Origin of the sequence: Pseudomonas coronafaciens pv. oryzae str. 1_6 (assembly GCF_000156995.2) — a bacterium.
GTDB classification, from domain to species: domain Bacteria; phylum Pseudomonadota; class Gammaproteobacteria; order Pseudomonadales; family Pseudomonadaceae; genus Aquipseudomonas; species Aquipseudomonas tremae.
The window spans coordinates 1152276-1209946 of sequence record NZ_CP046035.1 but is presented as its reverse complement, the minus strand read 5'-3'; the positions used below and the strand labels follow the sequence as shown (position 1 = coordinate 1209946).

Sequence of the window (57671 nt, the reverse complement as noted above, 5' to 3'; positions counted from 1 at the left end):
AAGAAAAAAACCGGATGATCAACTTAAAGAACCAGAAAATTCTACTGCTCAAGGAAAAACGTCCACTGGCATCAGCGGTATTCGACTTGCAAAGGCTCTTCCAGGATATGAATTTCCGTATGCTGGATGCGCATAAGGGCGCCACCAACCTTAAAGACCTGTGGACCATGCTGACGGCTTATATAAGCAGCTCCGCCAACGAACTGGCCGAGATCAAGGACAATCATTCACTGCTGAGATTCGCCATAAAATTCAATGCCGTGGTCACACCGTGGGAAGAAATAAACGGCATGACAACCAAGCTGCTGGCCATTTTTGATAGCGCGCTAAATCAATTTCAACGCGAACAGCAATCTACGATTAAAGGGAAATGATCATGAGCACTGAAACCTTGCATGACGCGTTGGTCCTCACCCCACCGGACACTAAAATCATGGCGGCAGCCCATCAGAATATCAATGTGCAAGTTACCGCTTTGAAGCTGGAATTCCTGCCGGTCATCAAAGAAAAAATGAGGCCTCTGCAAACAGCACTTACTAACGCAGACAAGACCTATCGCGAAAAACTGGCCACTGTCACCGTGCAGTTGAACAGCATCAATTTGCACCCGATTGATCTGACACAGCAACAGATCGAGGCAGACAACACACTGAGCGATGAGCAGAAACAGCAAGCATTCAGCGAGCTGAATGAAGAGCGTGCTCATAAGATTTCGAACCTGATAACGGCCGTGCGCAACAGCGCTAAAGCCATCGCCGAGCGCAGTGACGATGTGCTGCAAATCAACCTGACGCTGGACGGCAATCGCCTGCCGCAAATACTGCAGCAACAGATCGACACCTTGACTCAACGTGCAGCCGGAAGGAATGAACGGATGAGTGAAATCGCCGAAGACCGACGCCTGCTCAATGAGACGATTAAAACATTCGAGGCGTATAACCTGGTCGATCGGTTCAAGGAAATACTGCCGACGCCGGAGGAGCTGGAATTAGCCAACCTGCCATCGCCGCACATTGCAGCAGTCTCTGTCGGCATCGCCAGGCTCGGCAAGTTGCTCGACAAGCTCAGCACCGCGCTGACCTATAAAGACCTGACCGAAGAGCGCGACAGATTGAGACTGCGTTATAACGCCCTGCTCGACGAATCGCGCCTTGCGACACAGGAAACCAAAGCGACGCAACTAAAACTTGATGAGCTGGCCGCGCTGGCGAGCGTAGATCAAAGCAAGATGCTTTGGGTTCAAGAAGTGAAAAAGGTTTATCAATCGCTGTACAGTTTTCTGGACCAAGTCACGCCGAAGGAGTTGCCTTCAGCGTCAATCAGCCAGAATGTCGAACAGTTGAAGGCCTATATAAAGTCGTTCTACAGCGTTAGCCGTATTATCTGACACTGGGGCACACAGGGTGTCAGGGCTATATTGATCAGTTCCTGACATCCACTCTCAGCGCAGCACCACCAGCCTGTTGGGCAACTCGTTTTTGCCATGCGTCACCGGAACATGATCGGCGAGCAATTCGCCACAGGCATGGATGCAACCCAGAAACCCCTGCAGAATCTGACCGTCCCTGACCTGTTGAGTAAACACGTCAACCATCGCCTTCCAGGTATCGTCGTGCAAGCGACTGGCAATGCCATGATCAACCAGAATCTCGACGTAACGCTCGGCCTCGCTGACAAACACCAGAATGCCGGTCCCGTCGTGGGTCTTGTGCAGGTTTTGCTCAAGAAACTGCCGACGTGCAAGGTTTCCCGCCCTCCAGCGCCGGACCGAGACTGGCACCAGATAAGCAGTCACCTTCGGAATACGGCACACCAGCGCCACAATAATGAATGTACTCATCTGCGCGAGCATCAGTTCGTCCGCGCTCAGCCACTGCAAGCAGTAATTGACTGTCCCCGGCAGCAGCAGGCCAATAAGCCCGGCCCAGATCAGCGGCATGTACGCGTAATCGTCGGCACGAGCAGCCAGCACTGTGACCAGTTCGGCGTCAGTACGCTGTTCAACACGATCAATCGCCTCAGCGACCTGCTTCTGTTCGTCTCTGTTCAACAACGCCATGGTTCCCTCATTCCTGAATCAATCCGATTACCAGTTGCCTGAAGCACCGCCGCCACCGAAGCGCCCGCCGAAGCGCCCGCCGCTGCGCTCGGTAGCTCTGTCACGCGCCGGCCGGGCAGCGGCACCACGCCTGATACTGATGACTACAATCCCCAGTACGATGAGCGTCAGCACGACAGCGATCAGCCAGACCTGATCGCTGTCGACCTGTTCGTCACGACCGGCCACCTGTCGGGCAGGCTCAGGATAGTCAGGTATCTGACCGCCCAGTGCAGCGATCACCGCCTGAGCACCTCGTTCTACCCCGGCAGCCAAATGGCTATCGTCAAATTCGGGCGTCATCAACATGTCGATGATCAGCGAGGTCTGAGCGTCATTGAGGCGAGCCTTCAGTGCGGCGCCGACCTCAATGAACACCTTGCGTTTGTCACGATCGATCAGCAGCAGGACACTGTCATCCTTGCCGTGCAGCCCCATACCCCACGCATCGCCCAGTTGGGCACCAAACTCTTCGATCGTCGCGCCCTGCAGGTCAGCAAGGGTCACCACCACCACGCGCGCTCCCGTCGCCTGTTCATGGGCGCGCAGCAGCCTGGCCAGACGAACCGTCGTCCGGCTGTCGAGCATTTGCGCCGCATCGACCACACTGCCAGTCATCGGCGGAAAAACCAGCGCGGGCTCGTCCGCTCCGGCAATGCCTGCACCACCCACCAGCATCACCACGTACAACATCCATCGTGAAACAGACTTCAAAATCAGACCTCCGGTACTTTTTGAATCCATTGAAACGACACGCCTTAGCCAAAACTCACGTTCCCCGGCATAATCCCTCACTGACTCCGGCTGCCGGTCGATAATCAATCGAACAGGGCGTGTACAAAAATCAAACAATCCGGCATTTTCGTACATACCTTGGGGAGACTTCGGACAGTGAAGCGGATAGAAACTATCCCTGCGCCCAGTCCGAACCATAACGCCAAAGGTCCATAACCCAAAAACTGGCTGTCGGCATTTAACGCGCGTTGCCGACAAAGGCCTTGAGAAAACATTCATGAATAAGCTGTGTTTATTAGGTTTGCTGGTCGGTTTGGCCAGCCAGCCGGTGATTGCCCAGAGTGCTGCCCCTGCTGACAATACAACGCTTCAAGCCAAAAATGCCTTCATCGGCAAACTGATGAAACAAATGACTCTGGACGAAAAGATCGGCCAGTTGCGACTGATCAGTATCAGTTCGGAAATGCCACAGCCGCAAATTCTCAAGGAAATTGCTGCCGGAAGAATCGGTGGCACGTTCAACTCCATTACACGCTCAGAGAACCGTCCGTTGCAGGAAGCTGCCGTCGCCAAGAGCCGGCTGAAAATTCCGATGTTCTTCGCTTACGACGTGATTCACGGGCACCGCACTATTTTTCCGATCAGCCTAGGCATGGCCGCCAGCTGGGACATGGACGCCATAGCGACGATGGGCCGTGTCTCTGCTGTTGAAGCCAGTGCAGACAGTATCGACATGACGTTCGCACCGATGGTCGACATTTCCCGCGATCCACGCTGGGGCCGCAGTTCCGAAGGGTTCGGTGAAGACACCTACCTGGTGTCGCGGATTTCCGACGTAATGGTCAGGTCCTTTCAAGGCAAGAACGTTGCCGCCAATGACAGCATCATGGCCGCAGTCAAGCACTTCGCCCTGTATGGCGCGGTCGAAGGCGGACGTGATTACAACACCGTGGACATGAGCAAGACGCGCATGTACCAGGACTATCTGCCGCCCTACAAAGCCGGTATCGACGCTGGCGCAGGCGGCATAATGGTCTCGCTCAACTCCATCAACGGCATACCCGCAACGGCCAACAAGTGGTTGATGCAGGATCTGCTGCGCAAGGACTGGGGCTTCAAGGGTGTGACCATCAGCGACCACGGCGCGATCAAGGAATTGATCGAACACGGCGTGGCCAAGGATTATCGCGAAGCCGCCAAGCTCGCGATCAAAGCGGGCGTCGATCTGAGCATGAACGACGTTGCCTATGGCGAGCAGTTGCCTGGGCTGGTGAAGGACGGCGAGGTTTCCATGAAGGAAATCGACAGCGCCGTGCGTGAAGTGCTGGGCGCCAAGTACGACATGGGCCTGTTCGCATCGCCCTACGGGCGTATCGGCGTTGCTGCCGATGATCCGGCCGACACCTACTCCGATGACCGCCTGCACCGGGCCGAAGCGCGCGATGTTGCACGCAAGACGCTGGTGTTGCTGAAAAACCAGAACGACACGCTGCCACTGAAGAAACAAGGCACCATCGCAGTCATCGGCGGGCTGGCACAGAGTCATCTGGATACGCTGGGCAGCTGGTCGGCAGCGGGCCGGCCCAACCAGTCGGTCACTGTGTACGAGGGGCTGGCCAACGCCGTCGGCGACAAGGCAAAGCTGCTTTATGCACGCGGCGCCAACGTCAGTGACAACGAACACGTCCTCACCTACCTGAACTTCATCGAGAAGGAAGTGGAGATCGATCCGCGTCCGGCTCAGGAAATGATCGACGAAGCCGTCAAGGTTGCCGAACAGGCAGACGTAGTGGTTGCCGTGGTCGGCGAGTCGCGTGGCATGTCCCACGAATCGGCCAGCCGCAGCAGCCTGAACATTCCGGGCAAACAGCGCGATCTGATCAAGGCGCTGAAGGCCACTGGCAAACCGCTCGTGCTGGTGCTGATGAATGGTCGTCCGCTGGTTCTGGTCGACGAGCAGGAACAGGCTGATGCCATGCTGGAAACCTGGTTCCCGGGCACTGAAGGCGGCAACGCAGTAGCTGACGTGCTGTTCGGCGACTACAACCCGTCGGGCAAGCTGGCCATGTCGTTCCCGCGCTCGATCGGCCAATTGCCGATCTATTACGCACACCTGAACACTGGCCGTCCGTATCACGAAGGCAGCCCGGGCAACTACACCTCGCATTACTTCGAGGAGCCTAATGGCCCGCTCTTCCCGTTCGGCTATGGCTTGAGCTACACGCAGTTCGACGTCTCGGACATCAAGCTGTCGGCTGACAGTCTGCCGCGCAAGGGCAAGATCACCGCCAGCGTGACAGTGAAAAACACCGGTAAGGTAGCGGGCGCGACCGTTGTGCAGTTGTACCTGCGTGATGTCGCGGCGTCGATCAGCCGCCCGGTCAAGGAATTGAAGAACTTCGAAAAAGTGATGATCGAGCCGGGGCAGGAGAGAGTCGTTACCTTCACGCTCAGTGAGGACGATTTGAAGTTCTATAACACCGAGCTCAAGTACGCCGCGGAACCTGGCGAATTCAAGGTCATGATCGGCCTGGATTCGCAGACTGTGAAAGAAGCCACCTTCAACCTGTTGTAATGCCAGTCCATGGCGCGTTTGCGAGTGCCCGTTCGCAAACGCGCCAGTGGAGTCCGATCAGGCCACAACAATGACGCTCAAGCCTCGCTTCTGGCGGCTTTCCCTTTACGTAATGCTGATTCTGGCCTGCGCCGCGCTGTGGGCGGGGCTGGCAATGCGTCAGGCTCAGCGTCATGCCTTGTCGGAAGATGCCGTTCGTGCAGGTGGGCAACTGGCACTTTACGCCAACACCCTGCATACCCTGATAGAGCGCTATCGCGCCCTGCCCTCGGTTCTGGCACTGGACCCCGAGATTCGTGCGGCGTTGAGCGACCCAGTGACCGATGACCTACAGCACGCGCTCAATCTCAAACTGGAAAAAATCAACGCTGCTGCTCATTCATCAACCCTTGAACTGCTCGACAGGCAAGGGCTGGCAATCGGCGCGAGCAATTGGCGGACACCCAGTAGCTACGTCGGCCACAACTACGGCTTTCGCCCTTACTTCCTGCAGACCCGCGCCAAAGGCACCGGGCGCTTTTACGCGGTCGGCGTGACCACGGGTATTCCGGGTTACTTCCTGTCCAGTGCAGTCACCAACGAAACGGGCGCCTTCCTCGGCGCGATGGTGGTAAAGCTGGAGTTTCCGAACCTTGAGCAGGAGTGGGGTCAAGGCGATGACTTGCTGCTGGTCAGCGACGACAAAGGCATTGTGTTCATCGCCAACAAGCCTGGCTGGCGCTATCGCGAACTGCTGCCCATATCCGTTGAAGACCGCGCAGACCTGCAGCGCACCCGCCAATACGACAAAAACCCGCTATTGCCTTTGCGCAGTCGGGTCATTGACCGGTTTGCCGAAAACAGTCACCTGAGCCGGGTCGAAGGACCGGACGGCACAGCGGATTACCTCTGGCAGTCGCTGCCGCTGCACGACGAAAACTGGACCTTGCACCTGCTGCGCAAGCCTCCGGCATCCAGCGAGGACATCCGCAATGCCGGACTAGCTGCCGCGGGTATCTGGCTGGCATTGGTGTTTCTGAGCCTGTTTCTCTATCAACGCTGGCGACTTGCCCGACTGCGGGAACGCAGCCGCGACGAACTGGAGCGTCAGGTGCAGGAACGCACCCGTGACCTGCAAACGGCACAGGACGGCCTGGTGCAATCGGCCAAGCTCGCCGCACTGGGGCAGATGTCGGCAGCGCTGGCTCACGAAATCAACCAGCCATTGACCGCCCAACGCATGCAGCTGGCGACCCTGCGGCTGCTTCTGGATCAGGGACGGATTGATGAAGCCTGCAAGGCGCTGGTGCCGGTGGACCAGCAGCTGACGCGTATGGCCGCGCTGACAGGTCATTTGAAAACCTTTGCGCGCAAAAGCCCCAGCGGCTTGCGCGAGCGGCTGGATCTGGCCACAGTTGTCGATCAGGCTTTGCTGTTGCTAGACCCGCGCCTGCGTGAGGAGCACATTGACTGCGTGCTGCACCTGAATCGCCCGGCCTGGGTTCGGGGCGATGCAATCCGCCTCGAGCAGGTCTTGATCAATCTGCTGCGCAACGCGCTGGATGCCATGCGCAACCGCCCGTCCAGGCGTCTTGAGGTGCGCATCGACGCTACCGACCACAACCAGTGGCGGCTGAGCGTGAGCGACAGCGGCAGTGGTATCGCGCCTGAAAACCTCGCCAATATCTTCGATCCGTTTTTCACCACCAAACCCGTCGGCGACGGTCTGGGTCTTGGCCTGGCGGTGTCATACGCGATCATTAACGAACTGGGCGGAAAGCTGACCGCGGAAAACCATGCCAATGGTGCGGTGTTCTGGTTCAGCCTGCCCAATGACTTCCTGGAGACCTGACCCTGCATGTTGAATTCGGTCATCGTGGCAGACGACGAAGCGCCCATTCGGCAGGCCGTCGAGCAATGGCTGACGCTGTCGGGCTTCGAGGTTCAAGTCTTCGCGCGCGCCGAGGATTGCCTGGCACAGATACCCGAGCACTTTCCCGGCGTGGTGCTGACTGACGTCCGGATGCCCGGCATGGGCGGTCTGGAACTGCTGAATCGGCTGCAAAGCCTGGATCGAGGCCTGCCAGTCGTCCTCCTGACCGGCCATGGCGATGTGCCAATGGCTGTCGAGGCGATGCGTGATGGCGCCTACGATTTTCTGGAAAAACCTTTCAGCCCGGAAACCCTGATCAGCAACCTGCGTCGCGCGCTGGAGAAACGCCAGCTGGTTCTGGAAAACCGTCGCCTGCATGAACAAAGCGACACCCGGGCCCGGCTGGACGCCACCCTGCTCGGCGTATCGCCAAGCCTGCAGACGTTGCGCCGTCAGGTGCTGGAGCTGTCGCAACTGCCGGTCAACGTGATCATTCGTGGCGAAACCGGCAGCGGCAAAGAACTGGTTGCCCGTTGTCTGCACGATTTCGGGCCGCGTGCCGACAAACCGTTCGTTGCCCTCAACTGCGCGGCCATCCCCGAACACTTGTTCGAAGCCGAGCTGTTCGGGCACGAAAGCGGCGCATTCACTGGCGCACAGGGCAAGCGCATCGGCCGTCTGGAGTATGCCGACGGTGGCACTGTTTTTCTTGACGAGATAGAAAGCATGCCGATGGCCCAACAGGTCAAACTGCTGCGCGTTCTTCAGGACAAACGCCTTGAGCGGCTGGGTTCGAACCAGAGTATCCAGGTCGATCTGCGGATCATCGCGGCAACCAAACCGGACCTGCTCGAGGAGGCGCGTGCCGGACGGTTCCGGGAAGATCTGGCCTATCGCCTGAACGTCGCCGAGCTGCACCTGCCGCCGCTGCGCGATCGCCGTGAAGATATCCCGCAGCTGTTCATTCATTTCACCAGAACCGCCGCCGAGCGCCTCGGACGGCAAGCGCCAGTCCTGGATGCCGAGCGCCTGAGCCAGTTGCTCAGCCACGACTGGCCCGGCAATGTACGTGAGCTGGCCAACGCCGCAGAGCGCCAGGCACTGGGCCTGGAGTTGAGCCCGCCGGAGTCTGCCACTCAGTCGCCGGGGCAATCTCTGGCTGCGCGCCAGGAAGCCTTCGAAGCGCAATGCCTGCGCGCGTCGCTGACCCGTCACAAAGGTGATATCAAGGCGGTGCTCAATGAGTTGCAACTGCCGCGTCGCACGCTCAACGAGAAGATGCAACGGCATGCGTTGGTGCGGGAAATGTTTCTGGGTTGAAAGCGTTGAACATTCCGCCTGGCATCTTCAGGCGGTAACCGAACATTTCACGCGGCACCATGTCTGCATACTGTCGCGACCAAATGAGGGCGTGATGGCTGGATACATAAATGGCATAATGACATTATGCCGGCATTGGCTATTCAGCTCACTTGGGCAGTACGAAAGATGGGGCATTTTCTACCGTGAGCATACCCCTCGACCTCCCACTGGGGGGCGGCGAAATGGGCCGGCTTATCCGAGACACAGACTGGTCGACGTCTGCGCTGGGACCGAAGCAAGCGTGGCCTGCGGCACTGCTGTCCGCAATGAACCTGATGCTCAGTTGCCCGGACAGCATGTACCTGCTCTGGGGGCCAGATTTTACCCTGTTCTTCAATGACGCTTATTGCCAGGTCTTGCCCGTCACTGCGCAAGCAGCGCAAGGCCGTCCCATCGCTGCGATCTGGGGCGATGCCTGGGAAGCCGTGCGCCCGCTGGCCGAGCAGGCGCTTGCCGGACACAGTTGTCGGTCGGACAATATCCGCCGCGTTATTGTTCGAAACGGAAGGACTGAACAGACATGGTGGTCGCTGTCGTACTCGCCCCTTTACGGTGATACCGGCCAGATCGAGGGCATCTTCTGTCGTGTCAACGAAACCACCTCGCAGGTGCTTGCCGAAGTCAGACAGTCCGAGAGCGAAGCGTTCACCAATCGGGTGCTGTCGAGCATCAATGACTGCATCAAGGTGCTTGATCTCGACGCGCGTCTGACCTTCATGAGTGAAGGCGGACAACGGGTGATGGAGGTCAGTGATTTCAACGCGATTGTCGGCTGTCCATGGCCTGATTTCTGGCAGGACCAGGGCAATCTGGACGCCATTGCTGCAGTGGAAGCAGCGCGAGCGGGTCAGAACGCCAGCTTCACGGGCTCGGCGCAGACCATAAAGGGCGCCACCAAATGGTGGCATGTGCAGGTCAGCCCTATTTTCGGCAAGGATGGCAAACCAGAGAAAATCCTCTGCGTATCCCGTGACATGACGCAGCTCAGAGACGCTGAAGAAGCTCTGCTATCGCTCAACGAAACCCTTGAACAGCGAGTGGTGGAGCGCACCCAGGATCGTGACCGTATCTGGCGCCTGTCCACCGACCTGATGCTGGTGGCGCAATTCGACGGCATTATCTCGGCAGTCAATCCGGCCTGGACTCAGGCACTGGGCTGGTCGGAAGAACAATTGCTCGACAGTCAGTTTCTGGCACTGGTGCATCCCGATGATGTGCAAAGCACCCTGGCGGCCATGAGCGGGCTGGAAAGCGGCCAGACCATCCCGCACTTCAAGAATCGCTACCGCCATATGGACGGTTCATACAGGACCATTTCCTGGACCGCTGTGCCGGACAAGCAATTCATCCATGCCGTCGGCCGCGACATTCAGGCCGAAGAAGAAGCCAACCGGGCGTTGCAGCTTTCTCAGGAAGCGCTGCATCAAGCGCAGAAACTCGAAGCCATCGGGCAACTGACCGGTGGTGTCGCGCATGACTTCAACAACCTGCTGACGGTTATTCGCTCTTGCAGCGACTTGCTGAAATCCCAGAACCTTGAAGAAGCCCGACGCACGAAATACGTCGAAGCCATCTCCAGCACAGTGGATCGCGCCGCGCGTCTGACCGGCCAGTTGCTGGCGTTTGCGCGCCGTCAGGCATTGCAACCGGAAGTGTTCGATGTCTGCAAAAGCGTGGAGCGCATTGGCGAGATGATGGACACACTCACCGGCGCGCGCATTCAGGTAGACATCGACCTGCCCGCCGGACCGTGCTTTATCTTCGCCGACGGCAGCCAGTTCGACACCGCGCTGGTCAATATGGTGGTCAACGCCAGGGACGCTATGTCAGGTTCGGGCCGGCTCACGATCAAGGTCGAATGCGCCGCCTGCGATTCTGCCGACCTGGCCCCGTCGCTCAGCGATGGCAATTATGTAACCGTGTCGCTGACAGACACCGGCGCCGGTATCGCCAAGGATAAACTCGGCCTGATTTTCGAGCCCTTCTACACCACCAAGAGCGTTGGCCAGGGTACAGGCCTGGGCCTGTCGCAGGTTTTCGGTTTCGCCAAACAGTCGGGCGGCGAAGTATTGGTCGAGAGCGAACTGGGCAGCGGAAGCCGTTTTACATTGTGTCTGCCCAGCGCCCGGAATCATGAAGTCATTGCCGAGGACAAAAACTGTGCCCTCGCGGCGTTGCCCGGTTTGTGCGTGCTGATGGTCGAAGACAATCAGGACATCGGCACTTACACCCGCCCGATGCTGGAGCAACTGGGCTTTCAGGTACTTTGGGTGACGAGTGCTCGTGAGGCATTGCATGAACTTTCCGGCAACCCCGAAAACTTTCACGTGGTGTTCTCGGATATCGCCATGCCAGGCATGAGCGGCCTGGAGCTTTACGCCGAAATCGAAGCACGCTATCCGTGGATGCCGGTTGTCCTGACCACAGGCTACAGCACTGAATTTGCGACCATCGCCCAAGACGAGACACAGCGTTTCGACCTGCTGCAGAAGCCCTACTCCAGGGAAGACCTGGCCGCGCTGCTGCACAAGGCAGTGAGTCGCAGCGGGGAATACTGAGGGTGTGGATTCGTATGAATCCAGGCACTCACGGCGCATAAAACCAAGACAACACCGGCTGCCTTGATTCAGAATCACGCAAAACAGCGCAATACTCTTAGAGCAGGGAGCATTTTCGAGATGATCGTCGGTATTGATCTGGGCACCACCAACAGTCTGGTTGCGGTCTGGCGCGATGGCAGCAGCCAACTGGTGACCAACGCACTGGGAGAAACACTCACCCCCAGCGTCGTCGGCCTGGACGACGACGGCCATATTCTGGTCGGCAAAGCCGCCCGCGAGCGGTTGCAGACCCACCCGGACAAAACCACCGCTCTGTTCAAACGCTACATGGGCAGCGCTCAGGAAATTCGCCTGGGATCTGCTACCTACCGCCCGGAAGAGCTGTCCTCGCTGGTCCTCAAAAGCCTTAAAGCCGATGTAGAGCGTGCGTTCGGCGAGCCTGTTACCGAAGCCGTCATCAGCGTTCCAGCGTATTTCAGCGATGCACAGCGCAAAGCCACACGTATCGCCGGTGAACTGGCGGGCCTGAAAGTCGAAAAACTCATCAATGAACCCACGGCCGCAGCGCTGGCGTACGGGTTACACCAAAAAGAAGGCGAAACCTCGTTTCTGGTCTTCGATCTGGGTGGCGGCACGTTCGATATTTCGATTCTGGAACTCTTCGACGGCGTGATGGAAGTGCGGGCCAGCGCAGGCGACAACTTTCTCGGCGGTGAGGATTTCGATCAGCTGATGGTCGAGCACTTTCAGACCCTGCACCGGGACGAAGCAGACTTCCCTGCTACATCGCTGATAGCCCCAGCCCTGAAACGCGAAGCCGAACGGGTGCGCAAGGCACTGGGCCAGGAAAGCAGTACCGACTTCGTGTTGCGCCACGCAGACAGGGAGTGGCGCAAGACCATTACCCAGGAGCAGATGGGCGAACTGTATGCGCCGCTGCTCAACCGCCTTCGCGCGCCTGCCGAACGCGCACTTCGAGATGCCAGGATACGCGTGGCCGATCTTGACGAGATCCTGCTGGTAGGCGGCACGACGCGCATGCCGCTGATCCGCAAGCTTGCAGCCAGCCTGTTCGGACGCTTTCCGTCCATTGCACTCAACCCCGATGAAATCGTTGCTCAAGGGGCTGCAGTGCAGGCCGCGCTCAAGCAGCGTGATGCAGCACTCGAAGAAATCGTGCTTACCGATGTGTGCCCCTACACGCTGGGTATCGCGACCACCTCGCAGATTGGCAATCGTTACGAGAGCGGTCATTACCTGCCAATCATCGAGCGCAATAGCGTCGTGCCTGTCAGCCGGGTGAAAACGGTCTGTACCGTTCTGGATGATCAGGAACAGGTACTGGTGCGGATATTTCAGGGCGAAAGCCGCTTGGTAAAAGACAACATCGCACTGGGCGAACTGAACATTCAGATACCCAAGGCCAAGGCTGGCGAGGTGTCGCTGGATGTGCGATTCACCTACGACAACAACGGCTTGCTGGAGGCCGATGTGGTGACACAGCTGACCGGAGAACGTCACAAGCTGGTCATCGAAAACAACCCGGGCGTGATGACGCCGGAAGAAATACAGGAGCGTCTTCTGGTTCTGGAAGCGCTCAAGGTTCATCCGCGCGAACAGCAGGCCAATACTCATCTGATTGCCCGACTCGAACGGCTCTATCAGGAGTGCCTGGGCAGTGATCGAGACCTTATCGACCACTGGACCACTCAGTTCCAACACGTCCTGGAGAGTCAGGACGAGCGGCAGATCAACGAAATCCGCAAGCAACTCAAGCAGGAAGTCGACAAGTTCGAGCAGGGCACACGATGAAGGACTGCTGGGCCGTACTCGAACTTGAGCAGGATGCTGACGAGCGCAGTGTCAAACGACAATATGCGCGACTGTTGAAGGTCAACCGTCCTGACGAAGATCCGGTCGCCTTCCAGACCCTGCGTGACGCATACGAACAGGCGCTCGAACGTGCACGGGCGCGCGCATTTGAACAGGACGAGCCGGCAGCATTGCGTGAACCGCCGATAGCGCCCTTGCCTGCCCTGCGTCAGACAGAGAGCGTGGTCGAGCAGCAATCATTCGACTTGCAGGCCCACGTCAGGCAGACCACGGCGCAGAACCTGCCCGAACAACATCAGGTCGCAATGGAGCATGGCCACGGTGAACGCTTTCAGCAAATGTTGCTGCTGGAGTGCCTGAACGATTCTGCGCACCATGTAGAGCGGATCAACGCCGCCTTCGAACACCTGCGCTGGCTGACCGTATGGCAAGCCATCCACATCAGCAGCCATCACCAATATGCGCTGGCCGACGCGATACTGCGTGAAGCATTCGATCGGTTCAGCGCACTGATCGAAAGCGGCCAGCACGCAAGCTTTCTAGACGAGCTCCGGGCGCTCGAACAGCAGCCCTGGCTGAGTGAACTGGAGCGCCGAGAGCATTTGCAATGCCGGTGCATGGTGCTGCTGATTGCCAGTAAAAACCTCACCGTCGACCTGTTTGAACAGACCAGTGCAGTGTTTGGCTGGAGCATGGGGCATAACGTCCATCCCGGCCCTGAAGACCTGTGGCAGACCTTGCGGGACCGCTGGGAAGAAGTCGAATATGACGAGTACCTGCGCCGCATCCTTGAATCGAAACCACAAACGGCCGAAGCGAAGGCTGCGCACTTGTTGTTCAAGCCACCCCGCCTGGCTGCACGCCTGCGCATGGCAAGGAAGTACGATGAGTCGGTGTGGAATGCCTGTGAGCACATCTGCGAACAACTGACCGTCCGCTTCCCGGACATTTTGCAGCGTTACCCCGAGGCAGACCTGAACGCCTGGAAGCTGATGCGTATGCAGAGCGATTTCAGGCCGCTGATCTGGGTGTATATCGGAGCGTTCCTGCTGGAGTTGCTCGCGCCTCAGGCACCACCTGCCGGCATGGAGTACAACGCAGGAACAAGGGTGATAGAGCTGTTCCTGTCGCCATTCTGGACCTTGGTCGGCTTTTTCATCTTTATCTGCATCTGGCGTCCGCTGATGGTTCTGGCAGAGCCTGCCGACGCCTGGCTGAGCACAAAATTACTGCCCAAGGCCGTGAGCTGGCCCGGCACTCAAGTGCTGATTTTGCGCCACGGTATTCCGTTTCTGTTCCTCGGGCTGTTTTATGCCCTCAGTGGCCCAAGGACGCTTCTGGTCTACCTGCTGCTTGCCGTGCTGTGGATCGTCTTGTCTCCCTATCGCTACCTTTATCAGACCGCGCCTGCCCGACAGAAAATTCGCCAGTTTTACCTGAGACATACCGTGCTGGTGGTTATCACCACATTGAGCATAGTCATGGGCACGATGCTGTTCGCATCCAAGCTGAGCAGCTGATTAATCTTCAGCCGGCCATCGACTGACAGCTAACGAAACAGATCTTCGGCAACTTTCCGCCTACTCGCTACCGGTGGGTAGGCGGAAAGTTGCTCATCCGCTCGACAAAACCGCTCTGGAACAAGCCCTCATGGTGTGGCACAGGTCCTGCTATGGAACTGGTCAGGGCAGCGCATGCCTCTTCTAAAAATAATGAAAGACAAGGAACATCATGGAAACCTCCACACCCGCCTCCCACGGACCGGCTGCCAGCATTGCCGGTCAAAAAACCACCTCCAGCCGCCTCAAATCCATTTTCAGTGGCTCAATCGGCAACATGGTCGAGTGGTACGACTGGTACGTCTACGCCGCCTTTTCGCTGTACTTCGCCAAAGCCTTCTTTCCCAAAGGCGACACCACCGCCCAGTTGCTCAACACTGCTGCGATCTTCGCCGTTGGCTTTCTGATGCGCCCCATCGGGGGCTGGCTGATGGGCCTTTACGCCGACTACAAAGGCCGCAAGGCCGCGCTGATGGCCTCGGTACTGCTGATGTGCTTTGGCTCACTGATCATCGCCCTGACCCCGGGCTATGAAAGCATCGGCGTCGGCGCGCCGATCATGCTGGTGTTTGCCAGACTGCTTCAAGGCCTGTCGGTCGGCGGCGAATACGGCACATCGGCGACTTATCTCAGCGAGATGGCTACCAAGGAACGTCGCGGCTTCTTCTCCAGCTTTCAGTACGTCACGCTGATTTCCGGTCAGCTTATCGCTCTGGGTGTGTTGATCGTGCTGCAGCAGACACTCACTACTGAACAGCTGTACGCCTGGGGCTGGCGCATTCCGTTCGTCATCGGTGCCTTGTGCGCAATCGTCGCGCTGTTCCTGCGTCGCGGCATGGAAGAGACCGAGTCATTCACTCGCAAGAAAAAGGAAAAGCCCAAGGAAAGCCTGATGCGCACATTGATGCGCCATCCCAAGGAGCTGATGACGGTAGTCGGCCTGACCATGGGCGGTACGCTGGCTTTCTATACCTACACCACCTACATGCAGAAGTACCTGGTCAACACTGTCGGCATGAGCATCACTGATTCGACCTCGATATCGGCAGCGACGCTGTTCCTGTTCATGCTGCTGCAACCCGTCATCGGTGCGCTGTCCGACAAAGTAGGGCGACGTCCGATTTTGATCGCTTTTGGCGTATTGGGCACGCTGTGTACAGTCCCGATTCTGACCACGTTGCACACCATTCAGACCTGGTGGGGCGCATTCTTCCTGATCATGGCGGCGCTGATCATCGTCAGTGGCTATACGTCGATAAACGCCGTGGTCAAAGCAGAGCTCTTCCCGACCGAGATCCGCGCACTGGGTGTGGGCCTGCCTTATGCCCTGACAGTGTCGATATTCGGTGGCACTGCGGAATACATCGCACTGTGGTTCAAGAGCATCGGCATGGAAACCGGCTACTACTGGTACGTGACAGCCTGCATTGCCTGCTCGCTACTGGTATATGTGTTCATGAAAGACACCCGCAAACACTCACGGATCGAGACAGACTGATCGAGCACAACGCGCGCCACACGTAAAAGCCTGTCGGCCAAAGGTGTGAGGAACGAGAGCTGTCTGGTACAGCTCTCGTTCCAGCGCTTCGCGCCGCATATCTACCGGCTTTATCATTTACACCATCGATACAACACGCGCGAAATAGCGTCGAGGCTACACTGGCAGTTGCAACCAAGTGTTTCAATACAGTGCACTTATTCCGTGATATCTGGCGATAACTCGTTGAATAAATGATACTTCCAGTTTGTCAAGAGCCTTTATTACAAGGTTTTTCAGAATATGCATCAGCCGAGTGCATTTTTGCTCGCGAGGCCCGAAACAGGAGCGTTACAGCCCACTATCATTTTCAGCGATGATCGCTAGCATTCCTATTAACTTCTTAATAATCCGCTGACGCGTAGCATTGCCTCCATACCGGGATGACAACTCACCCGACACTTATTGGAGACATCATCATGAAAACGACTAAATTGATCTTCGGCCTGGCTTTCTCTGTTCTGGCTTCCAGTGCATTTGCACTTCCAGTCACCACGGTGAGCAATGATCTGTCGACTTCAACCATTGTTGCTGAGGGCGGCACCAAGCACACCAACGTCGGCTCGATCCGCGTATCGGCTGACGGCGCCGACCACGTTGGTGCAAATCGTCTGGCTGCTGATGGCGCAGATCGCGTAGGTGCAAACCGCCAGGCCGCCGACGGCGCTGACCATGTAGGTGCCAACCGCCTGGCAGCCGACGGTGCAGACCGCGTAGGTGCCAACCGTCTGGGTTGATCCAGCAAGCTACACTTCAGGCCCGGTTCATGCCGGGCTTCTTCATGTCTGGCCCAAGCTGAAACAAACGCTGCTCTGGCATCCTTCGCCAATGCGCAGCACTATGTTCCCACCCCATCTCGAGCTATCAGGAATAAAGCATGTCAGACGCCATTCACTCCTACGAGCCATCCAAAGGTCACGGCCTGCCTCATGACCCGTTCAATGCGATTGTAGGTCCACGCCCGATTGGCTGGATTTCATCTCAGGATGCCAACGGCAAGCTGAATCTGGCGCCCTACAGCTTTTTCAACGCATTCAATTACGTGCCACCGATCATTGGCTTTTGCAGCGTAGGGCGAAAGGACAGTCTCAACAACATCGAGCAGACCGGCGAATTTGTCTGGAACCTGGCGACCCGCTCCCTGGCCGAGGCCATGAATCAGAGCTGCGCGCCAGTGGCGCCCGATGTCAGCGAGTTCGAGCTGGCTAACCTGACGCCGCTGGCGTCGCAGATCGTGGCAGTACCTCGCGTAATGGAAACGCCGGTGTCGTTCGAGTGCAAAGTCACGCAGATCATTCAGTTGCAACGCGCAGACAAGGAACTGGTGCCCAGTTGGTTGATTCTGGGCGAAGTGGTGGCGATACACATCGACAAATCCCTGTTGAAGGATGGCGTCTACGACACCGCCGCCGCAGAGCCGATACTGCGCGGCGGCGGTCCTGCAGACTACTTCCAGCTTGGGCCGGAAGCGCTGTTCAAAATGTTCCGCCCGGGCGCCTGAATCAGGCATCCGCCCACAGCGGTTCCCCCTCGGCATCGATGCCGGTCAGACGCTGCAGTTCCTGAGCAGCGGCCAGGTCGGCATCGTCTGCGGTCTTGAACGTCTGCTCGGGTAACAGGGCCTGGAAACGCGGCGCACCGCCAGCGCCCAGACCCTTGATGGCAATCGCCGCCCGATAACCCTGCTCGGAAGGCATTACTGCCGAAACCACTTCAAACCCGTTGTATTCCTTGCGCGCCATGTGCCTGCCCCCTGCGTGTTCATCAAAAATGTGAATTCTAGCGCGTCCATCATGCCGCTGGCTTTGATGATGACAACCGACGCAATACTCAACCTTGTCCTACACTCTAATCAGTCCTTTCGAACTGCTCTGTAGCCGAGACAAGGAATGCGTCATGAAAGTAAAAACAAGAAAATGCATGGCTGTAATGGGTGCTCTCGCGGTGCTGGCTGTTTACGCAGCAGGTGCCTATCGCAACGAACTGGCGCGCCAGGCGCCTCAGGTCGCCAGCTGCACGTTTGGTCATTGCGTGCCGACCGACGCAACCTTCAGCGTCTTGCGATGACGCTCATCCTGCGCAACAGCGTTGCCATTCAGCAAAGGTAGCTATCGATTAGCAAGCTATCGGATTAGACTGGTCAGACTCTCCCGCCGCCATTGAGGCGGGTCAACACTGCCATCGGGTTTTGCCTTGACCAGTCTTACTCAAACGCCTCCGGCCATTCGCAGCATTTTGTTCGCGTTGATGATGGCAGTGCTGCTTAGCGCGCTCGATCAGACCATTGTTGCTGTCTCGATGCCGGCCATTTCCGCCCAGTTCCGGGACATCGACCTACTGGCGTGGGTCATATCCGCCTACATGGTTTCGTTGACCGTGGCCGTCCCTATATATGGCAAGCTGGGCGACCTTTACGGCCGACGCAAATTGATGCTGTTCGGGCTGGGCATGTTTACCCTTGCCTCGTTGTTCTGCGGCCTGGCGCAAAGCATGGAACAGCTGGTCTTGGCGCGCGTCCTTCAAGGCATAGGCGCGGGAGGCATGGTCTCGGTAAGCCAGGCAATCATTGCCGACATCGTTCCACCCCGTGAGCGGGGTCGTTATCAGGGTTATTTCAGCAGCATGTATGCCGTCGCCAGCGTCGCGGGGCCGGTATTGGGTGGCCTGATGACCGAGTACCTGTCCTGGCGTTGGGTTTTCCTGATCAATCTTCCGCTCGGCGCTGCCGCCCTGATAGTCGCCTACCGCACCCTCATCGGCCTGCCGGTTCCGCAACGCAAGCCGATAATCGATTATCTGGGCACAGTGTTCATGATCATCGGGCTAACCGCACTGCTGCTGGGCATAACCGAGATCGGTCAAGGGCATGGTCTGGGTGACAGCCAGGTTCAACTGCTGTTAGGCACAGCCCTGTTGACCCTCGCGATTTTTGTCTGGTACGAACGCCGCGCTGCAGAACCTTTGCTGCCCATGCATCTGTTTGCCAATAAAAGCGCAGTGCTGTGCTGGTGTACTGTCTTTTTTACCAGCTTCCAGGCCATTTCCCTGATTGTTCTGATGCCCCTGCGTTATCAGACAGTCACTGGCGGCGGTGCCGACAGCGCTGCCCTGCACTTGCTTCCGCTGGCCATAGGCATGCCGATGGGGGCATATTTTGCCGGGCGCCGTACCGCGCACACCGGACGCTACAAACCTCTGATCCTTACCGGGGCGCTGCTGATGCCGGTCGCCATTCTGGGCATGGCGTTCATGCCACCCCAATCGCTGGTGATGACAAGCGTGTTCATGGTCCTGACCGGTATCGCGACCGGCATGCAGTTCCCGACTTCGCTGGTCGGCACCCAGAATGCGGTCCAGCCTCGGGACATGGGGGTCGCCACCAGCACTACCAATCTTTTCCGTTCGCTGGGGGGCGCGGTGGGCGTGGCGCTGATGTCGGCATTGCTGCTGGCCATGTTGCAGCACACCGGGGTCGGTCAGCTCGGCGCAGGCGCGCTGGGTGGCGAAGGCGGCTCTGGCAATATTCTGCTCGACAGTTTGAATGCTGCTACCGGGCCAGCACTTGAGAGCCTGCGCGCCGAGCTGGCGTTGACGTTCAGAAATCTGCTGATCACCAGTGCGGCTATTTCGCTACTCGGCCTGGCCGCAGCCGCCGCCATGCCAAATACCTTGTTGCGGGGCCGGGATTGAATCGTCCCTGTGCGTCAGGACGACATGCCGGCCCAAAACCACTGGGTCTTCTTGCTTTTTACATGGGCAAAGGCAGGCATCAGTTCGCCTTCGGTGAAATGTCGCCGTGAGCCGAACTGCGCGCTACTGAACCAGCAGCCCGACCGCGGACATGCCTGCCCGGCATCCACTGGCGGCAAGGGTTTTTCATCGAACCGGGCATACCATTGCGCAGTGGTTTCTTCGGTAAAGCCGATACCGGGTGCCAGGTAGGGATGAAGATTGCCGGTGTCCTGCAGGCGAATCGGTTTGATGACTCGATTGACCGTGACATAAGGCTGCGGTGGCGGCAAACCTCTACCGCCCAATTCGGGCACAGCACCTGCGCGAATAATCAGACCATTGCGATAGCTGTGAAACACGATGTCGCTGTGCGCGCTCATCTCCCCACGCAATCGGTCGCTACCCCCCAACTGCCTGACGAACCCTTCACCCAGCACCGTGTACCAACTGACACCCTTGATCCGGTCGAGCAAACGCAGGCTTTCTATGTGCGGGCCGGGGTCCACCATCAGCCCCGGGTAATCCTGGGCGAGCCGATATTCCCACGGCAGATATTGATGACCATCGCAAGGCAGCACACAGGCCAGCCCGCCAAAACCGTGTTCGGCCTGCACTTCGCTGCTCAGGTACCTGATCCAGGCTTCGTAGTGTTTCAACCCGTCAGGCTCGCTCAGGTACGACACTGGCAGCACCATCTTCAGGCATGAGCGGTCGTTTTCCGCCTGCCCTTGCGACGTGTTCATCACAAACAGGCTGTACATCGCGACCTCAGCCTGGGTAGCACTGGCAATTGACCACGTGAACTGCTCATGCGCAAGGCTCTCTACAACCTGACGGCGGGTTGAAGCAAAGCCGGACCCGCTCAAACGACGCATGCGCTTGAACAATTGCCATTTGAGCCTGGTCTTGAATGTGTCGTAAAAGCGCGAAAAGCAGGCATCGACCCGACGCTTCATCTCTGCAGTATGACCATTGCGAAAATACAGCGTGGTGATCAGCCCCAGGCGGATCACCGGCATTCCCAGCGGGGAATCCACCCCCATACGTTCGGACTGCGGCGCGAGCCTGGCCAGCAACCTCACGACGTCAGCTCCGACGCCTGACATCAGCGACCCTCCCTGCAACGGCAGTATCCAGGCGTGCCCCACTGCGCTGGTTTGCTTCACAGCTCTGGATGACGCCCCGTTGATAGCCGACAGCACGCTGGCCATAGCCATGATCATCTGTATGGGCATCAATGAGGCTGACACTGGTTGTCGGGCAAGCAGGCGCAAGATTCGGCAAAAACATGCAACCGTCCTCTCTTCTGGGCTTTCAGGACGCGCAGAGTGAAGGGAGTTTTCCCACGGAGCAATACTCGAAAATTACTTTGGGAAATCAGCTACATGTATCAGGAAATGTCCTACCTGCTTCCTACAAATTTTTGTAAGTTCGCAGGACAATGGATCGTCATCGGCGGGCACCGTCAGGACAAACGGTTAACATAGTCGGTGAAAGCCGATTTCTATAGAGCATTGACAGAGTCAGGCCCTGTGCGAAAGCTCGGCTCGTCACGAGCGCATATCTTTCAGACCGCCACCGCCTGGCGGCGCAAGGTCGGGCTGTAGCGAAGCATGTCCAGACACACATCCACCAGTTGCTCGGCTTCTGCAGGCAGCGAAAAACTGTCTGGCACCAATAGCCACTGATAAATTATCCCGTTGACGTAGGAAAACAGAGCAACCGCTGCCCGGCCGGTGTCCAGGCCTTGGGGAAGTTGCCCCTGGCGAACGGCATTGTTCAGCCCCAGGGTGATACGGTCATGACACTGGATGGCGTTGTCCTGGCGTTGACGACGAAAATCACACATCTCATCCGTAAACTCGCACTTGTGAAAAAGGATTTCATTGATGCGACGGGTTTTCGGGTCCAGCGCGAGCTCATGAAACAGATGAATCAGCAGGTCTCTCATGCAACCCAGCGGGTCTTCCTCTTCCTCGCTCTGGCTGGCTTGCGACATTTCGTCGAGCGGTTCCTGGAGGCTGTCGAGCATTGCCTGAACCAGATCGGCCTTGTTGTTGAAGTGCCAATAGATAGCCCCACGCGTCACACCGGCAAGCGTCGCAATATCAGCAAGCGTGGTGCGAGCAACGCCTCGCTCATAAAAAGCCTGCTCGGCCGCCTCCAGAATCTGGCTGCGGGTTATCTGAGCTTCTTCTTTGGTGCGACGAACCATGGCAATAAAACCTCAAGAAATTCACCTCAGGCACCTGTCTGGACGAGTACCTGGATACATAACCGGGCGGCATTTGTCTCGCCTTGTCCCGAATCGGCTATCGGCACACTGGAGAGTGGCCAAATGCGCATCGCGGGTGTTTACAAACAACCGCGAATGTAAGTATATTCCTTAGCATGCTACTTATCTAGCCGAAATATTTTTTTACACTTCAACGTACTGTTGAGATAACAGGCTCCTGCCCCGAGGATCTTCATGCAATTCAAGCCAGCTGTTACCGTTCTGGTCACTGCCGTCGCCCTGGCAACACTGCTCAGTGGCTGTAGCAAGAAGGAACAGGCCGCCCCGCCTGCGCAAACCCCTCAGGTCGGCGTCGTTACCATCAAAGCTCAGCCTTACACCCTGACCACCGAACTTCCGGGCAGGACCACTGCATTCCGTGTAGCCGAGGTTCGTCCTCAGGTGAATGGCATCATTCTCAAGCGCCTGTTCACCGAGGGCGGCGACGTCAAGGCAGGTCAGCAGCTGTATCAGATCGATCCGGCTGTCTATGAGGCCAATGCCAACAGTGCCAAGGCCACCTTGCAGTCCGCCAAGTCGATGTCTGATCGCTACAAGCAACTGGTCAGCGAGCAAGCGGTCAGTCGTCAGGAGTACGACACCGCTCTGGCCTCGACCCAGGAAGCTCAGGCCGCCCTGCAGACCGCTCAGATAAACCTGCGCTACACCAAGGTACTCGCGCCGATTTCCGGCCGGATTGGCCGCTCTGCCGTCACCGAAGGTGCTCTGGTGAGCAGCGCCCAGACTGACGCAATGGCGACCATTCAGCAGCTCGATCCCATCTACGTGGACGTGGTGCAGTCATCTTCCGACATGCTCAAGCTGCGCAACGACCTGGACAGCGGCAAATTGCAGAAGTCAGGCGACAACGCCGCCAAGGTCAAGCTGACCCTGGAAGACAACAGCGCCTATGCCCAGGAAGGCAAGCTGGAGTTCTCCGAAGTGTCGGTAGACCAGACCACCGGCTCCGTCACCTTGCGTGCCGTATTCCCGAACCCGGAACACCGCCTGCTGCCAGGCATGTTCGTTCACGCGCAACTGCAGGCCGGCGTCAATTCGAAAGCCATCCTGGCCCCTCAACAAGGTGTCACACGCGACCTCAAAGGCACGCCGACCGCGATGGTGGTCAACCAGGACAACAAGGTTGAATTGCGCACGCTGGTAGCCAACCGCACGGTGGGCAGCGACTGGCTGATCGAAGACGGTCTGAAAGAAGGTGATCGTGTCATCACCGAAGGCCTGCAATACGTCAAACCAGGTGCAGAAGTGAAAGTCGCCGAAGCGACCAACGTTAAAGGAGCAAACCCGGCGCCTGCCCCGGCCACTGATAAAGCCGCAGGCAGCAAAGGGGAGTAACCCATGTCGAAATTTTTTATTGATCGACCCATTTTTGCCTGGGTTATTGCCCTCGTGATCATGCTGGTCGGCGCGCTGTCGATTTCCAGCCTGCCTATCAACCAGTACCCGAGCATTGCACCGCCGGCCATCGGCATTCAGGTGACCTACCCAGGTGCTTCTGCACAGACCGTGCAGGACACCGTGGTGCAGGTCATCGAGCAGCAGCTCAACGGTATCGACAACCTGCGTTATGTGAGTTCGGAGAGTAACTCCGACGGCAGCATGACCATCACCGCGACCTTCAATCAGGGTACCAACCCTGATACGGCGCAGGTGCAGGTGCAGAACAAGCTCAACCTGGCCACCCCGCTGCTGCCGCAAGAAGTGCAGCAACAGGGCATCCGCGTCACCAAGGCGGTCAAGAACTTCCTGATGGTGATCGGTCTGGTGTCGGAAGACGGCAGCATGGGCAAGGAAGACCTGGCCAACTACATCGTGTCGAACATGCAGGACCCGATCTCCCGGACCTCCGGTGTGGGCGACTTCCAGGTGTTCGGTTCGCAGTACGCCATGCGTATCTGGCTGGACCCGGCCAAGCTGAACAACTTTCAGTTGACCCCGGTGGACGTGAAAAGCGCGATTACCGCGCAGAACGTCCAGGTGTCCTCCGGTCAGTTGGGCGGCCTGCCAGCGATCAGCGGTCAGCAACTGAACGCCACGATCATCGGCAAGACCCGTCTGCAGACAGCCGAACAGTTCGGCAACATCTTCCTCAAGGTCAATACCGACGGCTCGCAGGTTCGCCTGAAAGACGTCGCCACGGTTGGCCTGGGTGCAGAGAACTACAGCACAGACTCACAGTTCGACGGCAAACCGGCTTCCGGTCTGGCGATCAAACTGGCCACTGGCGCCAACGCGCTGGACACTGCCAAGGCCATCCGCGCGACCGTTTCATCGCTGGAGCCGTTTTTCCCGCCGGGCATGAAAGTCGTCTACCCGTATGACACCACACCAGTGGTGAGCGAATCGATCAACGGTGTGGTTCACACCCTGATCGAAGCGATCGTGCTGGTGTTCCTGGTGATGTACCTGTTCCTGCAGAACTTCCGCGCCACGATCATCACGACCATGACAGTGCCAGTGGTGTTGCTGGGTACGTTCGGCATCCTTGCGGCCTTCGGCTTCACCATCAACACCCTGACCATGTTCGGTATGGTGCTGGCCATCGGCTTGCTGGTGGACGATGCGATTGTGGTGGTAGAAAACGTCGAGCGGGTCATGGAGGAGGAAAAGCTCTCCCCGCGCGACGCCACGATCAAATCCATGACGCAGATCCAGGGTGCATTGGTAGGTATTGCGCTGGTGCTTTCGGCGGTTCTGCTGCCCATGGCGTTCTTCGGCGGCTCTACTGGCGTGATCTACAAACAGTTCTCGATCACCATCGTCTCGGCCATGGCCCTGTCGGTCGTCGTGGCGCTGATTTTCACCCCGGCGCTGTGCGCCACGATGCTCAAACCCATCGACGAGAAGACGCATGGCCAGCCCAAGCGCGGCTTCTTCGGCTGGTTCAACCGCACCTTCGACCGCAGCGTTCTCAGTTACGAGCGCGGCGTCGGCAACATGCTCAAGCACAAGTGGCCAGCCTACTTGGGCTACGTCCTGATCTGCGCCGGCATGGTCTTCATGTTCATGCGCATTCCCGCGGCATTCCTTCCGGAAGAAGACCAGGGCGTTATTTTCGCCCAGATCCAGACCCCGGCAGGCTCCTCGACCGAGCGTACGCAGGAAGTCATCGACAACATGCGTGAATACCTGTTGACCAAGGAGAGTGGCGCAGTCAAGTCGGTGTTCTCGGTAAACGGCTTCAACTTCGCGGGTCGCGGTCAAAGCTCGGCGATTGCATTCGTGATGCTCAAGCCGTGGGAAGAACGCACTTCGGAAAACAGCGTATTCGAACTGGCCAAACGTGCTCAGGGCTACTTCTTCAGCCTGCGCGATGCGATGGTGTTCGCCATCGTGCCGCCTTCTGTTTTGGAACTGGGTAACGCAACTGGCTTCGACGTTTACCTGCAAGACCAGGGCGGCGTTGGTCACGAGAAACTGATGCAGGCACGTAACCAGTTCCTCGGCATGGCCGCACAGAGCAAGATCCTGGCAGGCGTGCGTCCGAACGGGCTGAATGACGAGCCGCAGTATCAGTTGATCATTGACGACGAACGCGCCAGCGCTCAGGGCATCACGCTGTCGGACATCAACAACACGTTGTCCATCGCCTTGGGCGGCAGCTACGTCAACGACTTCATCGACCGTGGCCGCGTCAAGAAGGTATACATCCAGGGCGACGCAGGTGCCCGCATGAAGCCTGAAGACCTGAAAAAATGGTACGTGCGCAACAGCTCGGGGGAAATGGTGCCGTTCTCGGCCTTTGCCAGCGGCAAATGGTCCTACGGCTCGCCAAAACTGTCGCGCTACAACGGCGTAGCGGCAGAGGAAATCCTGGGCACACCGGCACCGGGCTACAGCAGCGGCGATGCAATGGCTGAAGTCGAGGCCCTGGCCAAGAAACTGCCGCAAGGTATCGGCATCTCCTGGACCGGTCTGTCCTACGAGGAGCGCTTGTCCGGTTCCCAGGCCCCTGCCCTTTATGCGCTGTCGTTGCTGGTCGTGTTCCTGTGTCTGGCGGCGCTGTATGAAAGCTGGTCGATCCCGATCGCGGTCATCCTCGTGGTGCCGCTGGGTGTCATCGGTGCGCTTATGGCAACCAGCCTGCGTGGGCTGTCCAATGACGTGTTCTTCCAGGTCGGGCTGCTGGTAACGGTAGGTCTGGCCGCGAAGAACGCCATTCTGATCGTCGAGTTCGCCAAAGAGCTGCATGAACAGGGCAAGAGCCTTACCGATTCAGCGATCGAAGCGTGCCGCATGCGCTTGCGTCCGATCATCATGACGTCGATGGCGTTCATCCTCGGCGTTGTACCGCTGGCGATTTCCTCGGGCGCAGGTTCGGGCAGTCAGCATTCGATCGGTACAGGCGTGATTGGCGGTATGATCACGGCAGTTATTCTGGCGATCTTCTGGGTGCCCCTGTTCTTCGTATCGATTTCAGGGCTGTTCAAGAGCAAGCAGAAACATACTTCACACGACGAGGCTGGCCAATGAGCAAGTCATTGATCTCTCTTGCAGTTACCGCGTTCATTCTCGGCGGCTGCTCTTTGATCCCCGATTACAAGCAGCCGGAAGCCCCGGTCGCCGCACAGTATCCACAAGGCCCGGCGTACTCGCCGGCCGAGGGGGCCAAGATGGCCGCCGCGGAGCAAGGCTGGCGCCACTTCTTTAATGATCCGGCCCTGCAACAGCTGATCCAGACCGCGTTGCTCAACAACCGTGACCTTCGGGTTGCGGCGCTGAACATCGACGCCTACCGCGCCCAGTACCGCATCCAGCGTTCGGACTTGTTCCCGGCTGTATCGGCCACCGGCAGCGGCAGCCGTCAGCGCGTGCCTGCGGACCAGTCGCAGACCGGCCAGGCCGGCATCAACAGCAGCTATTCGGCAACGCTGGGCGTCAGTGCCTACGAGCTGGACCTGTTCGGCCGGGTGCGCAGCCTCAGCGAACAAGCACTGGAAACCTACTTTTCCAGTGAAGAAGCGCGTCGCAGCACCCAGATCAGCCTGGTGGCCAACGTGGCCAATGCCTACATGACCTGGCAGGCCGACAAGGAACTGCTCAAGCTGACGCAAGACACCCTCAAGACCTACGAAGAAAGCTTCCGCCTGACTTCGCGCAGCAATGAAGTCGGTGTTTCTTCGGCGCTGGACCTGAGCCAGTCGCGTACCGCTGTCGAAAGTGCGCGCGCCAAACTGGCCCAGTACCAGCGTCTGGTCGCTCAGGATCAGAACAGTCTGGTGATGCTGCTTGGCACCAACCTGCCCGACAACCTGCCAGCCAGCCATCTGCTGGACTCCGACATGCTGACCGAAATGCCGGCAGGCCTGCCGTCAGATTTGTTGCAGCGCCGTCCAGACATTCTGCAAGCCGAGCACACGCTCAAGGCCGCCAACGCCAACATCGGCGCGGCACGTGCAGCGTTCTTCCCGAGCATCAGCCTGACGGCCAGTGCTGGCACCAGCAGCTCGGAACTGTCCGGTCTGTTCAAAGGAGGCTCCGGAGCATGGCTGTTCCAGCCGAGCATCAACATCCCGATCTTCAACGCCGGCAACCTGCGCGCCAGTCTGGACTACTCGAAAATCCAGAAGGAAATCAGTGTCGCCAACTACGAGAAGGCGATTCAGACCGCCTTCCAGGAAGTCTCCGACGGCCTGGCTTCGCGCAAGACCTACGACGAACAGCTCCAGGCGCAGCGTGACTATGTCGCGGCCAACCAGGACTACTACCGTCTGGCCGAACGCCGCTACCGCATTGGCATCGACAGCAACCTGACTTTCCTCGACGCCCAGCGCTCGTTGTTCAGCGCGCAACAAACGCTGATCACCGATCGTCTGTCGCAGCTGACCAGCGAGGTCAACCTGTACAAGGCCCTCGGCGGCGGTTGGTACGAGAGGACCGGCCAGACCGAAACCATCTCTAAAGAGAAACCTTCGGTGCAGCTGTTCTAATGGCAGTGTTCTGATTGCAGCGCATAAAAAACCCACCTGATCAGGTGGGTTTTTTATGCCGGTAGAACTGTGCGATCAATGATCCTGGTGCAGGTACTTCGGCTCTTTCGGCAGCCGCAGGCTGAACAGAAACGCTATCGCCATCATCGCCGTCACATACCAGTAGAAGCTGTTTTCCATCCCGGCGCTCTTGAGCTTCAATGCCACCCACTCCGCCGAGCCGCCGAACATGGCGTTGGCCACTGCGTACGCCAGGCCCACACCCAACGCACGCACCTGCGGTGGAAACATCTCCGCTTTAACCAGGCCACTGATAGAGGTGTAAAAGCTGACAATCGCCAACGCCAGGGTAATCAGCATGAAGGCAATGAACGGGTTGGTGGTGGTTTTCAGGGTCATCAGGATCGGCACCGTACACAGCGTGCCCAACGCACCAAACAGCAACATCGAATTGCGACGACCGATACGGTCCGCGAGCATGCCGAAGAAGGGCTGCATGCACATGTAAAGAAACAGTGCTCCGGTCATGATGTAGCTGGCAGTCTTGGCTTCCATACCGCCGGTGTTCACCAGATATTTCTGCATGTACGTGGTGAACGTGTAGAAAATCAGCGAGCCACCGGCGGTGTAGCCCAGCACCGTGATAAAAGCAGCAGCGTGGTTCTTGAAGAGCGCGACGATACTGCCCGCCTCCTTGTCCTGGCGGCTTTCGGCGGTAGTGGTCTCATTGAGCGTGCGACGCAGCAGCAAGGCGATCACTGCGGCCGCCGCGCCGATCACGAACGGGATGCGCCAGCCATAGGCACGCAATTCTTCAGTGCTGAGAAACTGCTGCAGAATCACCACCGTCAGCACCGCCAGCAACTGGCCGCCGATCAGCGTCACGTACTGAAACGACGCATAGAAGCCGCGCTGGCCACGCAGCGCCACTTCACTCATGTAGGTTGCGGTAGTGCCATATTCGCCGCCCACCGACAAACCTTGAAGCAGGCGCGCCATCAGCAATAGTGCCGGCGCCCAGGCACCAATCGAGGCGTAAGTCGGCAGACACGCGATGATCAAGGAGCCTGCGCACATCATGGTGACCGAAATCAGCATCGAGTTCTTGCGGCCATGTTTGTCAGCCACACGGCCAAACAGCCAGCCACCAATCGGCCGCATCAGAAAGCCCGCTGCAAACACACCTGCGGTGTTGAGCAACTGAACGGTCGGATCATCGGATGGAAAGAAAGCAGGTGCAAAGTAGATGGCGCAGAAGGCATAGATATAAAAGTCGAACCACTCGACAAGATTCCCCGAAGACGCCCCGACAATCGCGAATATTCTTTTGCTTCGCTCCTCGCCTGTGTAATGCGGTGTTTTTGATGTTGTCGTCATTATTTCCCCCTCAGCAAGACTGTCGTAAGAAACAACCTGTAACACCGTCTATGACCAAGCACAATCACTCAGGCTGCTTCGGCCGTCAACGGACACGTAAACGCGCAACAACCCGGATTATCTACCTGTCTTTTCGTGGAGACAGAAAGATGAACCGGGTTGCTGCACAAAGAGTTTGAGGTGGAAGAGTTTAACGTTCTATAGCCAGCGCCAAGCCCTGCCCTACCCCGACGCACATGGTTGCCAGCCCTCTGCGCCCGCCGGTTTTCTCCAGGTGGTGCAATGCAGTCAGCACCAGTCGGGCGCCACTCATGCCCAACGGATGCCCGAGCGCAATGGCGCCGCCGTTGGGATTGACCTGCGCCGCATCGTCCGCCAGACCAAGCTCGCGCAACACGGCAAGGCCTTGGCTGGCAAAGGCTTCATTAAGTTCGATGACATCGAAATCAGTGACCGCCAGCCCCAACCGCTCGACCAGCTTGCGCACTGCAGGCACCGGGCCAATGCCCATCACCCGGGGCTCGACGGCGGCGCTGGCCATGCCAAGTACTCGGGCCCGAGGGGTGAGGCCATGCTTCTTGACCGCCTCGGCGGACGCCAGAATCAGCGCCGCAGCTCCGTCGTTGACGCCAGAAGCATTACCAGCGGTGACGGTCTGCTCAGGGCCGTTGACCGGTTTGAGCCTGCTCAGGGTTTCCAGGCTGGTATCGCCACGCGGGTGCTCGTCCTTGTCGACTGTGGTCTCGCCCTTTTTGTGCGCGACCCTTACCGGAACGATCTCTTCCTCGAAAAAGCCCGCAGCCTGGGCAACGGCAGTGCGTTGCTGGCTGCGCAGGGCGAAAGCGTCCTGATCGGCTCGAGAAATCTTGAAGTCGGCTGCGACGTTGTCGCCGGTCTCCGGCATGGAATCCACACCGTAGAGTGCCTTCATGGCCGGGTTGATGAAACGCCAGCCGATGGTGGTGTCTTCCAGCTTCATGTTGCGCGAGAACGCGGCATCGGCCTTGCCCATCACGAACGGCGCGCGGGACATGGACTCCACACCACCTGCTATAGCCAGCTCCATCTCGCCCGAAGCGATGGCCCGGAACGCAGTACCGATGGCGTCCATTCCGGAAGCGCACAGGCGATTGAGAGTGACACCGGGAACGCTTTTCGGCAGGCCGGCAAGCAACGCCGCCATGCGCGCCACGTTGCGGTTGTCCTCACCGGCCTGATTGGCGCAGCCGAGGAACACTTCATCGACCTCCTCCCAGTTAACTGTGGGGTTGCGTTCCATCAATGCCTTGATCGGTATGGCGGCCAGATCGTCAGCCCGCACCGTGGACAGACCGCCACCGAAGCGACCGATCGGTGTACGAATCGCATCACAGATAAACACGTCGCGCATCACGCTTCTCCTGCAACCTGGCCATGGGCTGCGGCGGTACGGGCCTCAAGATCACGCAACGCCGTCAGCTCGACATCAGTGGGCTCTTCGGACACAACCACGTTCTCCGCAAAGCGGATTTCCCAGCCCGTAGCCGCAACGACCTGCTCGCGGCTCACGCCAGGGTGCAGCGTTGTCACGATGAACTCGTTGCTGCCGGCCTCCGGCTCCATGATGCACAGGTCGGTGATAATGCCCACTGGACCTGCACCCGGCAGGCCGAGACGCTTGCGTGAGTCGCCGCCTTCGCCGTGGCCGACCGATGTAATGAAGTCCAGCTTGTCGACGAACGAGCGTGCCGACTGTTTCAGAATGATCAACACCGACTTTGCAGACCCCGCAATTTCGGGCGCGCCACCAGCGCCCGGCAGGCGCACCTTAGGATGGTGGTAGTCGCCAACCACGGTGGTGTTGATGTTGCCAAAACGGTCAACCTGCGCGGCGCCCAGAAAACCCACATCAACCCGGCCGCCCTGCAGCCAATAGCGGAAAATTTCACTGGTGGAAACAACTGTATCGGCGGTTTCCGCCAGTTCGCCGTCACCGATAGACAGGGGCAATACCGTGGGTTTGGCACCAATCGGGCCTGACTCGTAAATCAGCACCACATCGGGCGAAGACGTAAGCCGTGCCAGGTTCGCAGCCTTGGAGGGCAATCCGATGCCGACAAAGCATACCGAGCCGTTGCGCAAACGCCGCGCGGCAGCGACGGTCATCATTTCACTGGTGGAGTACGTCATTATTTGACCTCCGAAGCGCGAGCCAGCTTGCTCTGGAATTCGCTGAAATCTGCTGTGCCATGGATGTATTCGTCGATCCACGCCTTAAAGCTTTCCCGATCGCGGGCAATCGGGTCCCAGGCTTGATAGAACGGGTTATCACGCTCGTAGTAGCCATGTGCATATGACGGATGAGCACCGCCAGGCACCAGGCAGACCGCACTCAGTGCCCAGGTCGGAAGCACGCAGGAATTCATCGGCGCCTTGAGGTCATCGACGATCTCCTCCACCGTCACGATGCAGCGCTTGGCTGCCAAGGCGGCTTCTTTCTGCGCGCCCAGAATGCCCCACAGCAGAACGTTGCCCTTGCGGTCGGCCTTCTGCGCGTGAATCACTGTCACGTCGGGGCGCACAGAAGGCACTGCGGCCAGCACTTCTCCGGTGAACGGGCAGGTAACGGTCTTGATCAGCGGGTTGACCTTGGGCAGATCGGAACCCGCGTAGGCGCGCAGTACGGCAAACGGCAGGCCCGAGGCTCCGGCGACATAAGCATTGGCGAGGTCGGCATGGCTGTGCTCTTCGATTTCCATCGCTCGTGGCCACTGTTTTTCGACTGCGTCGCGCAGGCGATGCAGAGAACCGACGCCAGGGTTGCCACCCCACGAGAAAATCAGCCGTTTCGCACACCCTGCGCCGATCAACTGGTCGTAGATGAGGTCAGGCGTCATGCGGACCAGCGTCAGGTCTTTTTTGCCCTGACGAATGATTTCATGACCAGCGGCTGTAGGGATCAAATGGGTGAAGCCTTCAAGCGCAACGGTGTCGCCATCGTTGACCAGTTGCTTCACCGCATCGCGTAGAGAAAGAATATCTGCCATGAGGTGCTCCGAACCCAACATCACGTTCAATGATCAGCGCGGAAACCTGCGCCGGAATGAAAATGAGGTTATGCCTGAGCAACGGGGCAAACAATCCGATAATCGACTAACCGTTCGGTAACCGAACAAATTCACTTGTGACGGCCCCGACTTGCTCAATCAGGTAAACAGCTGGGTGCTCAGGTCGCGGCTGGCGTCGAGCATGATCGGCAAAAAGCGCTGCTCCAGCTCACTTCGCGCCACGCGCCCTGCGCTGGTGCTGACATTCAGGGCCGCCAGCACCTGGCCCGATGCATCATAGACCGGGACGGCAATAGAGCGCAGCCCTTGCTCAAGTTCCTGATCGACAATACACCAGCCTTGCTGACGAACCAATTGCAGGCATTCGAGCAACGCTTCCGGCGTGCGAATGGTGCGGCTGGTCTTGGGCTGTAGATCGACGTGGTCCAGGTATTCGTGCAATGACACATCGTCTAGCGCGGCCAAAAGTATCCGCCCCATTGACGTGCAATAGGCAGGAAGACGACCGCCGACGGAAAGGTCGACCGAAATCAGACGCTGAGTGGTCGCGGATCGGGCTATATAAAGGATGTCGTCGCCTTCCAGCGTGGCCATGTTGCAGGCCTCGTGCAGTTGATCGCTCATGCGGTCCAGATAAGGCTGCGAAGAAGTCGCCAGCGGTGTCGATGACAGATAAGCGTGACCGAGGGTCAGGACCTTGGGCAACAGCGAATACGTGCGCCCGTCGGTGGTCGCGTACCCCAGCTTGATCAACGTATGCAGACAGCGCCGCACTGCCGCACGGGGGATCTCTGTGCGGTGGCTGATCTGTGCGATGGTCAGGTGTCGCTTGCGCTCCTGAAAGGCATGGATAACGGCAAGACCGCGCGCCAGCGAGGTCATGAAGTCCGGATCACCGGTCAGGGCCTGAATACGCTTGGCAGGCGACGCCACGATGGGTGGCGCCAATGAGGCAAAAGAATTACGCAGTTCGTCGTTCATTGTCGCACCCTCTTTAACGCGTGTTCAGGCCTTGTAAAACAAAGGATTCAGATCGTTTTGCGCCGTTAAGCACCTATCAGATTGTGCGATTATCGAACAGGTGGCCGATAATCGCAATTGACCCCACGCAAATATGCTTATACCTTTACCTCTGCCATGAAGTGACTTCTTGGAAATTACTGGTCAGGTACCCACTGAGAAGTCATAGGCAGCGGCCTTGCTCAACCAGCAAGGCCGTTTTCATTACAGACCGTGTCATCGTCCCCCGCCGTTACCCCCTGCCTTTACAAAAGACCCAATTCACCCCCTTGTTCTCTACAGAGCGAGACTTGTGAATCTCATGTACGCGTCCTGTCACAAACCATTGATGAATGCTTTATAAAAGTTATTTCATATAAAGGCCCCACTAAAACTTAGGAACAGTCTTACAAAAAAATAATCATGCAAACTTATTCAAGCTCTGATGTTGACGTCACCGGACTTCTTGGAGATAGTGTTCATCTGTGGGACGGCATTACCTTAATCACCTTCGTGCCCACGCGTCAGTGCATGCATTCTCGGCCTCGACTATCCTGTTGAAGTGTTGTCAGCCTTTGCACCCGCAGCGATCACCGGGATGCCAGTCAACTGCGGCACCGGCGCTTTGAATCAAAACGTATGTCGCTACGACAACTGCTTTTCTGGTGCGCGTAGCCGCAGGCAATAGCAGGATGTCAGCCCCTCCCGGTTCTACGCCTTTGCAGGCCGCTGCCTGTATCAAGGCTGGCGATCGGACGAGAGCTGACAGACTTGCGATGTCTTGCGTGAACACCAGACCCATTTCGACTTGAACAGGTAATACAGTGACTAAAGATGAACTGCGCGCGGAACTTGAGCGCCAGGAGCAACGTTACAAGGATGTCTACGGCGGCGAAATCACCACCTACGCTGCGCAACCGGAACCGGAACGCAAGCCATGGCGCAAACGAGCCAGCCTGCTGGATCAAGCGTTCAAGCAAGAACTGCAAAAAATGGAAGAAGGCCTGAAAGAAGAGCCGTGACACAGCGGGTCTCATGATCCCTGAACGCTCACCTCTGCTTTTCAGCATCTGCAAACACACGCCCGACTGCCTCATTGAACATTCAACGAGGCGGCGCTCATGCGTCTTTTTTTTTGTTTGAAGCGACACTGCGCAGCGATGACAAGTCGTGCTGTATTTTTTCTGTCATAATCTCGCCCCCTTCAGACCCGGTCAGAAAACCTACATGATCGATTTATTCAGCGGGCTTGATGCCTGGGTGCTTGTGAGCCTTTTGCTCGCCCTGGCTTTCGTCCTCACCTTCGAGTTCATCAACGGCTTTCATGACACCGCCAATGCGGTGGCGACAGTCATTTACACCAAAGCCATGCCGCCTCATCTGGCGGTGTTCTTCTCTGGTGTATTCAACTTCCTCGGCGTGTTGCTGGGCGGTGTCGGCGTTGCCTATGCCATTGTCCACCTGCTGCCTGTCGAACTGCTGATCAACGTCAACACCGGACATGGCCTGGCCATGGTGTTCTCGCTGTTGGCAGCGGCCATCACCTGGAACCTCGGTACCTGGTATTTCGGCATTCCGGCCTCCAGCTCGCACACGCTGATCGGTTCGATACTCGGCGTGGGTCTGGCCAATGCCCTGATCAATGACATCCCGCTGGCTGATGGCGTCAACTGGCAGAAAGCGATCGATATCGGCGCTTCGCTGGTGTTCTCGCCGCTGGCTGGCTTCATTGTCGCCGGCCTGGTGTTGCTCGGGCTGAAATGGTGGCGCCCATTGTCGAAAATGCACAAGACGCCTGATCAGCGCCGCAAGCTCGATGACAAGAAACACCCGCCCTTCTGGAATCGTCTGGTGCTGGTGATATCTGCCATGGCGGTCAGCTTCGTTCACGGCTCAAACGACGGCCAGAAAGGCATCGGCCTGATCATGCTGGTGCTCATCGGCATTGTGCCAAGCCAGTTTGTTCTGGACCTCACCAGCACGACCTATCAGATCGAACGTACCCGCGATGCCACACAGCATCTGAGCCAGTTCTATCAACGCAACAGCAGCACCCTGGGTGAATACCTGGCGATGGGCAAGGCTGAAAAAGGCGACCTGCCATCCAGCTCGGCCTGCAACCCAAAACAGACCGAACCGACTATCGACGCGCTGCTCGACCGCCTCAGGGGTGTGTCGGACTACCACTCGCTGGCGCCTGAAAGCCGCATTGAAGTGCGTCGTTATCTGTTGTGCCTGGACGACACCGCGCGCAAGGTCGGCAAGCTTCCTGACCTGGCTGCACGCGAAAAATCCGATCTGGAAAAACTGCGCAAGGACCTGACTGCAACCACTGAATACGCGCCGTTCTGGGTGATCCTGGCAGTTGCACTGGCGCTGGGCATCGGCACCATGGTCGGCTGGAAGCGCGTGGTCCTGACCATCGGCGAGAAGATCGGCAAGCAAGGCATGACTTACGCACAAGGCATGTCTGCCCAGATCACCACTGCCTGCGCAATTGGCCTGGCCAACGTGTTCAGCCTGCCAGTCTCCACTACCCACATTCTCTCGTCGGGCGTGGCTGGCACCATGGTTGCCAACAAGAGCGGCCTGCAAGGCGGAACTGTTCGCACCATCCTGCTCGCCTGGGTACTGACCCTGCCAGCCACAGTCGCCTTGTCTGCGGCGTTGTTCTGGCTGGCTTCCAAAGCCCTGTCCTGATCTCAAAGCCCTTCTGACGGTGCCTGCCTGGCGCCGCCCGGAGGGGCTTGATCACTTGCCCTCTTCCTCTCCACTTCCTTCAGCCACTTCGCCAGCCGCCTCGCTTCCTGCCGCCTCTTCTGATTGCTGCAACTCACGCCATAGCGCCGCCGCACCGTCAAAATTGGCACCGTTTTCGGGAGTCAGGGCTGCGGGGTCATAGCGACTGAGACAGCCTTCACCCAGCGTGGCGGGTGCAGTGGAAGTGGCTTTATCGAAAGGTTCTTTCATCGGCTGTCACTCTGAGCGTTGCACTCCTGCCGATGCATTGCACCGGAAGCGCGACAGGCGCGCTCCCGAAACAATAGATCAGCCGAAGACGACTGTCTTGTTGTCGTGTACCAGAACGCGGTCTTCGAGATGGGCGCGCAGACCACGGGCCAGTACCATTTTTTCCACATCACGACCGAAACGCACCATGTTTTCGATGCTGTCACGATGGCTGACACGTACCACATCCTGTTCGATGATCGGCCCGGCATCGAGTTCTTCGGTGACGTAGTGACAGGTTGCACCGATCAGTTTGACGCCGCGCAAAGATGCCTGATGGTACGGCTTGGCACCAACGAACGAAGGCAGGAAGCTGTGGTGGATATTGATCACCTGATGAGCATATTCACGGCACAACTGCGGCGGAAGGATCTGCATGTAACGCGCCAGCACGACAACATCGGCCTGGTGATGCCCGACCAGACGCGACACTTCGGCAAACGCCGGTTCCTTGTCTTTGGGGTCTACCGGAACATGGTAGTAAGGAATGTCATGCCACTCGACCATGCTGCGCAGGTCCTGGTGGTTTGAAATGACACAGGCGATGTCGCAGTCCAGCTCATCACTGTGCCAGCGGTGCAGCAGGTCTGCCAGACAGTGGGACTCGCGACTGGCCATGAGCACAACGTGCTTCTTCTGCGCCGAGTCGGTGATGCGCCAGTCCATGGCGAACTCTTCGGCGATTGGCTTAAACGCCTCGCGGAACCCGTCCAGATCAAATGGCAGGGTATCGGCACGTATTTCGTGGCGCATGAAAAACCAGCCGCTGAGACTGTCCGAGTGATGACTCGCTTCAGTGATCCAGCCGTTATGGGACGCCAGAAAGTTACTGACTTTGGCAACGATGCCTACACGGTCCGGGCAAGCAATCACCAGACGAAAAGTGCGCATTAGGGGAAACTCCAGAACTTCGCAAAGCCGCTATTCTAGCGGCTGCGCAGCAAAACTGCAGTATCTCTGTTGACCCGATTCGTCTGCCGGAAATGACGCCTTTCGGGCAGAAGATTGCACCTTGCCAGTATCGGCTTTCTGGAGGACCACTGCTAAACAAGACCTGTATTAAGCAGGGCTTTATAGCCGGGTTATTTTGAGGGACGCCCGGCGCGCTCCTAGTTCAGACGTCTGTAGGACGCGTGTATATTGCTAAATAATTCAAATAAAACTTTTATTTAATGTTTACTTGCTCATTTACAGTGACTATTATTGTCGCACTGTCTCCCTGCAACCCTTCACAACATAAGGTCTCCTCATGTCCCTGATCAACGAGTACCGCGCCACAGAAGAAGCCATCAAAGAACTGCAAGCCCGTTTGAAGAACCTGTCGCAAGACGACAAACTGCAAACCGAGCTGGAATTCGAAGGCAAACTGCGCACGCTGATGGGCGAATATCAAAAATCGCTGCGCGACATCATTGCTCTGCTGGATCCGGACGCCAAGGTAAACAAAGCGCCACGTGGCGGTGCTGTTAAACCGGCTGGCACCAAACGCGCTCGCAAGGTCAAGCAATACAAGAACCCGCACAATGGCGAAGTCATCGAAACCAAAGGTGGCAACCACAAAACGCTGAAAGAGTGGAAAGCCAAGTGGGGCAGTGACGACGTTGAAAGCTGGGCCACTCTGTTGGGCTAAGCTTCATACGGTCATGATTGACTGCGATTGAAAAAACGCCAGCTTGCTGGCGTTTTTTATTGCGCGCTATTTATACACCCAGACGTTTACTCAGCTGCTGGACGTAGTCTTGCCATTGCCGTAATACCTCAAGCTGCGCAGGCGTGGCATTAAGCGACACGTCAATCAGCGCTTTCGTAAAATCCTGTAGGGTGTTGGGCGCGCCCGACTCCGGACTGCGCAGCCGCTGCTGACAGAACGCCAGCCAGCGCTGCTGCTCTTCAGTGCTCAAGGTGTCAGGAAAGTTACGGGCGCGGTACCTGAATAACAACTCAGGCAGACGAGCATCGTCGAAGGGCCATCCGTCCCGGGCCAGTTGTTCAGGCTCGGCCTGTCGAACTTGCTCGCACAATCGCCGGTCACGATCACCGATAAAACCGTCATATAACTGTTGTTCGGGATCTTCACTTGCGACAAAGTCGTCCTTGCCGTAAAGGACCTGCAATTTGTCCTGCCAAACTTCTCGACTGTCATTCAACTGCGCCGCACGTGCCTGATAAGCCGTCAGATCCAGTTGCAGACGTTGCTGATCTTCGCTGCGCAACACACCCAATGGCGCAACCACCGGACAACGATTTATATGCAACAACTTAAGCGGCACTGGCAATTGGCCTTCCTCCAACGCGTCATGCCGGGTATATAAGTGCTGCTTTAGCGTTTCAGCGTCGTATTGCAACAACGGCGAATGATCCAGGTGAAGGTCACAGACAATCAGCGCATTACGATTATGTGGATGCCACGCCAGCGGAAGCACCACGCCAAGATAATTGCGCGCGGCAGAAAAGCGCCCCGAAATATGCACCAGTGGTTGCAGGAGCCGGACCTGATCCTGAACCTTCTGTTTAGTGCGCAGTGCAAACAGATAATCATAAAGCTTCGGCTGTTTTTCCCGAATCAGACGCGCAAGTGCAATAGTTGCTCGAACGTCGGATAACGCATCATGCGCCTGCCCATGATCAATACCGTTGGCAGCCGTCAGCCGTTCCAGCTTAAGCGTGACCCGCCCGTCCTGTTCAGGCCAGACGATGCCATCGGGGCGCAATGCATACGCTGCGCGTACCACATCGATCAAGTCCCAACGGCTGTTACCGCCTTGCCATTCGCGTGCGTAGGGGTCGAAGAAGTTGCGATAGAAACTGTACCGTGTGACCTCGTCGTCGAAACGCAGCGTGTTGTAGCCAGCACCACAAGTGCCCGGCGCGGACAGTTCGGCATGCACTCGGGTCATGAAGTCTGCTTCGCACAAACCTTTTTCGGCCAGTGTGGCAGGCGTGATGCCGGTAATCACACAGGCCGCCGGATGGGGCAGAATGTCATCACCGGGCTGGCAGTACAGATTGACCGGAGGCGCGATCTCATTGAGCTCGGCATCGGTTCGGATGCCAGCCATCTGCAACGCGCGATCATTGCGCGGGTTGATGCCGGTGGTTTCGTAGTCGTACCAGAAAATGCTGGAAGTCACGGGCTGATCCTGAGCAAAAGACCGGCGAAGTGTAGGGCGTCAAGGGCGCCGTTGGCTAATAGCGCGGTTTCCGGCGCATCGGGAAATGTTTTCTTACAGCCCGCGTATTGAATGGTCGGTTGCTTAGCTTGGCTGCGGTAGCTAGCATCAGTTCTGGTTTTCAGGGGCAACCTCCCGACAATGTCATCCCTTCCCGTTTTGCCAAGGAATGCAAAGCTGCCCATGCCGCTGGATACCCGTATCGACATCGAGACCCCGGAAGGCATAGACATGATTCTCCGCCCTGCCGGCCTTGTTATCCGCGCACTGGCGTTTGGCATCGACCTTTGTGTTCGCGCAGCCATCATTGCCGTCTTCTATATGCTCCTGCAACTGTTCGACAAGCTCGGCATCGGCTTGGGCGCCATCGTGTTTTTTCTGGTGAACTGGTGGTACATGGTGCTGTTTGAAGTGCTTGGCCAGGGCCGCACACCGGGTAAGCGCTTACTGGGGCTACGAGTGGTTCACGACGACGGCACCCCGATAGACTGGTCTTCCTCCCTGATACGCAATCTGCTGCGCTTCGTCGACATGCTCCCCATCGGCTACGGGTTTGGCGCGATCGCTTGCCTGAACCATCCGCTGTTCAAACGTCTGGGCGATCTGGCCGCCGGCAGCCTGGTCATCTACAGCGACCGTCCTGTGATCCGCCCGACTCTACCGGACGCAGAGCCCGTTATCGTGCCGTTCTCGCTGCACCTGGATGAACAGCGTGCGGTCATGAGCCTGGCAGAGCGGCAAGGCGAACTGTCCAGCGCGCGCACCCAGGAGCTCGCGTCGATCCTGGCCGAGCCACTGCGCATTCCCGCTCACAAGGCCGTCGTCCATGTAAACGGCATCGCCCACAGCCTGCTGGGGTCGAAATGAAACAGAGCCTGTTTGAAATACGTCATGAAGAAGAGTGGCAACGCTTTGCACAGCACCTTGATGCGCTGGAACATGGCAAAGCCAATGCCAACGCATCATTCCCTGGCGATTATCGGCGCATCTGCCACCAGCTGGCGCTGGCACAGGAGCGCGGCTACAGCAGCCATCTGATCGACCCCCTGCATCAGTTGGCCATGCGTGGCCACCAGCAACTCTACCGTCACCGCAGCGCTGCGGGTGCCCGTTTGTTGGGTTTCATCGTGGGAGGCTTTCCGCGTCTGGTACGCGCCGAATGGCGTTTCGTGCTGGTTGCCAGCCTGCTGTTCTTCGGAAGCCAGATCGTCATGGGTCTGCTGGTGTATGGTTTCCCGCAACTGGTCTACAGCGTGGTCAGCCCGGAACAGCTCCTTGAAATGCAAAGCATGTACGACCCGTCAGCCAGCCGGATCGGGCAGTCCATCGAGCGAGAATCCGACGCTGACTGGATGATGTTCGGCTACTACATCATGAATAACATCGGAATCGCCTTCCAGACCTACGCCAGCGGTCTGCTGTTCGGCTTGGGCAGCCTGTTTTTCCTGCTTTTCAACGGCGTGATGATCGGCGCCGTGGCGGGCCATCTGACTGATATTGGTTACGGCCAGACCTTCTGGTCGTTCGTCGTGGGTCATAGTGCCTTCGAACTGACCGCCATTGCGCTGTCCGGCGCCGCCGGTCTCAAACTGGGATGGGCCTTGCTGGCCCCAGGGAATGTCACACGCGGTACGGCACTGCGCGCAGCAGCCAGCAGCAGCGTGCAACTGACAGGCGGGGTGGTACTGTTTTTGCTGATAGCGGCATTCGTCGAGGCCTACTGGTCATCAATGACATGGCCCGCCCCCCTCGTCAAATACCTGGCAGGTGCCGCGCTGTGGCTACTGGTCATTGCATACCTGACCCTGGCCGGACGTACCCCTCATGCGCCTGACTGAATCTACCGTCGCCATACGTCCGCGCTCCCCTTGGGAAGCCATCGATCTGGGCGTCCTGCTCGCGGGTCGGCATCGCGGCCTGCTGATGGGCAGTTGGGCAATCATTACATTGCCTTTTTTCTGCCTGCTCAGCGTGCTGCTCTGGGATTACCCTTCAGCAGTCATTTTTATTTTCTGGTGGCTCAAGCCTGCGTTCGAACGTTTGCCGCTGCTCATTTTGTCGCAGTCGCTGTTCGGTACGACGCCAACTTTGAGACAAGCCCTCAAGGCCTGGCCAGCCACACTGAAAGACCAGCTTTTGCCCAGCCTGCTTTGGCGCCGACTCAGCTTGAGCCGCAGCTTTCAACTGCCGGTCCAGCAACTGGAACACTTGGCAGGCACGGAGCGCGCCATGCGAGTTAGCCTGCTCAGCCAGAAAGACCTTCGCGCTGCGCGGTTACTCACCATCGTCGGCGCGCATCTTGAATACGCGCTGTGGATAAGCTTGCTGATCCTGCTTTATGCCTTCATTCCACAAAGAGTCGAGATAGACTGGAACTGGGAAAACCTGATCGACGCAGGAAACCAGTGGATATGGATCGACCACCTGACCAATCTTTTCTATGCCTTAGCGCTGGTGATCTGGGAGCCAGTCTATGTTGCATGCGGCTTCACCCTGTACCTCAATCGCCGAACCGTCCTTGAGGCCTGGGATATCGAACTGGTTTTCAGGCGCCTGCGCCAGCGCCTGATCGGCAGCGCCTATGCACTTTTGTTCGGTGTCGGGCTGGTCCTTTCGACAGCACCCGCCCCGGCGTTGGCCGACCCACAAAACTACAGCTGCCCGCTGCCTGACACCGCTGTGGCAGAGCCCGCCCAAAATGAAGCGGGCCCCGACACGCCGCGCCTTTTACACCAGCCACTGAACAGCGAAACCGCCAAGAGCGAGATACAGGGCATTCTGGATCGGCCTCCGTTCAAGAACATCCGCACCGAGAGTGGCTGGCGCTTTCCAGAAAAGGAAAAAAAGCAGGCAGGGGTCAAGGACAGACATGGTGAAGGCTGGTTGCTCGACTGGCTCAATCGGCTTGTGCAGGCTGCCAGCGAATTGGCCCGTCTGGCCGAGATACTACTCTGGGGCATTGTCATCGGCCTGGCAGGCCTGCTGATCTGGCGCTACCGGGACTGGCTCAAAACCTTTGCAAGGCTGGAAACCACCCGGACTAAAACCACCCGCCCCGCCCCCGAACAGCTGTTCGGGCTGCAAGTGAGTGCCGAAAGTCTTCCTGAGGATGTCGCCGGTCAGGTCGAGCAACTCTGGAGCAACCAGCCCCGCGAAGCACTGGGTTTGTTATACCGCGCATTGCTCAGTCGTTTGTTGAGCGACTACCGATTGCCGCTGAAGAACGCCGACACCGAAGGTCAGATATTGCAACATATCGCCTTGCTGAACCAGCCGCTGCTGAGTGACTTCAGCCGAGAACTGACAGCGCATTGGCAAAACCTTGCCTATGGTCATCGCCTTCCACCTGCTAACGCCAGGCAGGAACTCTGCGATGGCTGGCGTCGTCTGTTCAATCCAGCGGTTAAAACATGAGCCGCCGTTACGCAATACTCAGCTGGCTGATGATCCTGTTGCTGCTGACAGGCGCGGGCCTTTACCTGCTCGGCAGTCATTTGGAGCGCTATGAGGAAACCGTTGATAAAGGGCCCTCCCCGCAAGCGATAGCCAACCCTTGGCTCGCGGCCGAACATTTCCTGCGCGAGCGCTCCGTCACGGTGAACACCGCTGACACCCTGGACCAGCTTCCGGACCCGACTCAGGGCACCCAAACCCTGCTTTTGCTCAATGACCGTGCAGGCATGACGCCCGTGCAAACTGAGCGTCTGCTGAACTGGGCCGAAGCAGGCGGACACCTGCTGTTCGTGGCCGAACGGCTCTGGGACGAACAGAAAGGTCGCAGTGGCGACCTGCTGCTCGACAGACTGAAGGTCCATCAGTATCTGACCCGAGACATCAATGAGCAGGAGCGACAGTTGAATGACCCGCAGCCCATGCTGCCCATTCCTCTGATCAGGCCTGCCCCCAGCCGTAAAAAAATGCCCTGGCCCGAGTTGACTCGTCTTTATCTGGAAAATGAAAACGAACCGGCCTATATGAGCTTCGAGCCTGCGTTTCACCTCGAAGACCCGGAAGATCAGGCGCAGGCGTGGGCCAACAGCGCCGAGGCCACCCATATGCTGCAGATACAACGTGGAAAAGGGCTGATCACCATTGTCACCGATTCAGGCCTTTGGGAAACCCACTCGATCGGCAGCTACGACAATGCATGGCTGCTCTGGTATCTGACCCAGAACAGCGACGTGACCATGATACTGAAGACTCGACACGACAATTTGCCAGCCCTGTTGCTGCGCAACTTTCCCGAGGCACTGCTGGCCTTCGCATTGCTGATCAGCCTGGGGCTCTGGCATGTCGGCCTGCGCGAGGGTCCGCTGCGCCGCCCCGTGGCCTTGGCGCGCCGCCAATTGACCGAGCACTTGCGCGCCAGCGCCGGCTTCCTGCTCAGACACACGGGCCAGCAACCCCTTATAAAGGGGCTGCAACAGGACATTCTGCGCCGCGCACGTCGACTGCATCCAGGCTTCGAGCGGCTGGTCGTCGCCGAACAATGGCAGGTGCTGTCGCGCCTCACCCGACAGCCCACCAGCGCCATCAGCGATGCCCTGCGCCCGCGCCCGGCGCAGCGCCTCTCACACAGCGAATTCACCCGTCAGGTGGCCCACCTGCAAACTCTCAGGAATGCCCTATGAGCGATCCAACACCCGAACTGCCCGGCAGCGCCCAGCCCTTGATTGACCCAGCCAGCGAGCCTGGCAGCCCGGCAAGCACTCAACTGCAGCAGCGCCAGCGCGCCAGTCAGCTCGCCCAGGCACTGCGCGCCGAACTGCAAAAGGCCGTGATCGGCCAGACCGCAGTTGTCGAAGACGTCCTGACCGCGCTGATCGGCGGCGGGCATGTGCTGCTTGAAGGCGTACCGGGGCTGGGCAAGACATTACTGGTTCGGGCGCTTGCCAGTTGTATCGGCTGCGAGTTTGCCCGCATCCAGTTCACGCCGGACCTGATGCCCAGCGATGTCACCGGTCACGCCGTGTATGACATGCAGACCGAGCAGTTCAAACTGCGCAAGGGGCCGTTGTTCACCAACCTGTTGCTGGCCGACGAGATCAACCGGGCGCCGGCCAAGACTCAGGCGGCGCTGCTTGAAGCCATGCAGGAGCGGCAAGTCACCCTCGAAGGTCGAGCCCTGCCCATTGCGCAACCGTTCATGGTGCTGGCAACCCAGAACCCCATCGAACAGGAAGGCACTTACCCATTGCCGGAAGCCGAACTGGACCGATTCATGCTGAAACTGCGCATGGACTATCCCGAGGCGCAGGAAGAGCTGGAAATGGTGCGTCAGGTCACCCGCTCCACCCGTGCCGACATGCTGGATGTGCGACCACTCAGGGTCATCATGCAGGCGCGTGAGGTTCAGGTACTTCAACGCATTGCCAGCGAGTTGCCCCTGGATGAGCAAGTGCTGGACTATGCCGTGCGCCTGGGCCGCAGCACACGCACCTGGCCGGGTCTGAGTCAGGGTGCCGGGCCACGCGCCTCAATTGCGCTGGTGCGTGGCGGGCGCGCCAGAGCGCTGTTGCGGGGTGGCGAATTTGTCACTCCGGACGACATAAAAGGCTGCGCACTTGCGGTACTCCGGCACCGGGTCAGGCTGTCCCCTGAACTGGACATCGAAGGGCTGTCGGTGGATCAGGTGCTCAGGCAGATCCTCGAGCAGGTACCGGCACCGCGCCTGTGAAGCAGTTATTGAAGCCTTCTGTTCCGATGCTTTGCTGGCTCGGCGGGCTGGCGTGCGTTGCTTTGCTGTTGGGCACCCTTCATGCGCTCGGCATCGACTATCCGCAGCAGATCGACAGCCTATACCGGGGTGCAATGCTGGCACTGGCGGGTCTGGCCTTGCTGGATGCAGTCTTGCTGCTGCGTCATCCGTCGCCCTGCGTGCAGCGCGAACTACCGGGCAGCCTGGCACTGGATCGCTGGAACGAAGCCACGCTCGACGTGAGCCACGACGGCAGCAAGGCGCTCACACTGAAGATATTCGACCACGTGCCGCCAGGCCTGGAGCATGAAAACCTGCCGCAATCCATCACCCTGCCTGCTGATAGCAAAGGCCGGGTCGGCTACCGTCTTCGCCCTTCAAGCCGGGGCCATTTCACGTTCGAGCAATGCGAGATAAGCCTGCCCAGCCCTTTGCGACTGTGGACGATACGGCGCTATTTGGTTGTACATAGCACGACGCGTGTCTACCCGGACTTTGCTCGTCTGTACGGCGGGCAGTTGCTTGCTGTAGACAGCTGGCTGAGTCAGTTGGGCGTGCGTCAATTGCAACGTCGCGGGCCTGGTATGGAATTCAACCAGTTGCGTGAGTTTCGCGAGGGCGACAGCTTGCGCCAGATCGACTGGAAAGCCACTGCACGTCAGCGAACGCCGATTGCCAGGGAGTACCAGGACGAGCGAGACCAGCAAATAGTATTCATGCTCGATTGCGGGCGCCGGATGCGCAGTCAAGATGGCGAGCTGTCGCATTTCGATCATGCGCTCAATGCCTGCCTGCTGCTGAGCTATGTCGCGTTGCGTCAGGGCGACTCCGTAGGTATCTCGACGTTTGCCAGCGAGCAGGACCGCTACCTGTCGCCCGTCAAGGGGCCAAGCCAGCTCAACCTGTTGCTCAACACTGTCTATGACCTGCAGACCACTCGCCGCCCGGCTGATTACAGCGCCGCCGTGCGCCATGTAATGATTCGCCAGAAAAGACGATCGCTGGTGGTGTTGGTGACCAATCTTCGCGATGAAGACGACGAGGAGCTGCTGGTGGCGGTCAGGCAGCTAAGCGGACAACATCGGGTACTGATTGCCAGTCTGAGAGAAGAAGTGCTCGACAGCCTGCGTCAGTCACCGGTACAGACCTATGAACAGGCGCTGGACTACTGCGGGACAATGAATTTCCTCAATGCCCGAGCGTCCCTGCACGACCGCCTGAGCGCGCAGGGCATAGCAATCATGGATGCGCGACCAAAAGAACTTGGCCCACAGCTGGTCAGCCGCTATCTGGGCTGGAAAAAAGCAGGAACGCTGTAAAAGACAGAAATACCGCAGTACGACCTGCTCTGCAGCGGAATCAGGCCGACGCTTCGTAAGAAGGATAAAAGCAGAAATAACGCTGCAGAAGCTCGATGAACTCCAGATACTCCGTCGAAACCTCAGGCAGTTCAAAACCGGAATCGAAGCTGCCCGGGGTTTCGTCTTCGCGACACCACAGGCAGGTAGCACTCACTTCAAGCGGCTGCCCGGTATCACTGCCTGGCCGCTTCAGGCACAGATCGAACCTGGCCCCTACCAGCAAAGGCAGCTCGCTGATAAGCATCAACCCTTCTTCTGACACATTTCCCAGGCACCCTAGAGGTCTGCCGGTGTGGCGGTTGAACACCTGAAGATAATCCTGTAGCTGGTGTCTTTCGATTTTTCGTTCTTTATGCATGGCAAGCTGCCTTGTGAGGCCATTGTTACAGTCGTGTACAAATACGTGTCGACTGTGGGCTTCATCTGCACAACCCCTACAGGACCTCTCGAGGTAGGTCCCTGCAGCTCATCCGCTCCGTTAGATCAGACTAGCTCAGAAATTTTCAAAATCCACCCGGCAGCGGCCTCTCCCATCCAAATGAATGTAACTACTTTGATACTGAGACGTTTCGCGCAGGTGCGGGCACGGGTACAGGTCTGGCGGGTTGGGCCTTGGGGTAAAGGCCTACCTGCGCCAACGTGTCGAGTCTGGCTCGCGCACGATACGCATACTCACTCCCAGGGTATTGGGTCATCAGAAACTGGTAAGTCTGTGCTGCGTCGACATACAATTTTTGCCGCTCCAGGCACTGGCCACGCAGCATCGACACTTCTGGCTGCACATAGCGGCGCGAACGGCTCTGCCGCTCCACTTTGGAGAGGTCGAGCATCACCCGGTCACAATCGCCCTCCTGATAGGCACGGTAGGCGTGGTCCAGGTTGGAGTTCATTGCCCAGCGAGTGCAACCGCCAAGCGCAACCAGTAATACAACAATCGTTACAATACGCATGGGAGTCTCCTGTTATCTGCCCTGTATCGGCCTGACAGCCTGTTTCTTCAACTGAATCGAGCGCCAGTCGTCCGCCGATTGCCCTCCTCGACTGCAATATCTCAGTGCAAAGGAACAATGACTAAAGACCCAGACAGGAGTAGCCTCTCGCTGCGCTTCAATTAAGGAGTTTGTGCATGACCGTTCGCCGCACCAAAATCGTCGCCACACTTGGCCCTGCCAGCAACTCGCCGGAAGTCATCGAACAACTGATCCTCGCGGGTCTGGACGTTGCTCGCCTGAACTTCTCTCACGGCACTCCCGATGAGCACAAGGCACGCGCCAGGCTCATCCGCGAAATCGCCACAAAGCACGGGCGCTTCGTCGCTCTGCTGGGCGACCTGCAGGGTCCCAAAATCCGTATCGCGAAGTTCACCGACAAGCGAATCGAGCTGAAGGTGGGTGACAAGTTCACCTTCTCCACAGCTCATCCGCTGACCAGTGGCAACCAGCAAATCGTGGGTATCGACTACCCGGATCTGGTCAAGGATTGCGGCGTAGGCGACGAGCTGTTGCTCGACGACGGTCGCGTGGTCATGCGCGTCGACACCCAGACCGCAAACGAGCTGCACTGTACGGTGCTGATCGGCGGTCCGCTGTCCGACCATAAAGGTATCAACCGTCGCGGCGGTGGCCTGACGGCTCCGGCACTTACCGAAAAAGACAAGCAGGACATCAAGCTCGCTGCCGAAATGGACCTGGACTACCTGGCCGTTTCGTTCCCGCGCGATGCTGCCGACATGGAATACGCTCGCCAGTTGCGTGACGAATCCGGTGGCACAGCCTGGCTGGTCGCCAAGATCGAACGCGCTGAAGCCGTCGCCAATGATGAAGTGCTTGATGCTCTCATCCGCGCCAGCGACGCCGTCATGGTTGCCCGTGGCGACCTGGGCGTTGAAATCGGCGATGCCGAGCTGGTGGGCGTACAGAAGCGCATCATTCTGCACGCTCGTCGCCATAACAAGGCAGTGATCGTTGCGACGCAGATGATGGAGTCGATGATCTCCAGCCCCATGCCGACCCGCGCCGAAGTGTCCGACGTGGCCAACGCTGTGCTCGACTACACCGACGCCGTCATGCTCTCGGCCGAAAGTGCTGCAGGTTCCTACCCGATCGAAGCGGTGCAAGCCATGGCGCGCATCTGCGTCGGCGCTGAAAAGCACCCGACCGGCAAGACCTCCAGCCACCGCATCGGTCACTCGTTCACACGTTGTGACGAAAGCATTGCGCTGGCCGCCATGTACACCGCCAACCACTTCCCTGGCGTGAAAGCGATCATCGCACTGACCGAAAGCGGCTACACCCCGCTGATCATGTCGCGCATCCGCTCCTCGGTGCCGATCTACGCGTTCTCTCCGCACCGTGGCACTCAGGCACGCGCGGCGATGTTCCGTGGTGTCTACACCGTGCCATTCGACCCGGCAGCCCTGCCGCCAGGTCAGGTCAGCCAGGCCGCAGTCGATGAGCTGCTCAAGCGTGGTCTGGTCGAGCAAGGTGACTGGGTCATCCTGACCAAGGGCGACAGCTACCACACCATCGGTGGCACCAACGGCATGAAGATCCTGCACGTTGGCGACCCGTTGGTCTGACGGTATAACGCCGCAAGCCAAAGCCCCGTCTCGCAAGAGTCGGGGCCTTTTGCTTTGAGTCAGCTGCGTGAGTTTTCATGATTATCATGCGGACGCTCTTTCAGTCCCGCGCTAAAAACACATCCGCCAATAACTGATTACGCGGCAGTCCCGCCAGATAAAGACGTTTGGCGAACATCTCCACGTTCTCAGCACTGCCACACACCAACGCCATTGCATGCCGCGATAACAGTCGCAACTCGGCCAGAGTTGCCTGGAGCGTCTGCGCTGTAATCAGTTGCACAAGCAACTGTGGATAACGCTCAGCCAGGGCCTGCAGTTCACTTGCCAGATAATGTTCCTGACTGTCGCGAGCCAGGTGTATCAGGCGGATGCTGCCTTGATGCTCCTGACGCAGCGCCTCGCGCAGCACCCCCCACAACGGTCCGAGGCCGGTGCCGGCGGCCAGCAGCAGCAAGGGCTGGTCCTGCCAGTCAGGGTCATAGCGCAGTGCCCCGCCGCGTAGCTCACCCAGCCTCAGCTCATCACCTGCCTGCAACTGCCGGGCGGCATCGCGGAATGCGCCAGGCTGACTGCAGTCGATGTGAAACTCCAGAAACGGATCTTCACCCGGAATACTGGCCAGCGAATAAGGTCGCGCCACACCGCTTTCAGTCCACAGCACCTGATGTTGCCCGGCGCTGTAACGCAATGGGCGCAAGGGTTCGAGACGCAAACGCAGCACAGCCGGACAAAGCCAGTCGCAGCCTGAGACTCTGGCAGGCAAACCGTCCCTTTGCGGGTCGAACACTTCGACTGACAGGTCCTCCACCACGCGGCACTGGCAAGCAAGACGCCAGCCCTGTTGACGTTTTTCAGCAGGCAAGGCATCGGGAAGCGCGTCCTCAGGCTCGCCTTTGACACAACGCACCAGACACGCATGGCAACTGCCGGCACGGCAACTGTAAGGCACCGAGACACCGGCATGGTTGAGGTCATCAAGCAGATTGCTGGCCGACGCGACCGACCAGCTACGCTCTCCAACATGCAATTGAGGCATTCAGGCGACCCGTGCAGAAAATAACAGCGATTGTACAGCCTGCTCTTCACGGCGGGTTATACTGCCGCGCCTTTTTGCGCCCGCTACGGCCAACCCTGCAGCTCTGGTTCAAGCCGCAGTTCCAGACTGCTGCCGATAGCGTAATTGAATGTTCCCGTCATAACAGAGGAGCGCGCCGCATGACCGTGATCAAGCAAGACGACCTGATTCAGAGCGTTGCAGACGCACTGCAGTTCATTTCCTATTACCACCCCGTGGACTTCATTCAGGCCATGCACGAGGCGTATCTGCGCGAAGAGTCGCCTGCCGCTCGCGACTCCATCGCCCAGATCCTGATCAACTCGCGCATGTGCGCGACCGGTCATCGCCCGATTTGCCAGGACACCGGCATCGTCACCGTTTTCGTGCGCGTCGGCATGGACGTACGCTGGGACGGCGCCACCATGGGCCTGGACGACATGATCAACGAAGGTGTGCGTCGCGCCTACAACCTGCCTGAAAACGTGCTGCGCGCTTCGATCCTCGCCGACCCGGCAGGCGCTCGCAAGAACACCAAGGACAACACCCCCGCCGTCATTCACTACTCCATCGTTCCGGGTAATACCGTCGAAGTGGACGTAGCGGCAAAAGGCGGCGGCTCGGAAAACAAATCGAAGATGGCGATGCTCAACCCATCCGACTCAATCGTCGACTGGGTACTGAAGACCGTACCGACCATGGGTGCGGGCTGGTGCCCACCCGGCATGCTCGGCATCGGCATCGGCGGCACTGCTGAAAAAGCGGCGGTCATGGCCAAGGAAGTGTTGATGGAGTCCATCGACATTCATGAACTGAAGGCACGCGGCCCGCAAAGCCGTATCGAAGAGATGCGCCTGGAGCTGTTCGAGAAGGTCAACCAGTTGGGCATCGGTGCTCAGGGCCTTGGCGGTCTGACCACCGTGCTCGACGTCAAGATCATGGATTACCCGACCCACGCCGCTTCACTGCCGGTGTGCATGATCCCCAACTGCGCCGCCACCCGTCATGCTCACTTCGTGCTCGACGGCACCGGCCCTGCCTCGCTGGAAGCGCCATCGCTGGACGCCTACCCGGAAATCGTTTGGGAAGCCGGCCCTTCGGCCCGTCGCGTCAACCTCGACACCCTGACCCCGGAAGACGTGCAAAGCTGGAAACCGGGCGAAACCGTGCTGCTCAACGGCAAGATGCTGACTGGCCGCGACGCTGCGCACAAGCGCATGGTCGAAATGCTCAACAGGGGCGAAACCCTGCCGGTTGACCTGAAGGGTCGCTTTATCTACTACGTCGGCCCGGTTGATCCGGTGCGCGAAGAAGTGGTCGGCCCCGCCGGCCCGACCACAGCCACGCGGATGGACAAGTTCACCCGTCAGATCCTCGACCAGACCGGCCTGCTGGGCATGATCGGCAAATCCGAACGTGGCCCTACCGCTATCGAAGCGATCCGTGACCACAAGGCCGTTTACCTGATGGCTGTCGGCGGCGCTGCGTATCTGGTCGCCCAGGCGATCAAGAAATCCCGAGTCGTGGCCTTTGCCGAACTGGGCATGGAAGCGATCTACGAGTTCGAGGTCAAAGACATGCCGGTCACCGTGGCGGTCGACAGTACCGGTGAATCCGTACACATCACCGGCCCACAGATCTGGCAGAAGAAGATCAGCGACAGTCTGGCGGTGGAAGTGCAGTAAGGCTTCGCATTACAAGGAAGGAAAACTGGCAATGCCGCCAGTTTTCCTTCCCTGCTGCCAATGATTACCGGGCTATCAATAACTCGCACTCCCCCGCACCCAGCTCGGTCTACTTGACCCTATTTTATGACACACTCTCACAGTTGCCGTTACTTACCGCCAAGCACCAGCCTGCAATACATACCCCACACTAACCAGAGACCTTTCAACCCCGATTAACAGGCGGGAGCTGCTACGCAAACTTGAAATAAAAATGATGATAAGCGCAAGCATCCTGCTATATCTTGTTCTGAGCACTACCTAAAAAGGCTGAGACACATCATGCTGAGTCAATGTGATCCGGTAGCTTCGTAACGTCTCGCCTTCGGTAATGTATTGCTTACTGAAATAATCATAGACAGCGCCCGTTACCTCTACGCCCACACCGTTGGGTGTGTCGGAAATCTTTACGTCACCAGGGTCGCTGTCCGTCAGCAGGAAAAGATGAGTTTCATTCAACTGCTTCAACACGTCCGAGTCGTTGCCTTCCAGACGTTTGCTTATGTAAAAACGCAAGGTGTTCAGATCTGTCGCGGGTGCCAGGTAGCGGCTGATGTAAAGCCAGTCGCCCTGCGGCAGCTCGCGTTTCATCAGCAGTTCGTCTGCCCCGGAAGGGCTATCCAGATAATCGAACAACGTGAACTTCAAAACCACAACCGAGAACAGCAACCAGAAGAAAAACTTATAGTTTAATTTAAGATTGAGACTTTCCTGCTCTGAAGCATTTTTCCTTTCGCTATCCACCTTCAGTCCTTTTTTACCGCAAGATTTATAATCGGGGCGCTATATTCTGGGGGCTGCCTTGATAAAAATAATGTACCCACGCTGATAGAAAGGCAACGAAAACATGCTAAAAAACCTTAAGACAATGCATTTTAGGAAACAGTAGAAGGATGCATCTATTTCAACTGAAGAAAGCTTCAGTCAATGTTCCGGTCTCTTGTATTCGGCTATACAGCCCCCAAACTTCATCGATGGTCACCGAGTTATCGATCAGGTTTGGCCGGTCTGCTTTTGGTATACCGCTCGCTGGGCCGCTTCGCATAACCACCATGCCAACGCAGGGCCATCGTCAGCCCCGCGTACACTTCAATTCCGATGGTCCAGCAAGTTCACCACCAGCCGGTCAATCCAGCCCCACAAACGCTGTTTGACGCGCCGCCACAGTGGTCTGGCTTTCCAGTCTTCCAGCGTGATTTCAGTGCTCAGGGCGAAGTCTTTTTCGAAGCTGGCGACTACGTCACGGGTCAATCCCGGGTCCAGGGCTTCGAGGTTGGCCTCCAGGTTGAAGTACAGGTTCCAGTGATCGAAGTTGCATGAACCGAGGCTTACCCAGTCATCGATCAGCACCATTTTCAGGTGCAGGAAGCACGGCTGGTATTCGAAGACCTTCACACCGGCACGCAGCAAGCGCGGGTAATAGCGGTGACCGGCGTAGCGCACGGACGGGTGATCGGTGCGCGGCCCTGTCAGCAACAGACGTACATCGATGCCACGCGCGGCTGCGCTGCGCAACGCACGACGGACTTTCCAGGAGGGCAAGAAATACGGCGTAGCCAGCCAGATACGCTTCTGCCCGCTGTGCAGGCTGCGGACCAGCGATTGCACAATGTCGCGGTGTTGACGGGAATCGGCATACGCGACGCGGCCCAACCCTGTGCCGGACGTCGGGACTTTCGGCAAGTGCGTCAGACCAAAATTCTGCTTCGGGCGCCAGGCAAAGCGTCGTGCATTGGCGTGGAACTGCCGGTCGAACAGCGCCTGCCAGTCGAGCACCAGCGGTCCGGTGATCTCCACCATGACCTCGTGCCACTGGCTGACGTCTTTGTCCGGCTCCCAGAATTCGTCGGTCACACCAGTACCGCCGACTACCGCCAGGGTTTTATCCACCACCAGTATCTTGCGATGGTCGCGGTAGAAGTTACGCACACCACGCCGCCAGTGAATCGGGTTGTAGAAGCGCAGGATGACACCGGCATTGATCAGTTGCTGACGCAGGCCCGCATCGAAAGCTTTTGAGCCGAAATCATCGAACAGGCAGCGCACGATGACTCCGCGTCTGCCCGCATCTACCAGTGCCCGCACAATGGCATCGGCGCAGGCACCGGCTTCGACCAGGTACAACTCCAGGTCAACCTGCTGCTCGGCGCGGTCGATGGCCGCAATCATGCGCGGAAAGAACGCAGGGCCGTCGATCAGCAATTGAAACTGGTTGTCTTCACGCCACGGAAATATCGTGCTGGCCATATCAGCGCGCTGTGAAGATCAGTACAGCGCCTACAGGTACTGACAGGCTGATCGCAGACAATCCCGCAGCGTCACGCAAAGCAGTGAAGTCCGGCACCAGATCGAAGTCCTGAGCATGAACCACCAAAGGTTCCAGCGTCACCACCTGAAAGCGGCGCTCATCAAGCCGTGTCGCCAGCAACTCGGCGTTGTAAGTGTGGGTTTTGCCCCGCAGGCTGACAGACAGCGGCAAGCGCAGTTCGAGTTGCGCGCCAGGCGCCAGGTCATTGATGGGCCGCATGTCGAGCTGAGCGGTGATTTGCGCAGCAGGAAACTTGCGCACCTGAAACACTTGTTCGCGAAGGCGCTCGTCGCGCAACGGAATGCCGGTGCTGACTGAATCCGTCTCGATCCCTACTTCGGCTAGCCCGTTGTTGTCGACCTTGCCATGCAGCACCAGAAAGCGATGCACTTCGGCAATGTCAGCATTTTTGGTCGAGGTGAAAGACAGTCGCGATGACTCGTTATCCAGATACCAGTTCGCCTGGGCAGGTAACGCCACTGCGGCCAGCGTGACCAGCAGCAGGCGATTTATGTTGAACATGCAGACTCCGGAGGTGCATTTGAGGGCTACCTTACCGCCTGTCAGACCTCCGGCAAACTGCTATGTTCGCCGGAATCTCTACAGCGCGGGTGGTTGCAGACGACAGCCCTGTCGTTCACCCTGCCAGGCTGCACTGCTGGTGCGTCCGAGACCACTGGCCACCACCCGCTTTTGGCCGGCGTCGTCAGTCAGGGTGCTGGGCACGTACTGTTTGACGTACGCCCGGCAGTAGGCTTCCGGGTTGTTCATCACATACCGGCACGAGCAATATTCCTTGGCAGTGTAGGCACTGATGATGGTCGGAAATGCTTGCAGGTTCACGCGGTACTGCCAGGCAAGTACTGCGAGCGTGGCAATGATCAGAATCAGCAGGCTGCTGAACGGGCGAAGCAGAATGAAGAGTCGACGACTGCTCATTGGCCAGTCTCCTTGCCGAATGCCGCAAGCAGAAGCTTGAGCATTTGATCGTGGTTGTAAGTGCCGTCGCGGTCATCGGCATAGCGCACGATCACCAGCTTTTGGCTGGGGATTACATACAACGCCTGCCCCCAATGTCCAAGGGCCGCGAACGTGTCAGGCGGCGCGTCCGGCCACGGGCCTTTGCCTCCATCCAGGGTGCGGTTGAGCCACCACTGACCGCCCGGGACTTCAACGCTGGCGTCCACTTGCTCGCCCGCAAACGGCGTCAGGACAAAACCGAGCCATTCCTTATTGAGTAACTGCCGACCCTGCCATTCGCCACCGCGTTGCATCAGCAGGCCGATACGCGCCAGATCGCGAGCAGTCATGTAGGCATAGGACGACCCTACAAATGTCCCGCTGCCATCGGTTTCCCAAACGGCGCTGTGGATACCGAGCGGGTCGAAAAGCGCTGTCCACGGGTAGTCCGCGTACGCGGGTTGCCCGACCATGGTTTTCAATGCAGCAGCCAGAACGTTGCTGTCGCCGCTGGAATAAAGGTACGCCTTGCCCGGTGGCCTGGCTGCCGGGTGATCGGCTGTGAAATGCGCCATATCGTCACGCCCTCGGGTATAGAGCATGGCGACTACAGAAGAGTTGAGCGGAGCGTATTCGTAGTCCTCCTGCCAATCCAGACCAGAGGCCCAATTCATCATGTGCTTGATGGTGATGTCGGGATGTTTCTCGAACGGTGCGTAGAACTTCGCGACCGGATCATTCAACTGAAAGCGCCCGTCTGTAAACGCCACGCCCAATACGGTAGCCATGATGCTTTTGCTGATCGACCAGGTCAGGTGCGGGGTCTGTTCAGTGGTGACACCAGCATAGTGTTCGTACACCACTTCCCCGTCGCGGATAACCAGGAGCGCATCGGTGCGGATGCCCTTGCGGGCCTCGTCGTCACGGGGCGGGAACGCGTAGGTGTCGAGCGCTTCGATTGCCGGGGCCGGGGATACGGCTCGGGAAGACCACTGCTCTGCAGGCCATGTTTCAGCAATGACGCTCTGGGTGCCGAGACACAGGAGCAGAAACAGACTCAGGCGGACAGTTCCAAGAGGCATGGCAGGTTCCCAAAATGGTTATCCGCGAACTGTATCAGGGCTTCATGACAGTCAGCTGATGCTGATGGATCGTTCTTCACCTTCAAGAGCGTCCAGAAATGCATGCCCTCGCTGGAGCATGGACACGATGGGCGTGCCTTCGGAGACCTATCGTTCTGCGGCGTTTGCACGCGCGTATTGCTCCTCTCAAATGCTCATGAAAAGGCTTCACGACCTCCGTCACACAACCATCACCAAAGCGTCACAGGCATGACACGCCATCTCCCTAGCCTGCAGTTACGGCAAAGCGCCTGGACAAATCAGTCAACCAGCCAACTCTGCAAGGCTGGCTCATGGAGATTCGTATGACCCAGATCGCCCGCATTCGTGACAACACTTCTGAACGTCGTCTTCAGGCCGAGCGCCTGATTGGAACGCGCGCCTTGCAGGAAGCACAGGCGTTGCGTTTCAGTGTGTTCAGCGAAGAGTTCAACGCCCGCCTCAATGGCGCTGAACAAGGGCTGGATATCGATGATTACGATATTCACTGCTCACACATCGGGGTTCGCGACTTGAACTCCGGGCGTCTTGTAGCCACAACGCGGCTGCTTGACCACAAAGCCGCCAGTACCTTGGGCAGCTTTTACAGTGAAGAAGAATTCAGCCTGCACGGCCTGGCTCATCTGCAGGGTCCGATTCTGGAACTGGGCCGCACCTGTGTCGACCCGGCGTACCGCAACGGTGGCACCATTGCCGTGCTGTGGAGTGAACTGGCCGAAGTACTCAATGAGGGCGGCTACAGCTACCTGATGGGTTGCGCGAGTATCCCGATGCAGGACGGCGGGATTCAGGCCCACGCGATCATGCAGCGCCTGCGCGAACGCTATCTGTGCAACGAACATCTGCGCGCCGAGCCGAAGAACCCGCTGCCGACTCTCGACATCCCCAACAACGTCATCTGCGAAATGCCGCCGCTGCTCAAGGCCTACATGCGCCTCGGTGCCAAGATCTGTGGCGAGCCTTGCTGGGACGAGGATTTCCAGGTAGCAGACGTGTTCATCCTGCTCAAGCGCGATGACCTGTGCCCTCGCTACGCGCGCCACTTCAAGGCGGCCGTGTGATGAGCAGGGTGCGCGGCTATGCCCGCGTAGCCAGAGTGCTGATGGTAGTGGCGCTCGGCCTGACGATTGCCGGAGCATTCGCGATTCTGGAACGCATTAAAGTCGGCAGTACGATGGAGCGCAGGCAGCGC

At 58.2% G+C, this 57671-nt stretch carries 50 protein-coding genes (2 of these 50 cut by a window edge); 29 read left to right on the top strand and 21 right to left on the bottom strand.

The genetic code is table 11. The features are described 5' to 3' along the window. Both POR16_RS05390 and POR16_RS05385 read left to right on the top strand, forming a co-directional pair. On the top strand, window positions 1-374 hold the final stretch of the coding sequence (locus POR16_RS05390; protein WP_024671703.1) for an alpha-xenorhabdolysin family binary toxin subunit A. 847 nt of this gene lie to the left of the window's left edge; only the last 374 of its 1221 coding nucleotides appear in the window; its start codon lies off the left edge, out of view; it ends in the stop codon at window positions 372-374. Beyond that, window positions 371-1387: an alpha-xenorhabdolysin family binary toxin subunit B gene (locus POR16_RS05385; protein WP_005889185.1), complete on the top strand. Its 1017-nt coding sequence runs from the start codon at window positions 371-373 to the stop codon at window positions 1385-1387. The genes POR16_RS05390 and POR16_RS05385 overlap by 4 nt, the downstream gene beginning before the upstream one ends. A 54-nt stretch (window positions 1388-1441) precedes the next feature. On the opposite strand, the gene POR16_RS05380 is transcribed toward POR16_RS05385, so the two are convergent. Continuing rightward, a complete protein-coding gene (locus POR16_RS05380) occupies window positions 1442-2059 on the bottom strand; it encodes a TPM domain-containing protein (RefSeq protein ID WP_005889183.1) in 618 nt (205 codons plus the stop codon). A gap of 27 nt (window positions 2060-2086) precedes the next feature. Further along, window positions 2087-2791, bottom strand: a complete 705-nt coding sequence (locus tag POR16_RS05375) for a TPM domain-containing protein (protein ID WP_042932159.1) — start codon at window positions 2789-2791, stop codon at window positions 2087-2089. A gap of 319 nt (window positions 2792-3110) precedes the next feature. Here POR16_RS05375 and bglX point away from each other — a divergent pair, with 319 nt between their 5' ends. The 9 genes from bglX to POR16_RS05330 all read left to right on the top strand — a co-directional run bounded on the left by bglX (window position 3111) and on the right by POR16_RS05330 (window position 17613). Further along, window positions 3111-5408: a beta-glucosidase BglX gene (gene bglX, locus POR16_RS05370; protein WP_005889178.1), complete on the top strand. Its 2298-nt coding sequence runs from the start codon at window positions 3111-3113 to the stop codon at window positions 5406-5408. Window positions 5409-5478: 70 nt separating this feature from the next. Further along, on the top strand, window positions 5479-7239 hold the full coding sequence (locus POR16_RS05365; RefSeq protein WP_005889176.1) for an ATP-binding protein: 1761 nt from the start codon (window positions 5479-5481) through the stop codon (window positions 7237-7239). A gap of 6 nt (window positions 7240-7245) precedes the next feature. Further along, window positions 7246-8580, top strand: a complete 1335-nt coding sequence (locus tag POR16_RS05360) for a sigma-54-dependent transcriptional regulator (RefSeq protein WP_005889174.1) — start codon at window positions 7246-7248, stop codon at window positions 8578-8580. 224 nt (window positions 8581-8804) lie between these two features. Then, complete coding sequence (locus tag POR16_RS05355; protein ID WP_024671708.1) at window positions 8805-11180, top strand: PAS domain-containing protein; 2376 nt, start codon at window positions 8805-8807, stop codon at window positions 11178-11180. A 120-nt stretch (window positions 11181-11300) separates the two neighbouring features. Beyond that, the gene (locus tag POR16_RS05350; protein WP_005889169.1) at window positions 11301-12995 is read left to right on the top strand and encodes a molecular chaperone HscC; all 1695 of its coding nucleotides are present in this window, start codon (window positions 11301-11303) and stop codon (window positions 12993-12995) included. Next, complete coding sequence (locus POR16_RS05345) at window positions 12992-14536, top strand: J domain-containing protein (protein WP_122381060.1); 1545 nt, start codon at window positions 12992-12994, stop codon at window positions 14534-14536. The genes POR16_RS05350 and POR16_RS05345 overlap by 4 nt, the downstream gene beginning before the upstream one ends. A gap of 211 nt (window positions 14537-14747) precedes the next feature. After that, on the top strand, window positions 14748-16073 hold the full coding sequence (locus tag POR16_RS05340) for an MFS transporter (protein ID WP_005889166.1): 1326 nt from the start codon (window positions 14748-14750) through the stop codon (window positions 16071-16073). Window positions 16074-16531: 458 nt separating this feature from the next. Further along, window positions 16532-16849, top strand: a complete 318-nt coding sequence (locus POR16_RS05335) for a hypothetical protein (protein ID WP_005889165.1) — start codon at window positions 16532-16534, stop codon at window positions 16847-16849. Between the two features lie 140 nt (window positions 16850-16989). After that, entirely contained in the window at window positions 16990-17613 is a 624-nt protein-coding gene (locus tag POR16_RS05330) for a flavin reductase family protein (protein WP_005889164.1), read from the top strand. A 1-nt stretch (window position 17614) separates the two neighbouring features. On the opposite strand, the gene POR16_RS05325 is transcribed toward POR16_RS05330, so the two are convergent. Continuing rightward, window positions 17615-17854, bottom strand: coding sequence for a hypothetical protein (locus POR16_RS05325; RefSeq protein ID WP_005889163.1), 240 nt, complete (start codon window positions 17852-17854; stop codon window positions 17615-17617). A 154-nt stretch (window positions 17855-18008) separates the two neighbouring features. Between POR16_RS05325 and POR16_RS26240 the strand changes: the two genes are divergently transcribed. Beyond that, entirely contained in the window at window positions 18009-18179 is a 171-nt protein-coding gene (locus tag POR16_RS26240) for a hypothetical protein (RefSeq protein WP_005889161.1), read from the top strand. A 126-nt stretch (window positions 18180-18305) separates the two neighbouring features. After that, the gene (locus tag POR16_RS05320; protein WP_024671712.1) at window positions 18306-19802 is read left to right on the top strand and encodes an MDR family MFS transporter; all 1497 of its coding nucleotides are present in this window, start codon (window positions 18306-18308) and stop codon (window positions 19800-19802) included. Window positions 19803-19816: 14 nt separating this feature from the next. Here the strand turns inward: POR16_RS05320 and POR16_RS05315 are convergent, their stop codons facing one another. Both POR16_RS05315 and pmeR read right to left on the bottom strand, forming a co-directional pair. Then, window positions 19817-20887, bottom strand: coding sequence for a DUF3396 domain-containing protein (locus POR16_RS05315; protein ID WP_162010125.1), 1071 nt, complete (start codon window positions 20885-20887; stop codon window positions 19817-19819). Window positions 20888-21411: 524 nt separating this feature from the next. Next, window positions 21412-22059 carry an auxin-lysine conjugate-binding transcriptional regulator PmeR gene (gene pmeR / locus POR16_RS05310; RefSeq protein WP_005889157.1) on the bottom strand — a complete coding sequence of 216 codons (648 nt, stop codon included), beginning with the start codon at window positions 22057-22059 and terminating at the stop codon, window positions 21412-21414. Window positions 22060-22314: 255 nt separating this feature from the next. Between pmeR and POR16_RS05305 the strand changes: the two genes are divergently transcribed. The 3 genes from POR16_RS05305 to POR16_RS05295 are packed head-to-tail and all read left to right on the top strand — an operon-like array spanning window position 22315 to window position 28070. After that, window positions 22315-23475, top strand: a complete 1161-nt coding sequence (locus POR16_RS05305) for an efflux RND transporter periplasmic adaptor subunit (RefSeq protein ID WP_005889155.1) — start codon at window positions 22315-22317, stop codon at window positions 23473-23475. Between the two features lie 3 nt (window positions 23476-23478). Continuing rightward, complete coding sequence (locus POR16_RS05300) at window positions 23479-26613, top strand: efflux RND transporter permease subunit (RefSeq protein ID WP_005889153.1); 3135 nt, start codon at window positions 23479-23481, stop codon at window positions 26611-26613. Beyond that, on the top strand, window positions 26610-28070 hold the full coding sequence (locus POR16_RS05295; protein ID WP_024671714.1) for an AdeC/AdeK/OprM family multidrug efflux complex outer membrane factor: 1461 nt from the start codon (window positions 26610-26612) through the stop codon (window positions 28068-28070). Before POR16_RS05300 ends, POR16_RS05295 begins: the two co-directional genes overlap by 4 nt. A gap of 75 nt (window positions 28071-28145) precedes the next feature. Here POR16_RS05295 and POR16_RS05290 read toward each other — a convergent pair whose 3' ends face one another. From POR16_RS05290 to pcaR, 5 genes are all read right to left on the bottom strand, one after another. Further along, entirely contained in the window at window positions 28146-29447 is a 1302-nt protein-coding gene (locus POR16_RS05290; protein WP_005889148.1) for an MFS family transporter, read from the bottom strand. Between the two features lie 190 nt (window positions 29448-29637). Next, window positions 29638-30837, bottom strand: coding sequence for a 3-oxoadipyl-CoA thiolase (gene pcaF, locus POR16_RS05285; protein WP_024671715.1), 1200 nt, complete (start codon window positions 30835-30837; stop codon window positions 29638-29640). Next, entirely contained in the window at window positions 30837-31619 is a 783-nt protein-coding gene (locus POR16_RS05280; RefSeq protein WP_172678979.1) for a CoA-transferase subunit beta, read from the bottom strand. The genes pcaF and POR16_RS05280 overlap by 1 nt, the downstream gene beginning before the upstream one ends. Continuing rightward, window positions 31616-32473, bottom strand: coding sequence for a CoA transferase subunit A (locus POR16_RS05275; RefSeq protein ID WP_005889141.1), 858 nt, complete (start codon window positions 32471-32473; stop codon window positions 31616-31618). Before POR16_RS05275 ends, POR16_RS05280 begins: the two co-directional genes overlap by 4 nt. A gap of 159 nt (window positions 32474-32632) precedes the next feature. Continuing rightward, complete coding sequence (gene pcaR, locus POR16_RS05270) at window positions 32633-33475, bottom strand: pca regulon transcriptional regulator PcaR (RefSeq protein WP_005889139.1); 843 nt, start codon at window positions 33473-33475, stop codon at window positions 32633-32635. A gap of 842 nt (window positions 33476-34317) precedes the next feature. On the opposite strand from pcaR, the gene POR16_RS05265 reads away from it, so the two are divergent. Together POR16_RS05265 and POR16_RS05260 are read left to right on the top strand one after the other, a co-directional pair. Next, entirely contained in the window at window positions 34318-34515 is a 198-nt protein-coding gene (locus POR16_RS05265) for a hypothetical protein (RefSeq protein WP_002554967.1), read from the top strand. A 205-nt stretch (window positions 34516-34720) separates the two neighbouring features. Continuing rightward, on the top strand, window positions 34721-36193 hold the full coding sequence (locus tag POR16_RS05260; RefSeq protein ID WP_024671717.1) for an inorganic phosphate transporter: 1473 nt from the start codon (window positions 34721-34723) through the stop codon (window positions 36191-36193). Between the two features lie 51 nt (window positions 36194-36244). Here POR16_RS05260 and POR16_RS05255 read toward each other — a convergent pair whose 3' ends face one another. Both POR16_RS05255 and purU read right to left on the bottom strand, forming a co-directional pair. After that, window positions 36245-36463 (bottom strand): hypothetical protein, encoded by a 219-nt coding sequence (locus POR16_RS05255; RefSeq protein WP_024671718.1) that lies wholly within the window; start codon window positions 36461-36463, stop codon window positions 36245-36247. A 78-nt stretch (window positions 36464-36541) separates the two neighbouring features. Then, window positions 36542-37393 carry a formyltetrahydrofolate deformylase gene (purU, locus tag POR16_RS05250; RefSeq protein ID WP_005889133.1) on the bottom strand — a complete coding sequence of 284 codons (852 nt, stop codon included), beginning with the start codon at window positions 37391-37393 and terminating at the stop codon, window positions 36542-36544. A gap of 358 nt (window positions 37394-37751) precedes the next feature. Here purU and mvaT point away from each other — a divergent pair, with 358 nt between their 5' ends. After that, window positions 37752-38132: a histone-like nucleoid-structuring protein MvaT gene (gene mvaT, locus POR16_RS05245; RefSeq protein WP_002554971.1), complete on the top strand. Its 381-nt coding sequence runs from the start codon at window positions 37752-37754 to the stop codon at window positions 38130-38132. Window positions 38133-38202: 70 nt separating this feature from the next. Here mvaT and sbcB read toward each other — a convergent pair whose 3' ends face one another. Further along, window positions 38203-39633, bottom strand: coding sequence for an exodeoxyribonuclease I (gene sbcB / locus POR16_RS05240; protein WP_005889131.1), 1431 nt, complete (start codon window positions 39631-39633; stop codon window positions 38203-38205). Between the two features lie 222 nt (window positions 39634-39855). On the opposite strand from sbcB, the gene POR16_RS05235 reads away from it, so the two are divergent. From POR16_RS05235 to POR16_RS05210, 6 genes are read left to right on the top strand one after another with little or no spacing between them, the layout of a single operon-like run. Next, window positions 39856-40539, top strand: a complete 684-nt coding sequence (locus POR16_RS05235; RefSeq protein WP_005889127.1) for an RDD family protein — start codon at window positions 39856-39858, stop codon at window positions 40537-40539. Then, the gene (locus tag POR16_RS05230; protein ID WP_005889125.1) at window positions 40536-41510 is read left to right on the top strand and encodes a stage II sporulation protein M; all 975 of its coding nucleotides are present in this window, start codon (window positions 40536-40538) and stop codon (window positions 41508-41510) included. The genes POR16_RS05235 and POR16_RS05230 overlap by 4 nt, the downstream gene beginning before the upstream one ends. Beyond that, on the top strand, window positions 41497-43086 hold the full coding sequence (locus POR16_RS05225) for a DUF4129 domain-containing protein (protein ID WP_005889122.1): 1590 nt from the start codon (window positions 41497-41499) through the stop codon (window positions 43084-43086). Before POR16_RS05230 ends, POR16_RS05225 begins: the two co-directional genes overlap by 14 nt. After that, a complete protein-coding gene (locus tag POR16_RS05220) occupies window positions 43083-44303 on the top strand; it encodes a DUF4350 domain-containing protein (protein ID WP_005889120.1) in 1221 nt (406 codons plus the stop codon). The genes POR16_RS05225 and POR16_RS05220 overlap by 4 nt, the downstream gene beginning before the upstream one ends. After that, window positions 44300-45349 carry an AAA family ATPase gene (locus POR16_RS05215; protein WP_005889118.1) on the top strand — a complete coding sequence of 350 codons (1050 nt, stop codon included), beginning with the start codon at window positions 44300-44302 and terminating at the stop codon, window positions 45347-45349. Before POR16_RS05220 ends, POR16_RS05215 begins: the two co-directional genes overlap by 4 nt. Continuing rightward, window positions 45346-46689, top strand: coding sequence for a DUF58 domain-containing protein (locus tag POR16_RS05210; protein ID WP_042932154.1), 1344 nt, complete (start codon window positions 45346-45348; stop codon window positions 46687-46689). Before POR16_RS05215 ends, POR16_RS05210 begins: the two co-directional genes overlap by 4 nt. 40 nt (window positions 46690-46729) lie before the next feature. Here the strand turns inward: POR16_RS05210 and POR16_RS05205 are convergent, their stop codons facing one another. Next, entirely contained in the window at window positions 46730-47089 is a 360-nt protein-coding gene (locus POR16_RS05205) for a PilZ domain-containing protein (protein WP_005889114.1), read from the bottom strand. Window positions 47090-47279: 190 nt separating this feature from the next. After that, entirely contained in the window at window positions 47280-47681 is a 402-nt protein-coding gene (locus POR16_RS05200; RefSeq protein ID WP_005889112.1) for a tetratricopeptide repeat protein, read from the bottom strand. A 176-nt stretch (window positions 47682-47857) separates the two neighbouring features. Between POR16_RS05200 and pyk the strand changes: the two genes are divergently transcribed. Next, window positions 47858-49309 (top strand): pyruvate kinase, encoded by a 1452-nt coding sequence (gene pyk, locus POR16_RS05195; RefSeq protein ID WP_005889111.1) that lies wholly within the window; start codon window positions 47858-47860, stop codon window positions 49307-49309. A gap of 100 nt (window positions 49310-49409) precedes the next feature. On the opposite strand, the gene POR16_RS05190 is transcribed toward pyk, so the two are convergent. After that, a complete protein-coding gene (locus POR16_RS05190) occupies window positions 49410-50348 on the bottom strand; it encodes an iron-sulfur-binding ferredoxin reductase (protein ID WP_005889110.1) in 939 nt (312 codons plus the stop codon). Window positions 50349-50527: 179 nt separating this feature from the next. Here POR16_RS05190 and POR16_RS05185 point away from each other — a divergent pair, with 179 nt between their 5' ends. After that, window positions 50528-52051, top strand: a complete 1524-nt coding sequence (locus POR16_RS05185; protein ID WP_024691514.1) for a fumarate hydratase — start codon at window positions 50528-50530, stop codon at window positions 52049-52051. 300 nt (window positions 52052-52351) lie between these two features. Here the strand turns inward: POR16_RS05185 and POR16_RS05180 are convergent, their stop codons facing one another. The 5 genes from POR16_RS05180 to POR16_RS05160 all read right to left on the bottom strand — a co-directional run bounded on the left by POR16_RS05180 (window position 52352) and on the right by POR16_RS05160 (window position 56440). Then, window positions 52352-52834: a hypothetical protein gene (locus POR16_RS05180; protein WP_005889107.1), complete on the bottom strand. Its 483-nt coding sequence runs from the start codon at window positions 52832-52834 to the stop codon at window positions 52352-52354. Between the two features lie 345 nt (window positions 52835-53179). Next, window positions 53180-54337: a phospholipase D-like domain-containing protein gene (locus POR16_RS05175; RefSeq protein ID WP_005889106.1), complete on the bottom strand. Its 1158-nt coding sequence runs from the start codon at window positions 54335-54337 to the stop codon at window positions 53180-53182. Window position 54338: 1 nt separating this feature from the next. Continuing rightward, a complete protein-coding gene (locus POR16_RS05170; protein WP_005889104.1) occupies window positions 54339-54920 on the bottom strand; it encodes a YceI family protein in 582 nt (193 codons plus the stop codon). Window positions 54921-54998: 78 nt separating this feature from the next. After that, window positions 54999-55337: a hypothetical protein gene (locus tag POR16_RS05165; protein WP_005889103.1), complete on the bottom strand. Its 339-nt coding sequence runs from the start codon at window positions 55335-55337 to the stop codon at window positions 54999-55001. Beyond that, window positions 55334-56440 carry a serine hydrolase domain-containing protein gene (locus POR16_RS05160; RefSeq protein ID WP_005889101.1) on the bottom strand — a complete coding sequence of 369 codons (1107 nt, stop codon included), beginning with the start codon at window positions 56438-56440 and terminating at the stop codon, window positions 55334-55336. The genes POR16_RS05165 and POR16_RS05160 overlap by 4 nt, the downstream gene beginning before the upstream one ends. Window positions 56441-56784: 344 nt before the next feature. Between POR16_RS05160 and olsB the strand changes: the two genes are divergently transcribed. Both olsB and POR16_RS05150 read left to right on the top strand, forming a co-directional pair. After that, entirely contained in the window at window positions 56785-57540 is a 756-nt protein-coding gene (olsB, locus tag POR16_RS05155; RefSeq protein WP_005889100.1) for an L-ornithine N(alpha)-acyltransferase, read from the top strand. Then, on the top strand, window positions 57540-57671 hold the start of the coding sequence (locus tag POR16_RS05150; protein ID WP_005889098.1) for a lysophospholipid acyltransferase family protein. It continues 675 nt past the right edge of the window; 132 of the gene's 807 nt are visible here — the first part of the coding sequence; it begins with the start codon at window positions 57540-57542; its stop codon lies beyond the right edge, outside the window. Before olsB ends, POR16_RS05150 begins: the two co-directional genes overlap by 1 nt.

What these genes read in the sequence shown, in the direction of transcription:
- POR16_RS05385 (WP_005889185.1), top strand. Translation starts at nt 371, where the DNA reads ATGATCATGAGCACTGAAACCTTGCATGACGCGTTGGTCCTCACCCCA.
- POR16_RS05380 (WP_005889183.1), bottom strand. Translation starts at nt 2,059, where the DNA reads ATGGCGTTGTTGAACAGAGACGAACAGAAGCAGGTCGCTGAGGCGATT.
- POR16_RS05375 (WP_042932159.1), bottom strand. Translation starts at nt 2,791, where the DNA reads ATGTTGTACGTGGTGATGCTGGTGGGTGGTGCAGGCATTGCCGGAGCG.
- bglX (WP_005889178.1), top strand. Translation starts at nt 3,111, where the DNA reads ATGAATAAGCTGTGTTTATTAGGTTTGCTGGTCGGTTTGGCCAGCCAG.
- POR16_RS05365 (WP_005889176.1), top strand. Translation starts at nt 5,479, where the DNA reads ATGACGCTCAAGCCTCGCTTCTGGCGGCTTTCCCTTTACGTAATGCTG.
- POR16_RS05360 (WP_005889174.1), top strand. Translation starts at nt 7,246, where the DNA reads ATGTTGAATTCGGTCATCGTGGCAGACGACGAAGCGCCCATTCGGCAG.
- POR16_RS05355 (WP_024671708.1), top strand. Translation starts at nt 8,805, where the DNA reads ATGGGCCGGCTTATCCGAGACACAGACTGGTCGACGTCTGCGCTGGGA.
- POR16_RS05350 (WP_005889169.1), top strand. Translation starts at nt 11,301, where the DNA reads ATGATCGTCGGTATTGATCTGGGCACCACCAACAGTCTGGTTGCGGTC.
- POR16_RS05345 (WP_122381060.1), top strand. Translation starts at nt 12,992, where the DNA reads ATGAAGGACTGCTGGGCCGTACTCGAACTTGAGCAGGATGCTGACGAG.
- POR16_RS05340 (WP_005889166.1), top strand. Translation starts at nt 14,748, where the DNA reads ATGGAAACCTCCACACCCGCCTCCCACGGACCGGCTGCCAGCATTGCC.
- POR16_RS05335 (WP_005889165.1), top strand. Translation starts at nt 16,532, where the DNA reads ATGAAAACGACTAAATTGATCTTCGGCCTGGCTTTCTCTGTTCTGGCT.
- POR16_RS05330 (WP_005889164.1), top strand. Translation starts at nt 16,990, where the DNA reads ATGTCAGACGCCATTCACTCCTACGAGCCATCCAAAGGTCACGGCCTG.
- POR16_RS05325 (WP_005889163.1), bottom strand. Translation starts at nt 17,854, where the DNA reads ATGGCGCGCAAGGAATACAACGGGTTTGAAGTGGTTTCGGCAGTAATG.
- POR16_RS26240 (WP_005889161.1), top strand. Translation starts at nt 18,009, where the DNA reads ATGAAAGTAAAAACAAGAAAATGCATGGCTGTAATGGGTGCTCTCGCG.
- POR16_RS05315 (WP_162010125.1), bottom strand. Translation starts at nt 20,887, where the DNA reads ATGGGGGTGGATTCCCCGCTGGGAATGCCGGTGATCCGCCTGGGGCTG.
- pmeR (WP_005889157.1), bottom strand. Translation starts at nt 22,059, where the DNA reads ATGGTTCGTCGCACCAAAGAAGAAGCTCAGATAACCCGCAGCCAGATT.
- POR16_RS05305 (WP_005889155.1), top strand. Translation starts at nt 22,315, where the DNA reads ATGCAATTCAAGCCAGCTGTTACCGTTCTGGTCACTGCCGTCGCCCTG.
- POR16_RS05300 (WP_005889153.1), top strand. Translation starts at nt 23,479, where the DNA reads ATGTCGAAATTTTTTATTGATCGACCCATTTTTGCCTGGGTTATTGCC.
- POR16_RS05295 (WP_024671714.1), top strand. Translation starts at nt 26,610, where the DNA reads ATGAGCAAGTCATTGATCTCTCTTGCAGTTACCGCGTTCATTCTCGGC.
- POR16_RS05290 (WP_005889148.1), bottom strand. Translation starts at nt 29,447, where the DNA reads ATGACGACAACATCAAAAACACCGCATTACACAGGCGAGGAGCGAAGC.
- pcaF (WP_024671715.1), bottom strand. Translation starts at nt 30,837, where the DNA reads ATGCGCGACGTGTTTATCTGTGATGCGATTCGTACACCGATCGGTCGC.
- POR16_RS05275 (WP_005889141.1), bottom strand. Translation starts at nt 32,473, where the DNA reads ATGGCAGATATTCTTTCTCTACGCGATGCGGTGAAGCAACTGGTCAAC.
- pcaR (WP_005889139.1), bottom strand. Translation starts at nt 33,475, where the DNA reads ATGAACGACGAACTGCGTAATTCTTTTGCCTCATTGGCGCCACCCATC.
- POR16_RS05260 (WP_024671717.1), top strand. Translation starts at nt 34,721, where the DNA reads ATGATCGATTTATTCAGCGGGCTTGATGCCTGGGTGCTTGTGAGCCTT.
- POR16_RS05255 (WP_024671718.1), bottom strand. Translation starts at nt 36,463, where the DNA reads ATGAAAGAACCTTTCGATAAAGCCACTTCCACTGCACCCGCCACGCTG.
- purU (WP_005889133.1), bottom strand. Translation starts at nt 37,393, where the DNA reads ATGCGCACTTTTCGTCTGGTGATTGCTTGCCCGGACCGTGTAGGCATC.
- mvaT (WP_002554971.1), top strand. Translation starts at nt 37,752, where the DNA reads ATGTCCCTGATCAACGAGTACCGCGCCACAGAAGAAGCCATCAAAGAA.
- POR16_RS05235 (WP_005889127.1), top strand. Translation starts at nt 39,856, where the DNA reads ATGCCGCTGGATACCCGTATCGACATCGAGACCCCGGAAGGCATAGAC.
- POR16_RS05230 (WP_005889125.1), top strand. Translation starts at nt 40,536, where the DNA reads ATGAAACAGAGCCTGTTTGAAATACGTCATGAAGAAGAGTGGCAACGC.
- POR16_RS05225 (WP_005889122.1), top strand. Translation starts at nt 41,497, where the DNA reads ATGCGCCTGACTGAATCTACCGTCGCCATACGTCCGCGCTCCCCTTGG.
- POR16_RS05220 (WP_005889120.1), top strand. Translation starts at nt 43,083, where the DNA reads ATGAGCCGCCGTTACGCAATACTCAGCTGGCTGATGATCCTGTTGCTG.
- POR16_RS05215 (WP_005889118.1), top strand. Translation starts at nt 44,300, where the DNA reads ATGAGCGATCCAACACCCGAACTGCCCGGCAGCGCCCAGCCCTTGATT.
- POR16_RS05205 (WP_005889114.1), bottom strand. Translation starts at nt 47,089, where the DNA reads ATGCATAAAGAACGAAAAATCGAAAGACACCAGCTACAGGATTATCTT.
- POR16_RS05200 (WP_005889112.1), bottom strand. Translation starts at nt 47,681, where the DNA reads ATGCGTATTGTAACGATTGTTGTATTACTGGTTGCGCTTGGCGGTTGC.
- pyk (WP_005889111.1), top strand. Translation starts at nt 47,858, where the DNA reads ATGACCGTTCGCCGCACCAAAATCGTCGCCACACTTGGCCCTGCCAGC.
- POR16_RS05190 (WP_005889110.1), bottom strand. Translation starts at nt 50,348, where the DNA reads ATGCCTCAATTGCATGTTGGAGAGCGTAGCTGGTCGGTCGCGTCGGCC.
- POR16_RS05185 (WP_024691514.1), top strand. Translation starts at nt 50,528, where the DNA reads ATGACCGTGATCAAGCAAGACGACCTGATTCAGAGCGTTGCAGACGCA.
- POR16_RS05175 (WP_005889106.1), bottom strand. Translation starts at nt 54,337, where the DNA reads ATGGCCAGCACGATATTTCCGTGGCGTGAAGACAACCAGTTTCAATTG.
- POR16_RS05170 (WP_005889104.1), bottom strand. Translation starts at nt 54,920, where the DNA reads ATGTTCAACATAAATCGCCTGCTGCTGGTCACGCTGGCCGCAGTGGCG.
- POR16_RS05165 (WP_005889103.1), bottom strand. Translation starts at nt 55,337, where the DNA reads ATGAGCAGTCGTCGACTCTTCATTCTGCTTCGCCCGTTCAGCAGCCTG.
- POR16_RS05160 (WP_005889101.1), bottom strand. Translation starts at nt 56,440, where the DNA reads ATGCCTCTTGGAACTGTCCGCCTGAGTCTGTTTCTGCTCCTGTGTCTC.
- olsB (WP_005889100.1), top strand. Translation starts at nt 56,785, where the DNA reads ATGACCCAGATCGCCCGCATTCGTGACAACACTTCTGAACGTCGTCTT.